This window comes from Actinomadura citrea (genome assembly GCF_013409045.1).
Taxonomy (GTDB): domain Bacteria; phylum Actinomycetota; class Actinomycetes; order Streptosporangiales; family Streptosporangiaceae; genus Spirillospora; species Spirillospora citrea.
In genome coordinates this window covers 5,580,634-5,637,422 of sequence record NZ_JACCBT010000001.1, presented here as the reverse complement: position 1 = coordinate 5,637,422, position 56,789 = coordinate 5,580,634, and the positions used below count along the sequence as shown (strand labels likewise).

The 56,789-nt window shown below is 69.1% G+C and carries 52 protein-coding genes and 1 pseudogene; 33 read left to right on the top strand and 20 right to left on the bottom strand.

Going from position 1 to position 56,789, the window contains the following annotated elements:
* Positions 1–421: 421 nt before the first annotated feature.
* The 3 genes from BJ999_RS26200 to BJ999_RS43725 all read left to right on the top strand — a co-directional run bounded on the left by BJ999_RS26200 (position 422) and on the right by BJ999_RS43725 (position 12,668).
* Entirely contained in the window at positions 422–4,309 is a 3,888-nt protein-coding gene (locus tag BJ999_RS26200; protein ID WP_179835739.1) for an RICIN domain-containing protein, read from the top strand.
* Between the two features lie 119 nt (positions 4,310–4,428).
* Positions 4,429–5,463, top strand: a complete 1,035-nt coding sequence (locus BJ999_RS26195; RefSeq protein ID WP_179835738.1) for a hypothetical protein — start codon at positions 4,429–4,431, stop codon at positions 5,461–5,463.
* 80 nt (positions 5,464–5,543) lie between these two features.
* Complete coding sequence (locus BJ999_RS43725; RefSeq protein WP_179835737.1) at positions 5,544–12,668, top strand: RHS repeat-associated core domain-containing protein; 7,125 nt, start codon at positions 5,544–5,546, stop codon at positions 12,666–12,668.
* Between the two features lie 1,316 nt (positions 12,669–13,984).
* On the opposite strand, the gene BJ999_RS41450 is transcribed toward BJ999_RS43725, so the two are convergent.
* Positions 13,985–14,371: a hypothetical protein gene (locus BJ999_RS41450; RefSeq protein ID WP_218935242.1), complete on the bottom strand. Its 387-nt coding sequence runs from the start codon at positions 14,369–14,371 to the stop codon at positions 13,985–13,987.
* A 1,264-nt stretch (positions 14,372–15,635) separates the two neighbouring features.
* Between BJ999_RS41450 and BJ999_RS26175 the strand changes: the two genes are divergently transcribed.
* Positions 15,636–16,757 (top strand): TRM11 family SAM-dependent methyltransferase, encoded by a 1,122-nt coding sequence (locus BJ999_RS26175; RefSeq protein ID WP_179835736.1) that lies wholly within the window; start codon positions 15,636–15,638, stop codon positions 16,755–16,757.
* Positions 16,758–16,828: 71 nt separating this feature from the next.
* Here the strand turns inward: BJ999_RS26175 and BJ999_RS26170 are convergent, their stop codons facing one another.
* The gene (locus BJ999_RS26170) at positions 16,829–17,365 is read right to left on the bottom strand and encodes a dihydrofolate reductase family protein (protein WP_179835735.1); all 537 of its coding nucleotides are present in this window, start codon (positions 17,363–17,365) and stop codon (positions 16,829–16,831) included.
* 368 nt (positions 17,366–17,733) lie between these two features.
* Between BJ999_RS26170 and BJ999_RS26165 the strand changes: the two genes are divergently transcribed.
* Positions 17,734–18,033, top strand: coding sequence for a DUF6247 family protein (locus BJ999_RS26165; RefSeq protein ID WP_179835734.1), 300 nt, complete (start codon positions 17,734–17,736; stop codon positions 18,031–18,033).
* Positions 18,030–18,287 carry a hypothetical protein gene (locus BJ999_RS26160; RefSeq protein WP_141582627.1) on the top strand — a complete coding sequence of 86 codons (258 nt, stop codon included), beginning with the start codon at positions 18,030–18,032 and terminating at the stop codon, positions 18,285–18,287. Before BJ999_RS26165 ends, BJ999_RS26160 begins: the two co-directional genes overlap by 4 nt.
* A 190-nt stretch (positions 18,288–18,477) precedes the next feature.
* Here the strand turns inward: BJ999_RS26160 and BJ999_RS26155 are convergent, their stop codons facing one another.
* The 3 genes from BJ999_RS26155 to BJ999_RS26145 all read right to left on the bottom strand — a co-directional run bounded on the left by BJ999_RS26155 (position 18,478) and on the right by BJ999_RS26145 (position 19,971).
* Positions 18,478–18,789 carry a HAMP domain-containing histidine kinase gene (locus tag BJ999_RS26155; protein ID WP_179835733.1) on the bottom strand — a complete coding sequence of 104 codons (312 nt, stop codon included), beginning with the start codon at positions 18,787–18,789 and terminating at the stop codon, positions 18,478–18,480.
* 42 nt (positions 18,790–18,831) lie between these two features.
* Entirely contained in the window at positions 18,832–19,464 is a 633-nt protein-coding gene (locus BJ999_RS26150; protein WP_179835732.1) for a TetR/AcrR family transcriptional regulator, read from the bottom strand.
* A gap of 351 nt (positions 19,465–19,815) precedes the next feature.
* Positions 19,816–19,971, bottom strand: coding sequence for a hypothetical protein (locus BJ999_RS26145; protein ID WP_179835731.1), 156 nt, complete (start codon positions 19,969–19,971; stop codon positions 19,816–19,818).
* Between the two features lie 225 nt (positions 19,972–20,196).
* Here BJ999_RS26145 and BJ999_RS43720 point away from each other — a divergent pair, with 225 nt between their 5' ends.
* From BJ999_RS43720 to BJ999_RS26120, 5 genes are all read left to right on the top strand, one after another.
* Entirely contained in the window at positions 20,197–20,472 is a 276-nt protein-coding gene (locus BJ999_RS43720) for an NUDIX hydrolase (protein ID WP_218935241.1), read from the top strand.
* A gap of 1,147 nt (positions 20,473–21,619) precedes the next feature.
* On the top strand, positions 21,620–21,784 hold the full coding sequence (locus BJ999_RS26135; RefSeq protein ID WP_179835730.1) for a hypothetical protein: 165 nt from the start codon (positions 21,620–21,622) through the stop codon (positions 21,782–21,784).
* A 60-nt stretch (positions 21,785–21,844) separates the two neighbouring features.
* On the top strand, positions 21,845–22,027 hold the full coding sequence (locus tag BJ999_RS26130; RefSeq protein ID WP_179835729.1) for a hypothetical protein: 183 nt from the start codon (positions 21,845–21,847) through the stop codon (positions 22,025–22,027).
* Entirely contained in the window at positions 21,964–22,308 is a 345-nt protein-coding gene (locus tag BJ999_RS26125) for a hypothetical protein (protein WP_218935240.1), read from the top strand. Before BJ999_RS26130 ends, BJ999_RS26125 begins: the two co-directional genes overlap by 64 nt.
* Positions 22,305–22,793: a S26 family signal peptidase gene (locus BJ999_RS26120; RefSeq protein ID WP_179831525.1), complete on the top strand. Its 489-nt coding sequence runs from the start codon at positions 22,305–22,307 to the stop codon at positions 22,791–22,793. The genes BJ999_RS26125 and BJ999_RS26120 overlap by 4 nt, the downstream gene beginning before the upstream one ends.
* 635 nt (positions 22,794–23,428) lie before the next feature.
* Here BJ999_RS26120 and BJ999_RS26115 read toward each other — a convergent pair.
* Positions 23,429–23,680, bottom strand: a complete 252-nt coding sequence (locus tag BJ999_RS26115; protein WP_179835728.1) for a PDDEXK family nuclease — start codon at positions 23,678–23,680, stop codon at positions 23,429–23,431.
* 442 nt (positions 23,681–24,122) lie between these two features.
* Between BJ999_RS26115 and BJ999_RS26110 the strand changes: the two are divergent.
* From BJ999_RS26110 to BJ999_RS26100, 3 genes and pseudogenes are all read left to right on the top strand, one after another.
* Positions 24,123–24,441: pseudogene (locus BJ999_RS26110) on the top strand (transposase); the annotation flags it as partial.
* Complete coding sequence (locus tag BJ999_RS26105; protein ID WP_179835727.1) at positions 24,419–24,946, top strand: hypothetical protein; 528 nt, start codon at positions 24,419–24,421, stop codon at positions 24,944–24,946. The pseudogene BJ999_RS26110 and the gene BJ999_RS26105, both read left to right, overlap by 23 nt.
* Before the next feature lie 211 nt (positions 24,947–25,157).
* Positions 25,158–25,535 (top strand): DUF4158 domain-containing protein, encoded by a 378-nt coding sequence (locus BJ999_RS26100; protein WP_229810775.1) that lies wholly within the window; start codon positions 25,158–25,160, stop codon positions 25,533–25,535.
* Here BJ999_RS26100 and BJ999_RS26095 read toward each other — a convergent pair.
* Positions 25,489–26,721 (bottom strand): amidohydrolase family protein, encoded by a 1,233-nt coding sequence (locus BJ999_RS26095; protein ID WP_179835726.1) that lies wholly within the window; start codon positions 26,719–26,721, stop codon positions 25,489–25,491. The two genes, BJ999_RS26100 and BJ999_RS26095, sit on opposite strands and share 47 nt — an antisense overlap.
* A gap of 111 nt (positions 26,722–26,832) precedes the next feature.
* Between BJ999_RS26095 and BJ999_RS26090 the strand changes: the two genes are divergently transcribed.
* A complete protein-coding gene (locus BJ999_RS26090; RefSeq protein WP_179835725.1) occupies positions 26,833–27,279 on the top strand; it encodes a MarR family winged helix-turn-helix transcriptional regulator in 447 nt (148 codons plus the stop codon).
* Positions 27,276–27,443: a hypothetical protein gene (locus BJ999_RS26085; protein ID WP_179835724.1), complete on the top strand. Its 168-nt coding sequence runs from the start codon at positions 27,276–27,278 to the stop codon at positions 27,441–27,443. Before BJ999_RS26090 ends, BJ999_RS26085 begins: the two co-directional genes overlap by 4 nt.
* Before the next feature lie 343 nt (positions 27,444–27,786).
* On the opposite strand, the gene BJ999_RS26080 is transcribed toward BJ999_RS26085, so the two are convergent.
* A complete protein-coding gene (locus BJ999_RS26080; protein WP_179835723.1) occupies positions 27,787–28,170 on the bottom strand; it encodes a hypothetical protein in 384 nt (127 codons plus the stop codon).
* A gap of 88 nt (positions 28,171–28,258) precedes the next feature.
* On the opposite strand from BJ999_RS26080, the gene BJ999_RS41445 reads away from it, so the two are divergent.
* Positions 28,259–28,690 (top strand): maleylpyruvate isomerase N-terminal domain-containing protein, encoded by a 432-nt coding sequence (locus BJ999_RS41445; protein ID WP_218935237.1) that lies wholly within the window; start codon positions 28,259–28,261, stop codon positions 28,688–28,690.
* 103 nt (positions 28,691–28,793) lie between these two features.
* Positions 28,794–29,048, top strand: coding sequence for a hypothetical protein (locus BJ999_RS26065; protein ID WP_179835722.1), 255 nt, complete (start codon positions 28,794–28,796; stop codon positions 29,046–29,048).
* 301 nt (positions 29,049–29,349) lie between these two features.
* On the opposite strand, the gene BJ999_RS26060 is transcribed toward BJ999_RS26065, so the two are convergent.
* Complete coding sequence (locus BJ999_RS26060; protein ID WP_179835721.1) at positions 29,350–30,075, bottom strand: sigma factor; 726 nt, start codon at positions 30,073–30,075, stop codon at positions 29,350–29,352.
* Between the two features lie 289 nt (positions 30,076–30,364).
* Positions 30,365–31,093, bottom strand: coding sequence for an SDR family NAD(P)-dependent oxidoreductase (locus BJ999_RS26055; protein WP_179835720.1), 729 nt, complete (start codon positions 31,091–31,093; stop codon positions 30,365–30,367).
* A 133-nt stretch (positions 31,094–31,226) separates the two neighbouring features.
* Between BJ999_RS26055 and BJ999_RS26050 the strand changes: the two genes are divergently transcribed.
* Entirely contained in the window at positions 31,227–31,568 is a 342-nt protein-coding gene (locus BJ999_RS26050) for a hypothetical protein (RefSeq protein ID WP_218935236.1), read from the top strand.
* 114 nt (positions 31,569–31,682) lie between these two features.
* Here the strand turns inward: BJ999_RS26050 and BJ999_RS26045 are convergent, their stop codons facing one another.
* The 7 genes from BJ999_RS26045 to BJ999_RS26015 form a co-directional block, all read right to left on the bottom strand.
* A complete protein-coding gene (locus BJ999_RS26045) occupies positions 31,683–32,591 on the bottom strand; it encodes an RNA polymerase sigma-70 factor (protein ID WP_179835719.1) in 909 nt (302 codons plus the stop codon).
* Positions 32,592–32,925: 334 nt separating this feature from the next.
* The gene (locus tag BJ999_RS26040) at positions 32,926–34,020 is read right to left on the bottom strand and encodes a ferritin-like domain-containing protein (protein ID WP_179835718.1); all 1,095 of its coding nucleotides are present in this window, start codon (positions 34,018–34,020) and stop codon (positions 32,926–32,928) included.
* Between the two features lie 37 nt (positions 34,021–34,057).
* Positions 34,058–34,285, bottom strand: a complete 228-nt coding sequence (locus tag BJ999_RS26035; protein ID WP_179835717.1) for a hypothetical protein — start codon at positions 34,283–34,285, stop codon at positions 34,058–34,060.
* Entirely contained in the window at positions 34,285–34,686 is a 402-nt protein-coding gene (locus tag BJ999_RS26030; protein ID WP_179835716.1) for a hypothetical protein, read from the bottom strand. The genes BJ999_RS26035 and BJ999_RS26030 overlap by 1 nt, the downstream gene beginning before the upstream one ends.
* 87 nt (positions 34,687–34,773) lie before the next feature.
* Positions 34,774–35,211 carry a cupin domain-containing protein gene (locus BJ999_RS26025; protein WP_179835715.1) on the bottom strand — a complete coding sequence of 146 codons (438 nt, stop codon included), beginning with the start codon at positions 35,209–35,211 and terminating at the stop codon, positions 34,774–34,776.
* Positions 35,212–35,247: 36 nt separating this feature from the next.
* Positions 35,248–36,006, bottom strand: coding sequence for an SDR family oxidoreductase (locus BJ999_RS26020; RefSeq protein ID WP_179835714.1), 759 nt, complete (start codon positions 36,004–36,006; stop codon positions 35,248–35,250).
* A gap of 219 nt (positions 36,007–36,225) precedes the next feature.
* Positions 36,226–36,933 (bottom strand): MFS transporter, encoded by a 708-nt coding sequence (locus BJ999_RS26015; protein WP_218935235.1) that lies wholly within the window; start codon positions 36,931–36,933, stop codon positions 36,226–36,228.
* On the opposite strand from BJ999_RS26015, the gene BJ999_RS44100 reads away from it, so the two are divergent.
* The 3 genes from BJ999_RS44100 (at position 36,833) to BJ999_RS26005 (ending at position 40,302) form a co-directional block, all read left to right on the top strand.
* Positions 36,833–37,204: an alcohol dehydrogenase catalytic domain-containing protein gene (locus BJ999_RS44100; protein WP_373292925.1), complete on the top strand. Its 372-nt coding sequence runs from the start codon at positions 36,833–36,835 to the stop codon at positions 37,202–37,204. The two genes, BJ999_RS26015 and BJ999_RS44100, sit on opposite strands and share 101 nt — an antisense overlap.
* A complete protein-coding gene (locus tag BJ999_RS26010; RefSeq protein WP_179835713.1) occupies positions 37,156–37,884 on the top strand; it encodes a zinc-binding dehydrogenase in 729 nt (242 codons plus the stop codon). The genes BJ999_RS44100 and BJ999_RS26010 overlap by 49 nt, the downstream gene beginning before the upstream one ends.
* A 774-nt stretch (positions 37,885–38,658) precedes the next feature.
* Positions 38,659–40,302, top strand: coding sequence for a Na+/H+ antiporter (locus BJ999_RS26005; protein WP_179835712.1), 1,644 nt, complete (start codon positions 38,659–38,661; stop codon positions 40,300–40,302).
* Between the two features lie 198 nt (positions 40,303–40,500).
* Here the strand turns inward: BJ999_RS26005 and BJ999_RS26000 are convergent, their stop codons facing one another.
* A complete protein-coding gene (locus BJ999_RS26000) occupies positions 40,501–41,331 on the bottom strand; it encodes an SDR family oxidoreductase (RefSeq protein WP_229810782.1) in 831 nt (276 codons plus the stop codon).
* Between the two features lie 197 nt (positions 41,332–41,528).
* Here BJ999_RS26000 and BJ999_RS25995 point away from each other — a divergent pair, with 197 nt between their 5' ends.
* Together BJ999_RS25995 and BJ999_RS25990 are read left to right on the top strand one after the other, a co-directional pair.
* Positions 41,529–44,279: an ATP-binding protein gene (locus BJ999_RS25995; RefSeq protein WP_229810781.1), complete on the top strand. Its 2,751-nt coding sequence runs from the start codon at positions 41,529–41,531 to the stop codon at positions 44,277–44,279.
* A 390-nt stretch (positions 44,280–44,669) separates the two neighbouring features.
* The gene (locus BJ999_RS25990; protein ID WP_179835710.1) at positions 44,670–45,218 is read left to right on the top strand and encodes an NAD(P)-binding domain-containing protein; all 549 of its coding nucleotides are present in this window, start codon (positions 44,670–44,672) and stop codon (positions 45,216–45,218) included.
* A gap of 22 nt (positions 45,219–45,240) precedes the next feature.
* Here BJ999_RS25990 and BJ999_RS25985 read toward each other — a convergent pair whose 3' ends face one another.
* Positions 45,241–45,846, bottom strand: a complete 606-nt coding sequence (locus BJ999_RS25985; protein ID WP_179835709.1) for an LLM class flavin-dependent oxidoreductase — start codon at positions 45,844–45,846, stop codon at positions 45,241–45,243.
* 377 nt (positions 45,847–46,223) lie between these two features.
* On the opposite strand from BJ999_RS25985, the gene BJ999_RS25980 reads away from it, so the two are divergent.
* From BJ999_RS25980 to BJ999_RS25945, 8 genes are all read left to right on the top strand, one after another.
* Entirely contained in the window at positions 46,224–48,482 is a 2,259-nt protein-coding gene (locus tag BJ999_RS25980; RefSeq protein WP_179835708.1) for an ATP-binding protein, read from the top strand.
* A gap of 419 nt (positions 48,483–48,901) precedes the next feature.
* Positions 48,902–49,606 (top strand): hypothetical protein, encoded by a 705-nt coding sequence (locus BJ999_RS25975; protein ID WP_179835707.1) that lies wholly within the window; start codon positions 48,902–48,904, stop codon positions 49,604–49,606.
* A 44-nt stretch (positions 49,607–49,650) separates the two neighbouring features.
* On the top strand, positions 49,651–50,535 hold the full coding sequence (locus BJ999_RS25970; RefSeq protein WP_179835706.1) for an NPCBM/NEW2 domain-containing protein: 885 nt from the start codon (positions 49,651–49,653) through the stop codon (positions 50,533–50,535).
* Positions 50,536–50,551: 16 nt separating this feature from the next.
* Positions 50,552–50,998 carry a hypothetical protein gene (locus BJ999_RS25965; RefSeq protein WP_179835705.1) on the top strand — a complete coding sequence of 149 codons (447 nt, stop codon included), beginning with the start codon at positions 50,552–50,554 and terminating at the stop codon, positions 50,996–50,998.
* A gap of 429 nt (positions 50,999–51,427) precedes the next feature.
* Positions 51,428–51,775, top strand: a complete 348-nt coding sequence (locus BJ999_RS25960) for a hypothetical protein (RefSeq protein WP_179835704.1) — start codon at positions 51,428–51,430, stop codon at positions 51,773–51,775.
* Between the two features lie 450 nt (positions 51,776–52,225).
* Positions 52,226–52,906, top strand: coding sequence for a Crp/Fnr family transcriptional regulator (locus tag BJ999_RS25955; protein WP_179835703.1), 681 nt, complete (start codon positions 52,226–52,228; stop codon positions 52,904–52,906).
* 253 nt (positions 52,907–53,159) lie between these two features.
* Complete coding sequence (locus BJ999_RS25950; RefSeq protein ID WP_179835702.1) at positions 53,160–53,873, top strand: hypothetical protein; 714 nt, start codon at positions 53,160–53,162, stop codon at positions 53,871–53,873.
* 92 nt (positions 53,874–53,965) lie between these two features.
* Positions 53,966–54,241: a hypothetical protein gene (locus BJ999_RS25945; RefSeq protein WP_179835701.1), complete on the top strand. Its 276-nt coding sequence runs from the start codon at positions 53,966–53,968 to the stop codon at positions 54,239–54,241.
* A gap of 195 nt (positions 54,242–54,436) precedes the next feature.
* Here the strand turns inward: BJ999_RS25945 and BJ999_RS25940 are convergent, their stop codons facing one another.
* Complete coding sequence (locus BJ999_RS25940; protein ID WP_179835700.1) at positions 54,437–55,603, bottom strand: glycosyltransferase family 4 protein; 1,167 nt, start codon at positions 55,601–55,603, stop codon at positions 54,437–54,439.
* A gap of 605 nt (positions 55,604–56,208) precedes the next feature.
* Here BJ999_RS25940 and BJ999_RS25935 point away from each other — a divergent pair.
* Positions 56,209–56,526, top strand: coding sequence for a hypothetical protein (locus tag BJ999_RS25935; RefSeq protein ID WP_179835699.1), 318 nt, complete (start codon positions 56,209–56,211; stop codon positions 56,524–56,526).
* The last annotated feature ends 263 nt before the right edge of the window (positions 56,527–56,789 follow it).

Genomic DNA, 56,789 nt, shown 5'->3' with positions numbered 1-56,789 from the left:
GCCATCGCTCGTGCCCTTGTGGCCGAGGTGGAAGAGCTCCTTGCTTGCAGTGTGATTAGCAGCTCGCTGGCTCGTTCGAAAGCCCCTTCCCGGCCACAGATCCCGAAGTCTGCGGATACAAGGGAACTAGGCGTAGCGATTTCCGTGCGACCCGTTACGCAAGGGATCTTTCCATGGCGGCGCCGACCGAAGGACGCGGATGCCCTCACCGTGGTTGGCAGAAGTCGACAGTGATCTAGATCACAAAAAGCCGAAGATGATCACTCTTCCGGTTCGGAGAACGTCGGTTTATGTTTAGCGCGACTTTAGGCGGACTTTATCTTGCGAGGTCGTTTTGCGCGTCCGTGTTGGTAATGGTTCGCCGTTTCCGTCATGGGTTGTTGACAGACTGTGTCGGCGCTCCAGGGTTCTCTCCGGATTGATGGCGTCCGTCCTGGTGGCCTCGCTGGTATCCGTGCCACCCGCCCCGGTGCGGGCGGACGAGGCCGGCCCGACGCCGACTCCTATCGACGCCGCGCTGGCAAAAGCCAAGGAGACCGGCGATCCTGTAGAAATCGCTGGTCAGACGTCGGAAACCAGAAAGCTTTCCGCGCTGCCTGACGGCCAGTTCTCGTTCGAGACGTCGCCGGTCCCGGTTCGTGTGAAACGAGATGGGGTCTTCCACGACGCGGATCTGACCCTGGAGCGGACCGCCGAGGGCGGCTATGCGTCGCGGATGTCGGTCAACGGGGTCACGTTCGGTGCCGGGGGCGACGACGAACTGGCGACGATGACCAAGGATGGGAAGAGTCTGACGCTCACCTGGCCGGGAGCCAGTCTTCCGGCTCCGGTCCTGGAGGGTGAGAGCGCCACCTATGTGGACGGCGGCGGCGCGGGGGTGGACCTGGTGGTCCGGTCGACGCCCACCGGCTGGTCCCACTACGTGGTCGTGAAGACGCCGGAGGCGGCGCGCGATCCCGAGTTGGAGAAGATCGAGTTCGGGGTGAGGGCCTCCGGAGTGCAGTTGAAGGAGCTTTCCGGCGGTCGGCTCGCGGCCGTGGACGAAGCCGGCAACGAGGTTTTCACCGCGCCAGAGCCGTTGATGTGGGAGGGAACAGAGAGCGGCGCCGTCACGCGGACGTCTCCTGAGGCCGTTGCCGCCGGGCCCTCGCCTGAGGCGTCCTCGCAGCCGCTGGGAATCGAGGTCACTTCGGGGTCGCTGGCGCTGGTACCGCACCGGGAACTGCTCACCGCACCCGACGCCAAGTTTCCGATCGTCCTCGACCCGTCCTGGCAGACGTGGAACGGCGGGCGAGAGACCGACGATGCCCAGGGAACCAAGGGCGCCGGCTGGGCTTACGTCGATCGGACGTGGCCCGACTCCAAGTACTGGAAGCCCGACCGGCTGCCCACCGGGCGGGAAGTCGAGGACTACACCGACAAGCGCTCCTACATTCGGATGGACACGACCCCCATCCACACATGGTCTGGGAGCGTCCAGGTGAAAATCAACTCCGTCGACATCACCTTCGACACCTTGCATGCGTGGTCGTGTGTCACGCGGGACGTGCGCCTGTTCAACGTCGAACACATCTACTCGACTACCACGTGGAATACGCGGCCGGATGCATACATCCCTGACGGCTCCGGTTGGAGCAACAACTTCTTGGCCAGTGCACCAGTGAATGTCGGTCGCCCTGAATGCGGTGACTCCGGAAGCTCCAACGACGTTCATTTCGCCGGGGGCAACCTGACGAGAGTGGTGCAGTGGGCCACCGACCACAAGTGGGACTTCTTCACCATGGGGTTGTTCCCGGACGCGGACTACGACGACACCCACACCTGGAAGGTCATGGATGTCGACCCGCGCATGGTCGTGAAGTTCTCCCGGTACCCCATGCCCACCAAAGACGTCCACATGAGGAACGGTGGGACGACCAAGTACGGGTGCGTGCGGGGGAGTGGCCGCCCTTGGATGGGGGTGTCCAAGGACCGGACGGCCAACGCGTTGATCACCGACTACGACGGCGACAACTCAGGTGGCTTCGATGGTCAGCTCCTGGCCGCGGAGTACGAGTTGGCGCCTCTGGGCAAGCCCGAAGAGAGCTGGAAGCGCTACGTGCCCCCGGGAGACCAGTTTCAGCATGCCGGCTCCGACGGCTACCTCCATGCCTCGTTGACGGTCGTCAAGGGTGACGATTCTCCGGCCACCGCTGATGGTGGAACGAGCTGGATGTGGCGTGTTCGAGGGATGGACGACACGAACCTGTACGGGCCGTGGTCGGAGTGGTGCGAGTACACGGTGGACGCCCGGAGGCCGAACACGCCGGCGGTGTCGTCCCCGGAGTATCCAGCCGGAGCGACGTCGGGATATGACTCGGCCGCACGCAAGTACGTGCCAGGCACCTTCACTTTCGCGCCCGCCGGTTCGGCTGACGTGGTGAAGTTCCACTACCGGTTCGCCGACGGGGTCGAAGGGACGAAGACTGTCGCGCCAGGAGCGTCTTCCACGGTCGCCTGGACGCCGATGCGCTTCGGGCCCCAGTGGGTGGAGGTGACCGCCTACGACCGGGCGGGCAACCCGAGCGCGGCCAAGAAGTACGAGTTCGGTGTGGAGCAGCCCCCGCGCGATGCCGCCTGGTCGATGGACGAGCCCACCGGCAACGTGGCCGGCGCGGTGGGACCCAGCGGTGCTGCGAATCCGAACGCCGACCTCGTGTTCAGCGGAGGCGCGGCTTTCGGTGAGGCGGGCAACCTCGGCGCGGGTTCGCCGACCGACCGCGCGGTGCGCCTCAACGGTTCGACGCAGTTCGGGGAAGTGAAGCCCTGGACGGACCCCGGCGGCAATCCGGTCACGTTGGTGGACACCAGTCAGCGGTTCATGTTCTCGACGTGGTTGAAGCTCGCCTCCGTTCAGGGGGAGCAGGTGGCGATGAGCCAGGCCGCCTCTGACGGGACCGTCTTCGAGCTCGGCTGGCTGGGCGGGAAATGGACGTTCAGGCATCGCAAAGCGGATGGCACCGTTCTGACGGCTGCCACGCGGGATATGGCGCAAGCCGGCGATGGGCAGCCATGGACCGCCCACTGGGTTTCTCTGATGGGCGGTTACGACCCGCTCAAGCAGGAACTCTGGCTGCGCACCCAAGCTGAGGGGAGCCGCGAGGTCTGCGTCCCTGACGAGCCATGGAACTGCTCCACCACTCGGGTCATGGCGCCGGAGGTGAAGACGGCCGCCACGACCTGGACGCCGGCGGACGGCTCAGGGCCCTTGCTGGCTGGCGCGACTCCGAACGGCGCTGCGAAGAGCGCATTCTGGAACGGCTGGATCGACGATTCCCAGCTGTGGCCGCTGGCCCACCCCGATGAGTCGGTTCTGAACGTGATCTACACCGAGTCCGTCCAGGACCACGAATTTTCGGGAAATACGTTGCGCCTGGTGAGCGTCAACTCCGGACACTGCCTGGACGTCGCGGGAGCCGGAACAGAGAACGGCACGAACGTGCAGCAGTGGAACTGCAACGCCCACCCCGCCCAGGACTGGCAGTTCATCGACGCGGGCGATGGTTACTACAAGCTCATCAGTGCCAACAGCGGCAAGTGCCTGGACGTGGACGGAACCGATGGCTCCGGAACCGCCGACGGGCGCAACGTCTGGCAGTACGAATGCAACGGCAGTACCGGCCAGCAGTGGAAGCCGGAGAAGAAGGCCGGCGGATACCTGATCAAGTCGCGGCGGAGCGACAAGTGCCTCGCTGTTGACTCGGCTTCGCCGACCCCGGGCGCGAACGTGCTGCAGTGGTCGTGCGCTGACCCGGTCACCGACGAGCAAATGTGGAACATCACCACTCTGAAGCGCCATCACCTCGATGGGATAACGCACCGGCTGCTGGCCGCGAGCACCCAAAAATGCATGGACGTCGCAGGCGGTTCCAAAGAGGACAAGATCTCCGTGATGCCCTGGGAGTGCAATGGCGGCCCTTGGCAGAAATGGAGGTTCTCTGATTACGGTGACGGCTACTACATGCTCGCCAACGTCAACACTCTCAACGGCGACCCGTCGGCGGTCCGATGTCTCGAGGTGGCCGATGCGCAAACGCAGCCCGGTGCCGCCGCCCGGCAGGCCACCTGTGAACCGGGTGCTGAGCACCAACTCTGGAAGGTGGTCGGGGTCGCCGACGACGGCAACCTTGGGTACCGGCTGATCGCCAAGCACAGCGCCATGGTCGCCGACGCCCATGACGAGGGGGCCCCCGAAGACGCACGGGTGCTCCAGGCCGCGCCGGGGGAACCGGTTCCACCACACCAGATCTGGAAGTTGCAATACCAGTAGTCAGGCCTATCGACGAGGCGCCTCCAGCAGGCGGCCGGGCAGCAAGCGCGTTCAACAATTCGCCACTCAGGCGACCGTGCAGGGAATCGATGGGATTGAGCTCGAGTATGAGGAACGCAGTGCCGGTAGCGATGTCCGGCGGGATGCTCGTGGTAGGGCTGGCCGCCCTTCCCGTGCAGGCCGCAGAGACGGAGATTCCGCAGCGCATCGTGGTCGATCCGGTGGCGACGCAGAACTGGGACGCCGATGTCACGGTGACCGGGCAGGTGCAGCAGAACCGGGGTGCGGGCTGGGTGGCGGCGCCGGCAGCCCTGGTGGTGCATTTCGACGGCCCGGATGGAGAACTTCAGGAAACGGCGACGGTGCAGTCCGGCGGCCGGTTCCGCGCGACCTTCTTCCCTGGGTCGGGCAACATCGTCGCGCGGGTGGCCGGCTATGGGCAGGTGACCGGGACATCGGCACGGGTGATCGGCTGGATCAGTCGGTTGTACATCGACAATGTGCTGGGAGATCGGGAGACCAACCCGGTTTATCCGATTCGCGGAAAGGCCTTTGAAGTCCGGCGGACGTTGAAGGCAGTCCGTGGCGAGGCGCTCTCCGCGCGAAAGGTGACGTTGTGGTGGGCGCCCAAGGGCACCTCCGGCTATCCGAAGACCGGCTGGAAGCAAGTCGGTTCCAGTACGACCGACGCCAAAGGCCGGGTGAAGATCAGGGCGACCGCGTGGACGGCCGGGTGGCTGCGCACGAGTTTCGCCGGTGACGCCACCTACACCAAGGTCGAGTCGGGCTACCCGTTCCGGGTCTATTACAAGACCGGTTTCGCAGGCTTCAACGCCTCCCCGGAGCCGGCGCGCAAAGGCCAGTACCTGACGCTCAAGGGCCGGTTGATGCGGTGGTCCTCCTCGGCCGGCTGGCAGCCGGTCAAAGGCAAGTGGGTGGGCGCGAAGTACCGCCTCAAGGGACAGACGACCCTGCGGACGCCGTCCTGCACCAACGGCGGCGACGCGACCGACTCGGCCGGCTGGTTCCAGATGCGGTGCAAGACCCCGGCCGATGCCACCTGGATGGCCTACTACCTCAGCCCCTACGCCTCACCTGACACGGGCAAGACCGACCTCCCAGCACAGGCCACCGACTACGTGGACGTCCGGTAACCGACCGAGCCCCAGTGTGACCGCCCGGCCGGTGACCGCGCCGTGGCAACCGTGGTGCCTTCCAGAGAAATGAGGCGTCAGTGAAGGGTGTGTTGCGTGCGCTGAGCCGGGCGCATGGGCTGATCGCCGCGGTAGCGGTCGCCCTGGCACTGGCGCTGCTGGCCGGGGTGGCCGGTGAGGCGGCGGCCGCAGTGCGGCCCAAATTGTCAGACGACGGCGCCGCACGCCGCCCCGGCACCCAGAAGACGCCCCGCATCAAGGGCAAGGCGCTCAAAGCCCGGAAGGGCAAACCCCCCGGCACGGCGGGAACACCGATTTCGGCCAAGGCGCCCGCACCAGTATGGCCCGTGCCCGGCGAGGGCACGGCGGACCTGGCAGACCTTCGCGCCGGCCACAAAGGCAAGGACGGTCAAACGTCCGGAGCCTGGGTGCGAGCAGGCAAGTTGCCGGTGTGGGCAGCAGCACCCACGTCCCGCAAGGGGGAGCGGGCAACCGCCTCCACTGTTCCGCCGCGAGTGCGGGTGCGGATGGCAGACCACAAGACCGCTAAGGCCACGCGCACCGAAACGGTCATGGCGGTGTCGGCCCCGCAGGCCGGGAACGTCAAACTGGGATTGAGCTACGCCCAGTTCAAGAACGCCCATGGAGGTGACTGGGCCTCCCGGCTGCGTTTGGTGAAGCTGCCAGCCTGCGCGCTCACGAGCCCAGAGCAGGCGCGGTGCCAGCAGCGCACGGTGCTGCCCACCGTCAACGACACCAAGACGGCGACACTGTCGGCCGACGTGGCCGTGTCCGCCGAGCCCACGCAGGAGGCCGCGCCCACCGCGGGGACCACGACGGTGCTCGCTGCGGAGGCGGGCGCTTCCGGACCGTCCGGCGACTGGAGCGCCACCAGCCTGTCCCCGGCGTCCAACTGGAGCGCGGGCAGCAATACCGGGGAGTTCTCCTGGAACTATCCGATGCGACTGCCGCCGGTTCCCGGCGAGCTGATGCCCGAGGTCACCATCGGCTACAGCTCGGGGGCCGTGGACGGCAAGACCGCCGCCGACAACTCCCAGGCGTCCTGGATCGGTGACGGTTTCGACTACTGGCCGGGATACATCGAACGCAAGTACAAACCGTGCATCGATGCCGGCCACGCCTCCGGCGACCTGTGCTGGGGACGCCAGAACGCCGTCCTTTCCCTGAACGGCCGGTCCACCGAACTGCTGTACGACAGCGCCGCCCAGACCTGGCGGCCTCGAAACGATGACGGCTCCACCATCGAGCGGCTGACGGGTGCCACCAATGGCGACCACGATGGCGAGTACTGGAAGCTGACCGATCTGGACGGTGTGGAGTACTTCTTCGGGATCAATCGTCCTGACAATTGGACGAACGGAGAGAAGGAGACCAACTCGGCGTGGACCGTGCCGGTCTTCGGTGACAGCTCCGGCGAACCGTGCTACGACAGCGATTTCAAGGACGCATGGTGCCAGAAGGCCTGGCGATGGAATCTCGACCACGTCGTCGACCCGCACAACAACACCATCACCTACTTCTACGGCAAAGAGACCAATAACTACACCCGCTACCAGCAGACGAGCGGTGGCACCAAATATGACTCCGGCGGTTATCTGAGCCGCATCGACTACGGCCAGCGCAAGGGCTCCACCTACGGCCCCCCGGCCACCGGCCGCGTCCGCTTCACCCTGGCCGACCGGACGGACCTGCCCGACGACCGCATCTGCGACGACGGGGACACCTGCGGCTACGCCAAGACATCGCCGACCTTCTTCAACCGCAAGCGCCTGACTAAGATCACCACCAAGCTCCGCGACAACCAGGTGGCCAGTACCGAAGACCCCGGCTACGCCACCGTCGACATCTGGGATCTCGGACAGACGTACCAGAACGGCGCGCTCTGGCTGCACACCATCGACCAGACCGGCCACGACGGCGGCGAGACCAAGGCCCCGCGCATCACCCTGTTCGGCCAGCTCATGACCAACCGTGTGGTCACCGGCCGCTCCGGCACCGGCGTCGACGCCCTCCCCGGATACGACCGGCCGCGCCTGGTCGGCATCGACAACGGCACCGGCGCGACCACCAGCGTCGGCTACTCCGATCCATACGCCGACCCCACGCCGGCAGGAGACTGCGTCTATTCGGCCGGCGATATGCCCGATCCCAAGCACAACTCCAAACGGTGCTTCCCCGTGAAGTGGGAACAGCCCGACGGCAAGCTGATCAACGACTGGTACCACAAATACGTCGTCGACTACATCATCGAGGCCGACAACACCGGGCAGTCCAGGTCCCAGATCACCAGCTACGCCTACCTCGGCGACGCCGCATGGCGGTACGCCGAGGACGACGGCATGACCAAGGACAAATGGCGCACCTGGTCACAGTGGCGCGGCTACACCAAGGTCCGCACCGTCACCGGTGACGGCCAGAACGGTGAACAGCAGTCCCGCACCGAGACCACCTACGCCCGCGGAATGGACGGCAACTACCAGGGCAAGGGCAACGCCCGCCAAAGCGTGACGGTCACCGACTCCAAGAACCTGCTCGGCGGAATCAGCGACCTCGACCCACTCGCCGGCGCCGTCCTGGAGACCCGCACCTTCAACGGTGCCTTCACCGACGCCGCCGAGACCGAGGCGAACGTGTCGCGGCCCAAATGGACCAAGACCCTCAGCCGCACTTTCCACGACACCAACTCCGACGACGACATCACCGTTGACGGTGGACGCGTCCAGCCGCAGTGGACCCGGGGCCGTTCCCGCAAGGCCGACGGCACCGACTTCAACACCCAGACCACCTACGACTACGACGGTCTCGGCCGCACTGTCGCCGTCGACAACGAAGGCGACATCACCACCTCCGCCGACGACACGTGTTCACGCACCGTCTTCCCCAGCGGCACCACACCCGCCGGCGCGATCCAATCCCTGCCGATCCGCACCCTCTCCGTGGCCGTCGACTGCGACAACGACGCCAGCCACGAACCCAACCTGGTCCCCGCCGACATGATCTCCGACGCGAAGATCATTTATGACGGCAAGGGTTACGGCGCTTACCCGACGGTCGGCAACGCCACCAGCATGGAGAAGGTCACCGGCGTCTCGGGCGGTCGCTCCACCATGACGCCCTCCGGCACCACCACTTACGACGGATACGGCCGCGTCCTACAGGCGACTCAGGTCGGAGACCCCGCCACCACAGGCGACGACCGCACCACCAAATCGACCTACACCGACTCCGCCGAGGGCTGGCTGAAATCCAGCACCCTCACCACACCGCCCGTCAGCGTAGGAGGCGCGGCGCCTGCGGGATTCACCACAACCATCGAGTACAACCCCGCCCGCGGCATGCCCACCAAGATCACCGACCCCAACGGGCGCGTCGGCGAGGGCGAGTACGACGGGCTGGGACGCCTCGTCCGTGCTTGGCTGCCCAACAACACCCGTAACAGCAACCCCGACAGGCCCTCTACCACCTACGCCTACGCATTCCCCACCGACGGCAACCCGGTCTCGGTCACCACCAAGACGCTCACCAAGACCAGCCCCGTCACCTACGAGACGTCCGTCGACCTGCTCGACGGCATGCTGCGCCCCCGCCAGTCGCAGAACGAAGCGGCCGGCGGCGGACGAACCATCACCGACACCAAGTACGACAGCCGCGGCCTGGTCTACAAGACCAACGCCGCCTACATACTGACCGGCAACCCGTCAGGCGTCCTGACCACCGCCGACGACAACCAGGTCCCCAGCCAGACGCTCAGCACCTACGACGGCGCCGAACGAATCCTCACCACCACGCTCTACAGCTTCTCTACCAAGAAGTGGACGACCGCCAACCAGTACGACGGTGAGCGCAGCACGGTCATCCCACCCTCAGGGGCGATGCCCTCGGCCACACTCACCGACGCTCTGGGCCGGACGGTGGAGACGCGCCAGTACAAGACCACCAACCTGACCGGCCCCTACCTGGCGTCCACCGTCGCCTACGACGGGGCGGGACGTCCGGCCGAGGCCCGCGACGCCGCAGGCAATCTGTGGAAGACCACCTACGACGTCCAGGGCCGCCCGGTCACCGGCAGCAGTCCTGACAAGGGCACCTCGATCGTCACCTACGACTTCTTCGACCAGGTCAGCACCGCCAAGGACGCTCGCGGCACCACGCTCGGCTACAGCTACGACAACCTTGGCCGTCCACTGGAGGTCAAGAACGGCACGACGCCGCTGACCTCCATGACCTACGACACCGTCCCATACGCCAAGGGCCTGCCCGCCACCTCCACCCGCCACATCGGCAACGACAAGTACGTCACCGCCATCACCGGCTATGACGGGCTTTACAACGCCAAGGGGACGACCGTCACGATTCCGGCGTCCGAAGGCGCGCTCGCCGGGACCTACACCACCGCGCAGTCCTACAACTTCAACGGCTCCCCGCTCACAACCTCCTATCCTCCGGTCGGAGGCAGCACAGGACTGCCCGCCGAAGACGTCACCACCGAGTACAACGACGACGGCCTGCCCGAATGGACACACGGCCTGGCCACCTATGTCGCCGACACGGTCTACGACGGTCATGGCGACATCACCCAGCTGGCCATGGCAGCGGTGTCGGACAAGTTCCTCTGGCAGACGTTCGACCGGGACCCGGCCACCAACCGCCTGACTCGCTCCACCGTCAAGCGCCAGTCTTCGACCGCCACCTTCGACCTGGAAACGAAGTACGACTACACCGATGCCGGCTCGATCAGGTCGATCCTGACCAACGCCGCCGGCAAGGCGCCCGACCGCCAGTGCTACACCTACGACTACGCCCAGCGCCTCTCCGAGGCTTGGTCGACCACGAACTCCGACTGCAACGCCGCGCCGACCTCCACCACCATCGGCGGCCCGGCCCCCTACTGGACCAGTTACCAGTACGACGCCACCGGCAACTACGGCGACAAGGTCGGCAACCGCACCAAGGAAGTCCAGCACGCCTTCACCGGCGGACCCACCGCCGACAAGACCCGCACCTACACATACCCCGCACCTCTCGGCGACGACGGCGCCAACAGCCCCCACGCGCTGAAGTCGCTCAGCGAAACCGACGGGACCACCGAGACCACCGACCTGTACACCTACGACAAGGTCGGCAACACTGTCACCCGCCCCGGCCAGAAACTGGTCTGGGACGTCGAAGGCAACCTGTCCAAGGTCACCGATGACGCGGGCAAGGAACTGGCCAGCTACATCTATGACGCTGCCGGCAACCGCCTGATCCGCAAGGACACCAACGGCAAGACCCTCTACCTGCCCAGCCAGGAAATGAAGGTGTCCCCGAGCGGAACCGTCACCGCGGTCCGCTATTACAGCCACGCCGGTCAGAACGTCGCCTACCGGACGGGCACCTCCAGCTCCACCGTCCAGTTCCTCGTTCCCGACTACCAGGGCAGCGCCGACACCACCGTCAACGCTGTCGACCAGGACAACTGGAGCGTCCGCCGGTTCGCCCCGTTCGGTAACGAGCGCAGCAGCCCGATCGGTCTGTGGCCCACACTGATGGACAAGGGCTACGTCGGCGGTACCAAGGACACCACCACGGGACTCACCCACCTGGGTGCACGGGAGTACGACCCGGTCACCGGCCGCTTCCTTAGCGCCGACCCCGTCACGGGCGGCGGCGACCCTCTCACCGCCAACGGCTACTCCTACGCCGGTAACAACCCGGTCGACCACGCCGACCCCACTGGCCAGTACCGTGACGGCGGCTTCACAGTACCCGGCAGCGCCTACGGCAACGACGGACCACGCGAACGCTGGGACAACGCCAACCAGCACCGCAACTCCTTCAGAAGAGGAGGAGGCGGCGGGGTCTACCTCGCGCCCCCACGCGCCCCCAGCGGCGGCGGCTGCTGGGTCGGCTGCAACGGCACCGCGAGCCCTAACCCAGTACCGGTCAAGAAACCCTGCGGCTGGAGCTGCAAGGTCGGCAAGGTCGGCGGCTTCCTGAAGAAACATCAGGCCACCATCGCCGGTATCGCAGCAGGCGGCCTGTGCACCGCCATCAGCGGCGGCAGCGCAGTAGTCGGCTGCGCCGCCATCGGCGGATGGGTCTACGGAGTGGTCTCATACCACCAGAACACGCCATCCGACCAACAAACCCTGCTAGGCGGGTTCAAAGCCGGCCTCACCGGCGCAGCGATAGACGCCGGCCTCGCCGTGAGCGGCCTCCTCGCGGCCAAAGCTGCGGCGCCCGTCCTGAGAAGAGTCGCCCCGAAGATCGTCCAAAAGATCGCCGGCAGGGCGAAGGGCGGCGCCCCAGGCCGTGCCGGCAGCGCGGCGAAGACAAGACCGGCCGCCGCAAAGAAGGCTGGAAAAGCAGCAGACGACGCTCCTGTCGGAGGAGGAGCGGGCTGCCCGCGCAACAGCTTCGTAGCGGGGACCGCTGTCCTCATGGCCAACGGATCCGCCAAGCCGATTGAAAAGATCAGGCTCGGAGACAAGGTACTGGCCACTGACCCGACTACCGGCAAGACGTCAGCGCGACCGGTCCTCGCCACGATCACCGGCAACGGGACCAAACACCTGGTCGAGCTCACCGTCGACACCGACGGCAAGCGCGGCCACGAGACCGGCGTCCTGGTCGCCACCTTGGGCCACCCCTTCTGGGTGCCCGCAGCCGACAAATGGATCAACGCAGGCGAGCTCAAGCCCGGTATGTGGCTCCGCACCAGCGTAGGCACTTATGTCCAACTCACCGCGCTCAGAACCTGGACCCAGCACCAGCGGGTCCACAACCTCACCGTCGGCGCCGACCATACGTTCTACGCGCTCGCAGGCGCGACAGCGGTCCTGGTTCACAACACCGACCCCTGCAAGATCTCTGGCCCCTACCACAGGGTGAAATCCAGGTCCCAGACAGTCGAGGGAATTCAGCAGATCGCCGACACCGGTCAAGTTTGGGGCAGGACCGCACGTGGTGGATCGCGGCCAGCGGTTCAGGCATACCCTGGCCCACTACCCGAAGGGGCAGTGGGAGTCGAGTTCTACACTGAAGCGGTTCCCTCGGAGTGGGCCTGGACGCGCGCAGGCAGACTGAAGCCTGGCCTAGCGTACGTTCAGTGGCATGTCGGCAACGAGGGGGTTGTCGAATCGATCGACGGTGAATTCGCCCAGATCGATGTCATCATCTCAAGGTTCGCCCTTGGGGAATGAAGTTTCGGGAATGATCAAATGGGTCTCACTTCAATTCCTAACCGAGAGCTTCCGCGGTGCGACTGGAAAATGGTTGCTCTAGTTCCCATTCCTTGGCGCGACTTCTCGGCTCGTTGGGAGGTTGACTTCGAAGAAAATGTAGAGTGGGAGGCTCCAGGGCCAGTCGCGCATGCAAGTGCTCGTGGCGATGATTCAGGGGTGTGGTACGCATTGGAGCACCACTATGATTACCCTCGCCCTGGCGTATATTTTTTCGTGCCTTCGGGGACGCATGATCCACTAAAGGTGCTAGCTGAAGACCTCGGCTTGCCTGTCGATTACCTTGTATCGATGCGCATATAGGTAATTGAGCTGACTCGCTGGGCTGAAGCGTCGTGCGGGGCGCCCCCTCGGGCTGGTGCTGCGGCCGCAGCAGTGCCACGTGGTCCTTGGGAATCGTAACGATCGCATGGCTCAGCGATCAGCGTGCTCGGAAGTACCTCATCGGCTGGCGAAAGGCACGCGTGTTCATCTCCCGCAGTCGGAGAGCTGTGGGAGCCAGTTTCGGGAGCCACCGCAGTCAGGCACCGATCGACTCAACGCAACGTAGTCAGGGCGTTTGTGCAGGTGAGAGGCTCCCCGTTCGACTCGGATCGACCTAGATCGACTTTCCTGCTTTGCTTCACACCGAAGAGGCCACTGGTTCGAACCCAGTATCGCCCACGTTTTGCCAGGTCAGAGGCTTGCTCGGATGAAGAGCAGGCCTCTTTGGCGTTGTCGCAGCTCCGAAGAGGTCACGGGATTCGAGTCGGCAGGCGCGACCTCGCTCCCGCGGGGCGGCCTCTTGGACTCCGGGGGCGGCCACTGGTGGCCCGGCGGGAGGAATTTGGGAGATCACCCTTCTCCCACCGCGAACGAGGCCACAAGAAGACCGTGCTACCAGTCACTCTGCGCGGTCGAAGTCGGGCTGAGTGCTCGCCGCATGACCGTTCAGGAACCACGAGCCGGGGTGGGCCGGAATCTGCCTCGCGGCATGCCCGACAGGCCGGTGTGCAGGGGCCCGCGCCCTGCTTCTGGCCGGGTGCAGGTAGCAGGTCACCTGGATTCCCGGGAAGGCCCGCTGGTACGGCACGGCATTCACCGGCTCAGGCTTGGCGGTCATCGGCGCATGCCGGGACGTCCTGCTGGGTGCCGACGCGCCGGTTATCATGCTCGAACGAGCCGTCCGCTACCTCGCCAAGACCCGCAAGGCCGTCACCGCCACCGTGTATCCCGAGGGCGGCCGCCGCGCCCCCCGCGGGCTTCGAGGCCCGGCCAGGCGCGCCGGTCGCGGTCAGCTAACCGCGGGCGCGCTCGGACCACGGCCGCATGCCGAGCCGTTCGAAGACCTCCAGCGCGTCCTGCAGCCACCTGCGCGCCTCGGCCTTGCGCCGGGCCCTGCGCAGCCATTCACCGTAGAGCACCGCGGTCCTGGCGTACTCCAGCGCGCGGCCGTCCTGGTCGTGCAGTCGCAAGGCGGCGGTGTAGTGGGCCTCGGCCTGGTCGTCCGCGGCCAGCAACCTGTGGCAGCGCAGCACGAGCGCGTCGGCCCAGGGCTGCCGGACGGACCCGGCCCACCGCTCGAAACGCGCCAGGGGTTCGGCGGCGCGTTCCGGCGATCCCGCCCGTACCGCCGATTCGACCAGGTCGGGGGTGGAACGGGTGGCGCAGATGTGATGGCGCATCGGTTCGCGGGTCAGGCGCTCGAAGCGGGCGAGTGCCGCCTCGGCGCGCCCGAGGCCGAGGTCCAGCAGCCCGAGCGACCAGTGCGCCCATGGCGCGCCGGGGGATACGGCCCCCGGCGGTGGCGGCCCCCAGTCCCACCTCCGCGTTGCGGAGGCACTCCGCTTCGTCGCCTCTGGCCGCGTCGAGGTAGGTGAGGATACTGCCGAACTGGCTGACCCACTGCCGCTGCCCAGTGTCGCGTGCGAGGCCCAGGGCCTCGGTGCCAGTGGCGAGCGCGTCCAGGTGCCGTCCGGTGAACACCTCGGCCTCGGCCACGAAGAACAGCGCCGTCGGCAGCCGTCCGGCACCGCCCCGGGAACGGTGACCGGCTGACGAGTGCGGTCGCCAGCTCGTAGGCGTCGGCGTCCTGGCCCAGCGCGAGCGCGCTCCCGCAGAGGATCATCAGCACCTGGTCGACGTCTCGGCTCCGCCTCCGCACCGCCGCCAGGACGTCGTCCAGCGGCGGCGGCTCGGCCGGGCCCTGGACGAGCCGACCGAGGTAGGGCGTCACCGGCGCGAGCGGGTCCGCGTCGTCCAGCTGCAGCGCGGACAGCCGGTTCAGTGTCAGGCTGCGTGACGAGAGGCGATCATGGGGCGGACGCCTGCCCGGCGAGCGGCTCCGGCGCGTGTCGGGTAACGCGCGGGCCATGGCCCAGCTCGACCGCGACGTGAGCAAGGCGGTAGCCGAGGCCGACCAGGAGGTCCAGCGCGAGATCGCCCAATGGGTGGCGCGACGGGCCTACGCCGTGACCGGTCTGGCGAGCATCGTTTGGACCGCCCCCACCCTGGACGCACTGGACCGGGGACAGCGCCTGCCGCCGCCCTTCGATGACATGGAACGGGTCTGGGCGAGACTGTGGGTCGACGAGCGGGTGCCGAGCTCGACGGTCACACTTCCCGGTGGGGAGATCCACAACTTCTCCGAGAAGGCCGCCGCCGTACCCGCACTGTTCGGAGCCCTCGACGCAGACCCGCTGCAGGCATCGCTCGACGCCCTCTGGGCTGCGGCGGCCGCCTTCGGTACCGATCACCCCGACCTTCTCCAGGAGCTCCGGAACGCCTTCGACCTCCAGGCGGACGTGGGAGAGGCCTACACTGTCGCCCATGACGTTCTTCTTCCACCTGCGTTAGCACGCCGCCGGCGAAGCGCGGATCACCCGTTGCCGGCGAGGCGGGACGGCGGAGCGCCGTCCCGGGTGCTGACGTGGGAGAAGAACGATCACTATGCGCATTTCGCGCACCCGCCTGGTCGCCCGCTGCATACGCGGCCTGGAGCCCGAGGTCGCCGCCGAGGTTCTGGAGTCGGGGCTCGGCTCCGTCACCCGCCTCGGTCATCGCGAGGTCCACTTCCGTCTCCGCTCGTCGAGGCCGGAGCCGATCCCGGAGCTGCGCACGGCCGACGACCTGTTCCTGCAGGCCGCGCGACGGCCCGACTTCGGTACGACGAAGCAGGACCTGACAGCCCTCACCGGGCTCGCCGCCCTGGCCGACACCGACCTGCTGCTGCGCCTGCGCCGCGCACTGACGCGGGGGGCGACCGATATGCCGGGCATCGAAGTCTCCGCCTCCTTCCTCGGGCGGCGCACCTTCACCCGGTACGACGCCGAGGATGTCGTGGGCACGGCTCTGGCCGAGCGGCTCGGCGTCCCCTACCACTCGCGGCGTACAGGCGCCGCGCCTCCGCCGGGGTACTGGGGGTGGCGGCTGACCCTGGACGGCGCGCACGCCACGCTCATGTTGCGGGTCGGCGACCGGCCGTTGCACCGCCGCGCCTACAAGCAACGGTCGATCCGGGGCACCCTGCACCCGCCGCTGGCCGCGGCCATGGCCGTACTGGCCGGAATCCGCCCGGACCACACCGTCCTTGACCCGTGCTGCGGCGCCGGAACCCTGCTGATCGAGGCCGCGCTCGCCCGTCCCGGCGCCCGCCTGTACGGCTTCGACCTGTCTCCCGACGCCGTCGCGACGGCACGGGCGAACGCCGCCGCCGTGCCCGTCCGCGTAGACCGTGGCGACGCCGGCCGTCTCCCCATCCCCGACGCCAGTGTCGACCGCGTCCTGTGCAACCCGCCCTGGGGCGCCCAGGTCCACCCCCGCGGGCTGCTCGCCGACTCTCCGTTCCGCTGGTGGACAGAGCTTCGCCGCGTCCTGGCCCCGGACGGCAGGGCCCTGCTCCTTCTGCCCACCACCGAGACCCTGACCGACGCCATCCGGCACGGCCTCACCCCGGTCCACGTCCAAGGTGTCCGCGTCTCCGGCGCCCAGTCCTACATCGTCGCCCTGCACCCGTCAGCACCCCCCAAAACCCGGAGACGCACGAGCCGGACGGAAGGAAACCTCCGTTGAAATCAACGAGCGGGCGTTAGTCAGAGCGGAGGTGAGCCTTCCGACCGTATGTTCGGGCCGAGGAACGGGTCTCAGGCGGTACGGCTGTAGTCGAGGAACAGGGTCCCGTTTGTGTCTCGTTCCAGGTCGCGCAGTCTCCATTGCTGGAGAGTTTCGCCTTCGAACACTCGGGTTCCGTGGCCGACCACTGCGGGTGCGACGACCAGCCGGAGCTCGTCGATGAGCCCGGCCTGCAGCAGCGTGCGCGCCAGAAAGATGCTTCCGTGGATGCCGATGTCGCGGCCGGGCTGGCGCTTCAGGGCCGTCACGTGGTCGGTAGCCGAGGCGGCGACCGCAGTGCTGTTCGCCCACTCCTGAGTGAGCGCCGTGGACGTGACGACGTGCTTGCGGGTGCCGTTGATGAAACCTGCGAAGGGTTCGAAGTCCGACTTCGGCCAGTAACCGGCCCAGTAGTCATAGGTGCGGCGGCCCATCACCACGTCGTCCTGGGACTCGATGACTCTGCCGAGGTAGGTGACCAGCTGGGGGCCGTCGTCGGCGAGCCAGTCGCCGTCCTCGTAGGCGACGCCGTCCAGGGACATCAGATGGTAGAGCACGACCTTGCGCATGTGTTCTCTCCTCAGGATCAGTTCTGCCCGCGGACGGGTGTGCACAGGTGCTCGATCACCCGTCCGGGAAAATGGCATACCGGTGAGCGCATTTAGGATCCCCGGAATGGCGGGTCGGCACATTGGACAGATGGCTTAGGCGGGTTGCTTCGACGTGTTTAGATTCCGCGGCGTGCCGGGCCGGCCCCGAACCCGAGACCGTCGGATCAGAAGTCCGAGGTTCTCCGACGACCACGCGCCCTGCCACCTGGGCACACTCCTCGACAGCGCGCCACCTCACACAAGATCCTCCGTGCCTACTCCGGATCTTGCTCGTGCTCCTGCGGGGAGTCCCGTCCCCGTGTGCGGCACACGGGTAGATTGGCATCATGACCGCTCAGCCCGAGGAACCGACCGCATCGCGGGATCCCGGAGAGGACCCGGCTGCGATCTTCGATGCGCTCCCGCCGTCGCATCGCGACAAGTTCCGGGCCGAGTATGACGAGGCGCTCGACGCCGCGCACGACCTGGCGCGCTTCAAGCAGGTACAGACGTTGCTGCGCCGCTGGCGCCTGCGAGCCATCGCCTACGCCCGTCCCGGCTACGAAGAGGCTGTGCAGGACGCCCTGCAAGGCCGGGAAGACACCTTCGTCCGCTACACCCCGCCGGGCTGGGAAGGCCAGGTGTGACGTACCGCTTCGACGGCTTCCACGGCCGTGCGCTGTACGAGTTGAACGGACTCCCCGAGGAGGTCCGCAACGGGCCGCTCCTCGAACGCCTCCTTCAACTCCTCGAAGCTCCGTGGGACGCGGTACCGGAACGGGCAGATCAGACAGCGGTCCGGCACGCCTTCTTCGGTGCCGGCGGCGAAGGCATGCTCACGCTCCTGGTGGACGAGAAGACAGAGACGCTGCGCATCCTCGACATCCTCTGGTTGGGGTAGCGGCGTAGCCGCTGTTCTTCCCCCACCTTCCTTCCCCCGACCCGTCGAGACCTGTACCTAGCGGCGGACGGGTTCGGTCAAGGGTGGCGCAGCCATCGACCGACCCCGGCCACTGGGGCCCGATCTTCGACTACCTCGCCCTCACCCGGCAGGCCACCGTCGCCTCCGCGGCCTCGCCCGCCGCTGCAGCCTAAGGGTGCTCCGAAGCGTCTCTTTGGAGCGACCAGAGCAGGGCGATGACCGTGTTCTCCAAGCGCTCGACGCTCTGCAACGCTTCCTTCAACGCCGCGAAAGGGTCGGCGACGTCCCTGTTGGTCAGGGCTTCTTCCAACTCCAGTCGTAGCGCGGCAAGCGGTGTGCGCATCTCGTGCGAGGCCTGGACGGCGAATCGGCGCTGCCTCTCGGCCGGCGCCTCGCCGTGGAACCGGGCGCGCCGGTCGGCGTCGAAGCTCTTGCATACCTCGGTCGTCCTGGCTGAGGTGAACTCGATGTCCTGGCGCATGTGCGGGTCCTTTCGCTGGTGCGGCGGGTGTACGCCGCTGCCTTATGGAGGGCTGGGGGAGTCACCGGGGGTGAAGGCGCCGCCGAGGGCGGCGGTGTGCGCGGCTGCGGCGGCGGTCTCGGCGATCTCGTCGTCCACCGGCCCGCGGGCGACGAGCAGGCGGTAGTAGATGGGGGCGCCGACGGCGCTGATGATCGCGATGCCGTCGGTGCCCGGTGGCAGTTCGCCGCGTCCGATGGCCCGTTCGACGATCCGGGACGCGAGGCGGTTGCGCTCGGCGATCACCGTCGCCCAGGCGGTGGACGCCTCGGGGGACCGGACGGCGGCGGCCACGACGCCCTCGACGAGCGCCCGGGCCCTGGGCTGCTGGTAGAGGGCGGCGATGGCCAGCGCGAGCGCCCGCAGGTCGTGCTTGAACGAGCCGGTGTCGGGTATCGGGATCTCGGTCTTGCCCATTTCGCCCAGCAGGTCGACGACGAGTCCCTCGACCGTCCGCCATCGCCGGTACAGCGTGGCCAGATGCACGCCCGAATGCTCGGCGACCTTCTCCAGGGTGAGTCCTGCGTATCCGCAGGCCTCCAGTTCGCCCTGGGTCGCGGCCAGCACCGCCGCACGGGTGCGCGCCGTCCGGCCGCCGGGGCGCACGGCCCCCGTCGCGCGCGGCTTCGCCTCCATGCGGCACTCCTTCCTGTGCGTTGTGACACAGGGTAACGCGAAATCGTTCGCATTAACAGTCGGGCGTCAGATGAGCTGGAGGCGCGCCCGCCTGGTGGCCCTGCTCGGCCGAGTGCCGGGCAGAATCGCCTCGGCGCAAGACGCCGACCCGCCGCGCAGATCATCCGGCCCGCCTTACTCGTTCAGGCCGCCCTGGCACGCGCTGCCGGCCACGCCGACGGCGCCACCAAGACCCTCCTGCACATCACCCACGCTCGCGCCCACGCCGCCCTCGGCGACAAGCCCCGAGCCCGCCCGCGCCCCGCTCGCCGCCGAAGATGCCCTCACCCGCGACGACGTACCTCAACCCACCTACTCCCTGCTCATGGGCCCCGCCGCCGGAACGGTCGACTCCCACACCGCCAGGACGCTGACCGAGATCGGCGACCATGCCGGTACCGAGGTCCGGTACCGGGCGGCCTTCACCTCCTGGGATCCCGCGGCCTTCCCGCGCGTCCACCTGCTCACCCACATGGACCTGGGCGATTGCCTCGCGGCCCAAGCGCGCCGACGAAGCGGTCGCGGCATGGAGCCGCGCGCTCGACCTCGCCGAGGGAATGGACTCGGCGCGCACCCGGTCGGCGTTCGCCTCGATCCGGCATACCTTCACGCTCTACCGGCGTCGTGGCGTGCCGGGCACCGGCGTGCTGGAGCAGCGGATCCAGCACGCGCCCGTTTGAGAGGATCGTCTTCGTGACCGAATCCGCCCTGCCTCCGGCACCGGACTCCCACAACCTGCTCGTCGCCGCCGTCATCGTTCACGACCAGGCCAAAGGACAGGTACTGCTGCTCCAGCGCGGCCCCGACGCCAGATTCGCTCCACGGCACTGGAACCTCCCCATCGGCAAGGCCGACAAGGGCGAAGTCGTGACCGCCACCGCAGCCCGGGAACTGAAAGAGGAGACCGGCCTGGTCGTCCACCCCTCCGAACCGAAGGTGGCGGGGATCATCCATGGAGGGTGGGGGTAGAGGCGCCCAACGGGTTCCTCACGATCGTGTTCTTCGCCCACCGCTGGGTCTTCGGACGGAACAGCGCAGACCAGCGACGGCAGGAGGCAGGTCAGCGGGTGACGCCTACACCGCGACTGGCACTGAGGGTCTGGACAGCGATATAGGGGTGGCGCGCCAAGTAGTCGAGTGCCTCGTGTTCGCCCTAGGCGGCGCCCCTCATGAGAATTCCAGCGGTGGGTTCGATCTAGCGGCGCCGCTGACGGGGCCGCGGCTGCCCGCCGCGGCAGCCCGAGCCGGGCGACCACAGTTCGGCACCGAGCAGAGGAGGGCGCCGCCGGGCTGGCCACGACGCGCCAGGTCCGGCACCGGGAGCGGCGGGGCGCCCGCAGAGGTCGTCCAGCCGCCTTGCGCGGTCGGTCGGCTGTGTTACGAGTCGGACGGCCTCCCGGCTACCGTGAGTCACGCGCCATGATGAGGGCAGGGTATTATTCGCGGGAGATCCGAACAGACTTGATCTGCCCTGAGACGCGCCGTGGAGTAGCGAAGGAAGCTGCCTGAACTGCGGCGATGTCGAGAGGCGGCTTCTCCTGGGGTCGACTGATCGTGTTCACACCGAAGAGGCCACTGGTTCGAACCCAGTATCGCCCACCCCAACTTTCCGCAGGTCAGAGCCTTATCCACGGCGCGATCTCGTGTCATCCTGGGTGTGCCATCCGGGGCCGGTCGAGGTCGGCGGCGAAAGCCATGTTGGCTGCCTTGAGAATCTTGCGGCCCGGTGCGAGTCGGCGCTTTCCGTTGGGGTACGCCGACATGGTCGGCGGACCATACGCGATGTGGGGCGAGCCGGTCATCGTGCCCGGGTAGATGCGGGGCGGCCAGCTACGTCAAGTACGAGCCAACGGACGGCGACATCGTGGAGGATCTCCATCACCCCCGCGCCACAGGCATGGTGTGCGGAAACCCACGGACGCGCGACGGCGTGACCGGCGTGTGGGTCGCATGGGAGGAAAGCGGTGGGCCGCAGACTTGGCCTGGCCGGGCCGAACACGCCAGCGAAAGAAATGATCATTTTGGGGCAATCGCGGCCTCAGTGTGCTGTAATCCGGTTGGTCCGAATCATGATCGCTGCCCACGGCCTCCGACGGCCGGGGGAGAGGAGACACGCATGACCCGTCTCGTCGACCGCCTGCTGGCGCGCGTGGCCCCCAAGGCCACCGCGTCCGCCGCCTGCAAGAACTACTACTACTGCTCCGGCGGCCTGTACTACCGCAAGACCTGCTGCGACGGCCAGTGCCGCCACTACGTCATCGGTGCTTGCGGATCGCCGTGAGCCTCCCCTGCACGGGCGGCGGCTTGATGCCGCCCGTGCGGGTCCCCCTGAGGAGTGCGGATGGAACTCGTGCGGATCGGCTGCGCCTGCCTGATCGGGCTGGTCTTCGCCGTGTCGGCCGTGTCCAAACTCCGCGGCTTTGACGGCTTCGCCAGGTCCGTCCCCGCGCTGGTGCCCGCGTGCGCGGGGGCGTGCAGCGCCTCGCTCTGGCCCGTGCCTTCGTCCGCGACGGCCGGGACCTGATGATCCTGGACGAGCCCAGCTCCGGTCTCGACCCCGAGGCCGAGCACGAGGTCCACGCCCAGATGCGCCTCCACCGGTCCGGCGGGACCAGCCTGCTGATCTCGCATCGGCTCAGCGCCGTACGGGACGCCGGGCTCATCGCGATCCTCGACGGCGGGCGCGTGGCCGAGCTCGGCACGCACGAGACGCTGCTGGCGGCGGGCGGCCACTACGCCCGCCTGTTCCGGCTGCAGGCGGCCGGATACCAGGAGGCTCCGCGGCCTTCCGAGGACATCGGATGATGTGGCTCGCCGCCGCGGCAGGCGTGCTCCTGGTGTCCGGCGCCCTCACCGGCTGGGTGCGCCTGCGGTACCTGATCACCACGGTCGACGGACCCAGCATGGAGCCGACGCTCCACTCCGGCGACCGGCTCCTCGTCCGCCGGACCCGGCGGGTGCGCGCGGGCCAGATCGTGGTGGTGCGGATCCAGCCGCCGACGCTGGACGCGCCGCCCCCCGATGCCCCCGCCCCGGACGAGGAGACCCCGGTCATGCGGGTCCACCCGGACGGGCTCCTGCTCGTCAAGCGGGCGATCGCGGTGGCCGGTGATCCCGTCCCGGTGGACCGGGTGCCGTGCCTGCGGGAGACGCGGGAGACGACCGTGCCGCCGGGTGCCCTCGTCGTGCTGGGCGACAACGCGCCCACCAGCTGGGATTCCCGCGACTACGGATTCGTCCCCGCCGACCGGTTCATCGGCGTGGCCGTCCGCAGACTCCCGGCGCCCTGACCGCGCAGGAGGTCCCGCCAGTCGGCGCCCGCCGCAAGCGGACACAAGCCGGTTGAACACCGATGGGCGATGGACGCGATCATCAGGCATGGTTCTGTCAAGGGTGGCCGTAGGCCACCGCGTAGCGACGCCGTAGGCGCCCTTGACGGGTTCTGCGGCCCGCGTACCGTCCGGCCTCGGGTCGGAAGGAAAAGGAGGAGTCCGGCCGCAGGCCGGAGCTCATCGTCTGCGGCCGGACATCCGCGCGGCTGGCCGTCTGCGTCTGAGCCCAGGCCATGCTGGGAATCGCAGGCCCCCGCCCCGGTGCGCGCCCTACCGTGGAAACACGGGATCTGACCGGAGCAGAGTGCGCCGTGGTGATGGTGGATGTGGGACCCGAGCTCGTCAGCGAGATCGACCCTGCCGACGTCGAGCAGCTCGCTCGCTGGCCCTCCGCTCGGGTCGGTGCGGCCAAGTGAAAAGTAGCTGTGCGTAGTTGTGGTGACTAATGGTGACGGTCAGGGATCGGCCATCGTCGCTGCCCGTTGGTCGTGTTCGCGGAGCATGCGCATCACGGTGGCGGCCGAGGGGTGCTGGCCTTTCTTCTTGCCGGTGGTGATGACGAGCCGGGATCCAGACAATGAGGGCGCTGCGAGCTATTGGCGGTGACGTTCATGTAGACGGTCGAAGAACGCGCTGAGTAGCTGTTCGGTGGCCTGATCGTCGGTGAGGTCGGCGCCACCGAATCGGTACACCTCGTACCCCTTCAGACGAAGGTCGCGGTCTTCAGCCATCATCGCGGCGTACCGGCGGGGGTCGGTGCGGCCGTCGAAGTCGGCGTAGTGCTGCTTGCCGTCGCACTCGATCACGACGCGGGCGCGGTGCGGCAGGAGCAATAGGAAGTCCATGCGCTGGCGCGGGAGTGGACCGGGTGCGCGGCGCTGGGCCGCGCCCGTCCTGGGCCCGATGGTGGTGCGGGGCCGGCATCACCGTCGCGTGGGGGCGTGGCCCGGCGGGCCTCGGCGTTGATCGAGAAGAACACCGCCTTCCACCGGTTTAAGAATCGGGGGTCGTGCGGTCCGCCTCCTGGACCTGCGCTTTCCGGCAGCAGTCGCTGCGGCATCCCTGCGCTGCGGGCGCGCCGACCGCGCTTGTGCGGGCGGCCAGCCGCTGGTGGCGGCGACGGTCGAGCCACCACTCCAGCCGGTCGGCCGACTCCTGCGGAAAGACCGTCTGGACGACCCGGACGATGAAGCCTAAGAGCTCATAACAAAATGTGCATGTGGCGCGACAGGTAGTGATTTTGGGGTGTGATGTGGGCGGGTGCTTAAGGGTGAGCTACCCCCGTGGATCGTGCCCGACAGTCTGTGGGAGCGGGTCGAGCCGCTGCTGCCGAAGATCGAGTGCCGCAAACGCCACACTGGCCGCAGGCGGTTGGACGACCGCAAGGTGTTGTGCGGGATCTTGTTCGTGCTGCACACAGGGATCCGGTGGGAGTTCCTGCCGCAGGAGCTGGGGTTCGGGTCGGGGATGACGTGCTGGCGGCGGTTGGCCGAGTGGCACCAGGCCGGCCGTGTGGGAGCGGCTGCACCGCCTGTTGCTGGAGGAATTGCACGCCGCCGGGCAGCTGGCTGGTCCAGGGAGGCTTGACCGAAGCAGAGTTCACTCGCATCGAGCACGAGTACGGATTTGAGTTCGCCAACGACCACCGCGCCTTCCTCGCCGCCGGACTGCCCGTCCACGAACCCAGGGAAGAGAAGCCGGGCACCAGCTACGCGTGGGAAAGACCATGGCCGGACTGGCGCAACAGCGACCCCGACGAACTCCGCCGACACCTCAACTGGCCGATCGACTTCCTGCTCCAGGACGTCCAGCACGGGCACTGGCAACCCGCCTGGGGCGAACGGCCGGATTCCAGCGAAGCGGCCGTCGACCTGGCACGATCGCAACTGGCCGAGGTGCCGAAGATGATCCCCGTCTATGGGCACAGATTCTTGCCCGCAGGCCACGGCACCTTCGGCCACCCGGTCTTGTCGATCTGGGGCAGCGACATCATCTACTACGGCGCCGACCTGCTCGACTACATCAGCCAGGAATTCGAAGAACCTCGGCCCGAGCGCCCCGAAGACTGGGCGCCTCAAGCCACCGTGCCGTTCTGGCGCGACTACGTCTGAGGCCACGCCGCCCCCGCGGACAACGCTTGAGTGACAGTTCCTGACCACGAAGATGGCGCCTTCGTGCCACCGACATCTGCCTTCCGGACCTCGTCTGCAAGGCACAACCGCAGGTGAAAGCGTCGGGCGTTCGGGCGACTCCAGATAAGCTCCGCTCTTCAGATCGGGACGGTCCGGTACAAGGGCTTGTTCCTGGAGGATCCACTTGGCGGTGCCGTGGCCGGTGGTCGACTATCTGGCGGGGCAGCTGGAGATCGGCGATCCCTCCCAGGTGAAGCGGTACGTCGTGCGCCCGCAGACGGCCTACGACCACGCGTGGATGATCCGCGATGCCTACGGCTACCGGGTGTTCGAGGATCGTGAGTCGTGGCAGGAGCGCGTTCTGGCGAAGCGGTTCCTGACGTTCCTGCATGGGCGGACGTGGACGCACTCGGAGGGGCCGACGGCGCTGTTCGAGCAGGCGGCGGGGTGGTTGCGGCGGCATCGGGTGCTGCTCCCGGGGGTGTCGGTGCTGGAGCGGCTGGTCGGCAGTGTCCCGGGCGTCAGGCGGCGACGCGGTTGCCTCGGCGCCAGATCGCGCGGGTGCTGAGGGTGTCGGCGATGGTCGTGGTGGGGTCGCCGTCGACCAGGAGCAGGTCGGCGCGCAGGCCGTCGGCGATCCGGCCGCGGTCGGCCAGGGCGAACCGGCGGGCGGTGGTGGCGGTCGCCGCGCGCAGCGCGTGGGCGGGGGTGAGCCCGGCCCGCACCAGGAACTGCAGTTCGTGGTGCAGGCTGGCGCCGTGTGCGAGGCCGCCCAGGAACGGTACGGGTACGGACACGTCGGTGCCCGCCAACAGGTCGATGCCGGCGTCGTGGAAGATCTTGATGGTGTCCAGGACGTCCTGGATGTCGCCCTGGGGGTAGCAGTTGAAGCTGGAACGCAGCGTCTTGTCCCAGCCCTCATCCAGGCGGGAGGCCACCCTAGGATCGTCGGCCAGATCGCTGCCCGTGTGGCCCATCAGAGAGGCGTTGAGGACCGCGCAGGGCACGACGAACGCATCCGCGTCCTTGATCATGGCGAGGATCTCCTCGGTGCAGGGCTCCACGAACACGTGCGCCAGGCCGTCGATGCCCGCTTCCATCGCCATCCTGGTGGCGTCGATGGTCAGGGCGTGCGCGATGGTGAGCAGCCCGTACTTCTTGGCCTCGGCCACGCCCGCGTTCAACGTGGCCTGATCGAGCATCGGCAGGCCAGGGTGCCCCTCGACGCTGCCGTCGTCGATCATGAACTTGACGTAGTCCGAACCGCGGGCCACCAGCTGCCGGACCGACGCGACGGCCGCCTCCGGGCTGGTGGCGTCCGGCTGATACGGCGGCTCACCGGCGGGCTTGCCGCCCTCGGGGCCGCCTGCACCCGGGCGCTTGAAATCCGGCGGGAACAGCTCACTGGGATGCCCGCCAGGCGGGGTGAGCCCGAAGCCGGCGGAACGGACATCGGCGAGCGTGTCATCCTCACCGGCGCGGGCACGCCTGTCACGGGTATTGGTGCCCTGCATCTCCAGCTCGGTCGTCACCCCGAACCGCAGCGCCATCGCCAGGGACGGCGGGCTGGTGTGGACATGCGCGTCGATCAATCCCGGCAGCAGCGTCGCACCACTGCCGTCGACGATCTCCGCTCCTGTGGGGGCCTCCCCGCCGACACCGACGATCCGCCCGTCGTCGATCAGCACCGTCGTCACGCCCAGAGACTTCTCCCCGTCGAAAACCCTGGCACCGGTGATGGCAGTCACACTCATGGTCATCCTCGTTTCTGCAGGTCAGCACTCCCTCTAACGTATAGCAAAAGATATGTAGTTGCACCAAGGCATGGACATGTAGTTGGTAAGACCATCCTTTAGAATGAGGACATGTCCAGCTCGCCGCCGCCTTCGGAACCCGACGACAGTGCCCTCCTCCTCCAGGTGGGGCCCGCCCTGTCGCGCCTGCGACGCCGCACCTCCGCCGGCCGGGGGGACCTCACCCGCAACATGATCCTGAACATCGTCGCCGACGCCCCCGGCGAGATGACGGTCGGCGGCATCGCCAGCGAGATGGGCGTCAGCCAGCCCGTCGCCAGCCGCAGCATCGCCGCGCTGATCGCCGATGGCCTGCTCCGCCGGGCCGCCTCCCAGGCTGACGGCCGACGCACCGTCCTCGAACTCACCGACACCGGCGAAGCCGAGCGCCGCCGCTACGCCACCGACCAGTCAGAGGCCTTCACCCACATCACCGCCGCCTGGGACCCCGCCGAACGCCGCCAATTCGCCCAGCACCTGATCCGGTACAGCCAGGACAGCAGAACCTGGTCGGCGTGACCCGCCCGGCCCATAGATCACGATTGAGGCGCCATCTGCGGGAGATCACCGCAACCGACATCACCGGCGGACTCGATCCGCTGACCGTCACCCATCGCTCCCTTGCGATCAATGCCAGCGCGGGGTCGATCTGGAACGCGACCGGCTGCTGCACGAAGCGTTGACCACGGCGCCGGACCCACTGCACCTGGCCATGGTCCTCAAAGTCTCCTCCACCACCGCGAGCCGACACGCCGTGCTCGCCCGGCGCATCCTGGCGCCGTGAGCTGATACTCGCCCCTGTTCACACCTGCACCGGAACCGAAAACGTGTTCGACTAGCCTGAGCTTGTGGAAAGGGGCGAGATCGACCGACCACCGAGCGGCTGCCCGTATGGGCACTGGCTCGGCCCTGGTCACGTCCTCGTCGGCTGGTCGCCCTGCCAGTGTCCGGCAGCGATCGATGCCCGCCGGCGAGGCATGTGGGGCCATCGCACGTACACCTGCTGGGAATGCCACCGACAGTCCATCACCAGTGTCTGCTACATCCCGCCACACATAGGGGCGGCCACCCGAACCGCGGCGGCACGTCCACACCAGCGATCGCGAGGTACGGCTGCGTCTCGGCCTCGAGCCCGTTGTGCTTCCCGACCCCCTCGACATTCTGGCCAGGCAGGTCGCCGCGGCCCGGCACGGGCACGCCGCCATCGGCGACCCGGGAACTTCCCTCTGGCTGTTCCCCGGCGGGCAACCCGGCCAGCCCATCAGCGCCTTTCGCATGGCCGAACGACTCCGCGAGTTCGGCATCCACGCTGGCCGAGCTCGCTCCGCCGCCCTGTTCCAGCTCGCCACCGAACTGCCCGCCGCGGTGCTCGCCCGGATGGCTCGGCATCCACATCGCTGTCGCCGTCACCTGGCAAAGCGCCTGCGCCGGGGACTGGACCAGCTACGCCGCCACCGTCGCCCGGCGCATCAGCAGCGCAGAACACTGAGAGGACACGATGACCGACACCTCCTGGTTGGGAACGCCCATCAACGTCCGGCCCGTGCCCGCCGAGCAACAGGTCGCGTTCATCGACCTGCTGCGCCGACTCGACGCCGACGAGTGGGCCAAGCCGACGATCTGCCCCGGATGGAGCGTCAAAGATGTCGCCGTGCACGTGCTCGGCGACCACATCGGGCGCCTGTCCATCTACCGCGACGGCTTCCACGTGCTGCATCCGCAAGACGGCGAAGCGTTCCCCACCTTCCTCGACCGCATCAACGACGGGCTGTCGGCCGGGCAAGCGGCGCGTTGGACCACGCTGGTCGAGGAGTGCCGTCCCGTGCTGGGGAACGAAGGGATGGAGGCCGTTCAAGCCCTCTTGGCCGAGCGGGGCATGAGTACGATCGCCGCGATCGCGATCGCGAATCGCTGCTCGGTTGGGCAGTAACACCGCTACGAGTGGCCATCGACACCGTGACCAGCAGCGCTGCCCGGACTGGCACCATGAACGAATCACCCCCTGCAACACCCCCCAGCTATGAGGCAGGCCCATGACCGAGCTCGAACGAATACTCGCCAAGACCCTCATGGACTTGATCGTCTCGATCGACCTCGCCGAGGACGATGACATCGACCCCGACGTCGCGACAGCCCTCCTGGAACCAATAGCCGCGCACCTCAACACCACTTCGGCCTCAAACAGGCAGGCGCTATCCACGCTGCTCCTCGACATTGCCCAGCAGGAGACCGACCCCGGCTGGCAACCAACGGCTCTGGACCTGCCCGCCGCACTGGGCCTCGTCTAGCTGCCGCCGCTCCAACTGGCACAGAGCCGCCTCCTAGGCCGTCCATGCGCATCACGGGTGCGGCCGCCAGGGGTGGACCATGTCGAGTTCGACGGAGATGCCGCCGTGGGTGGTGATCTGCGCGCGTTGCGGTCACGAGTTCGCTGGTCTTGTAGGACCAGATGGCGTCGATGCTGGCCCAGCTAACGGCGCTTTCCGGGGCCCCTTCGTCATCACGGTGGTCGGCGCGGGTCGGCGGCAGTGTGATCCGTGCCCTCGATCTGCCCCGCGAGCCCCCTCAAGCCTGGCCGAGCCCCGCAGGTCAGGGTCGATGCCAGCCGCCCAGTTTGGCGGGGTTCAGCACGATCCAGACGGCGGTGACCTCGTCGCCCGCCGTGCTCACGCTGACCACCGCCACCGTCCGTCCTTCGCGGCGCAGGACGAGGCCGGTGCGGCCGTTGACCGAGCCGACGGTCACGGCGGTACGGGGGCGGCCCGACAGCAGGGCCGTGATGAACCGGGCCACGGCGTCCGCGCCGTGGGTCGGATGGACGGCGGCGCGCAGCTTGCCGCCGCCGTCGCTGACCACGATCGCTTCGGCGGCGAGGACGGCCATCAGCGCGGCCGTGTCCGCCGCGCCGCAGGCCGCCGCGAACCGCCGCGCGATCCGATCATGCCTTCGCAGCATCGCGCGGCTGGGGAGGTCCCGTCCGGGCCGCGCCCGGCCGTCGGCGAGGCCGGGCGTGCTCGACGGGGCCGGACGGCGAACCGGACTCGGGAGGGCCGGATCGCTGGGGACGGCCGCGGCGGTGGAGGCGATCAGTTCCAGGCAGATGCCCCCCGCCACCCGGGTCAGCCAGGCCCGGGGCAACGCGATGGCGGCGCGTTCGCGGTCGTCGAGGACGTACCAGCGACGGTAGGTCTCCTGGACGATCTCCTCGGCCGCGGCGGCGGAGCCGAACATCCAGGTGGCGATGTCCACCAGGTGCCGCCGTTCATCGAGCATCTCCGCGAGCGAGGCGAGGGCGCTGGCGTCCGGGCCGGTCATGGGCGACCGTCATCAACGCCGCGGCCGCCGGCCGTCCGGATCGTGGGCATGTCGTCCTCACCTCTTCACCGTTGCCAGCTAAGACCGGACAGCTCGCCGAGTTGTGACCCCTTCGGCGCCGCGGCGGCGGCACGATTCAGACGGGCCTACCTGTAAGACCGGCGGCGTCGAGGATGGAGGCGACCACTGCCTCCGGCGGGTGGTGTAGGCGTCCCAGAACCGGGCCGTGGCCTTGACCGTCAGGTACAGGAGCACCGCCCCCGGGACCCGGCCGTTTGAGATCGCTCTCCTACCTGGTCTGGTCGGTCGGGCGGACGAGGATCTCGTTGACAGCGACGTGCTCGGGCTGGGTGACCGCGTACACGACGGCGTTGGCGATGTCCTCGGGCTGCAGGGTGCGCATGGCGGCGGCCATGTCCCGTGCGAGGGCCCGCATCGTGGGATCTGTGTTGTGGCTGATCAGCTCGGTCGCGACGAAGCCGGGCTCGACGACCACCACGCGAACGCCCTGGGCCGTGACCTCCTGCCGCAGCGCCTCGGAGAAGGCGGTGATGCCGAACTTCGTGGCGCCGTAGACGCCGCTGTAGGCCGACGCGACCCGGCCCGAGGTCGAGGAGATCTGCACGATGGTGCCCTTGGCCTTCAGCAGGTGCGGCAATGCCGCGTGGACCATGTACATCGACCCGAGCAGGTTGGTCTCGACCATGCGCGTCCATTCGGCGGTGTCCGCACCCGCGATCGGGCCGTTGAGCATCACGCCGGCGTTGTTCACCAGGACGTCCAGGGCGCCGAAGCGCTCGACGGTCGCGGAGACCGCCGCTCGCACCGACTCCTGGTCGGTCACGTCCAGATCGAGGGTCAGGACCTCGCCCGGCGCCGTGCGCGCGAGAGACTCCAGCCGACCGGCGCGCCGGGCTCCGGCGGCGACGCGGGCGCCCTCCGCCGAGAAGGCCAGTGCCGTGGCCTCGCCGATGCCCGAGGACGCTCCGGTGACGAGGACGACCTTGCCGTTGAACATGTCGTGCACTTTCAGCCTTCCAGTAGGTACGCGGCGGCCGCCGGAGCACGGATCCGCCGCGCCCCGGGTGTCACCCGGTCGCCAGCTAAGACAGGCGACCCGCCCGGACTGTGACGGCCCCATCGAAATGCGCGTGCTCACCCTCGTCCGCGCGGAGCCTGTCACGGATAAGCGGGCTGTCCGGTCTATCCAGGGGACCGATCCCGCCATTTCCATGAAAGGAGAGCAAGACGTGCCATCCTCCACTGAGGGCGACGAACTCAGCTTCGAGCAGGACATCAAGCCTCTGTTCCGCACGAAGGACCGCGCCGCGATGCTGACCCGTTTCGACCTGTTCGATCATGCCGACGTCTCCGAGCACGCCGACGCCATCATCGGTTCCCTGCTGAGCGGGCGAATGCCATGCGACGGCGCATGGCCCGAGGCGGACCTGGAGAAACTCCAGCGGTGGATCGACATGGGCAAACCCGCCTGAGGGACGGCAGCACGAAGTACCAGTCGCCCATGACCGGCAGGGCAGGTTGTGGGCGGCCGGCCCCGGCTCGGCCCTGGTGCGGCCACCCAACGGGGTGGCGGGTCGCGCGGGAGGTCAGGTGACGACCCTCGCGGCGGTGATCTTGGCGGGGTTCATCATCCATAGCACCTGGCCGATGCCCTGGTCGGTGCCGTCGACGGTGAGGACGGTGAAGGTCCGGTCGTCGCGCTGGAGCAGGGCGGCCCACTGGCCGTTCACGTTGGCCCACTGCACGTCGACCCCGTCCCAGAACTGGTTCGCGAACGCCCGGACGTACTTGGCGACACGGACCGCGCCCACCACGGGGAAACGGGACGCCCGGACGGCGCCGCCGCCGTCGGAGTAGCTGACCGCGTCCGCGGCGAGGAGTTCCTCCAGAGCGGCCATGTCGCCGGCGCGGGCAGCGGCGACGAAGGCGGTCAGCAGCCTGCGCTGCTCGGCGCCGGTCACCGGTGCCCGCCGCTCGGACCGCAGGTGCTTGCGGGCCCTGCTGACCAGCTGCCGGACCGCCGCCTCCCCGGCCTGGAGGATCCCGGCGATCTGCGGATAGGGATACTCGAACGCCTCTCGCAGGACATAGGCGGCGCGTTCGGTGGGCGACAGCCGTTCCAGGAGCATCAGGACCGCGAAGCTGAGCGCTTCGCCGCGTTCAGCGCCCAGGTACGGATCGGCGCCGGTATCGACGGGTTCGGGCAGCCAGGGACCGATGTAGCTTTCCCGGCGGACCCGCGCGGACTGCAGGACGTTGATCGCCAGCCGCGTGGTGGTCGTCGCCAGGAACGCGGCGGGGTCGGCCACGGCGGCGTGGTCGTAGGTCTGCCACCGCAGCCAGACGTCCTGCACCAGATCCTCGGCCTCGGTGACGCTGCCCAGCATCCGGTAGGCGATCCCGAACAGCCGTCGCCGCACCTCGGCGAAGACCGCCGCGGCGTGGTCGAGATCGCCCGCCGCCGGGTCCTCGCCCGGTCCGCCGTCCGCCACCATGATCGCCCCCGTTCGGATCGCGGGCCGGTCCGCTCTCACCTGCCCTCGGACAGCTCAGACAAGGCAAGCCGCTCTTCTGTGACAGTAACCGCTACCGGTTCGAGATGGTGGAGCGCCTGCGAGGGTGCGCCCGTCCGCGCGACGACACCGCGTCCGGCGTTCGCTCAGGTGGTCTCACCCTGCTTCGGGCGCTTCCTCACCTAAGTCGGTCTTCCGGTGGGCGCCGTCGCAACAGCGTCACCACCCTCCTGCGGGTCTCCAGCGCCGCCCGTCCGCGCAGGAACGGGATCCCGCCGTGCGCGGGGTACGGGCCGTGAGGGAGCACGTTGGTGCGCTACGGCTCGTCGCCGGCGGTCCCACCGCGCTCATCCGGCGAGACGTACTCGAACGTGGGGCCGGCCGTGGTGCCGTCGCCGTCGGGCGTGCGCATCAGCGCCCGGGCCTGCGCCTTGAGCTTGTACATGGTGGTGACGGCGACTCCGAGCAGCCGCGGGCTGCCGTTGAAGGCGCGTTCCAGCAGGTGCAGGAGAGTGCAGTACGTCCGGTTGAACTCCTCCTGGGCCGCGCGGATCGCGCTGCCCTTAGCATGGTCGGCGATCTTGGGGTTGGGCCGCATCGGCAGGACGCCGGTGAAGTCCACGCCGACCGGCTCGCCAGTGGGCCCGGAACGCGGGGTGTCGCCCTGGCGGTAGCGGCGGCCGGCTTTGAGCTCCTGGAAGCGGTAGTAGTGGGCGACCTCGTCCCGGTCGGGGTGGTGGACGTCGGGGTCGCCGTCCCAGACCGCGCCGCGGGAGGTGCCTTCGCCCTCCTCGACGATCTCCTCCAGCGCGGCCAGCGCCGAGGCCGGATCGGTGACCGCGATCATCCGTCCGGCGGTGTGCTGGAAGTTCCCGGCGTGGATCTGGCGGGACGGATCGCCCGAGAAGACCTCCGCCTCGCCGAGCCGGTCGCACAGGCCGCGCAGCCCGGCCTCGATCGCGCCGTAGAACTGCCCGATCGTCTCGTAGCGGTCGCCTTCGGCGGGGGCACCAGGCGGTGCCGGCTGCTCCAGGCGGAGGAACATCTCGATCGCCGCGTCGCCGAACGGGAGCAGCGACAGCTCCAGCGCGGGGTCACCGTGCGGCAGTCGCCGGGGGTGCGGCGGCAGCAGCTCCGGCGCGTCCAGCCGCGGGCTCCCGCCGACGGCGTTGAGCAGGTTCGCCGCCAGCACCAGGTGCAGCATCTCCTCGATGAAGACGCCCGCCACCGCGTCCGCAGCCTCGGGGTTGCGTTCCGGGTCGATCGAGTAGAGCGCGCACAGGTACGGCGGCAGGGTCGCGTGCGCCAGCTCGATCGCCCACTGCAGGTGCTCGCGGAGATCGTCGATCGTGGCGATTCCGGTCGAGGGGACGGGAACGGGGGCATGCTGCCGCCCGGCCGGGTGATTCATGGGTGTCTCGCTTCGGATGTCGTGAGGTGGGCGGGGGTCAGGCGCCTTCGCCGGGGTTCCGCCCCGCGGACCGGGGACCGGACTCCAGTGCCTCTGCCGCGCCGAGCAGGTTGCGGAGCTCGACCTCCTCGGCCTCGGCTTCGGCCGGGTCGAACAGCCACCCGGAGACCGGCTGAGCGGCGGCCCGCGCCGGGTCACTCGCCTCGGCCAGCTTCAACTCGGCCTCGACCTCCGCCTTGAACTCGTCGCCGGTCGGGGTGCTCATCAGTCCTCCACACACGGATCGTTCGGATGGCCGCCCGGCCGGACGCCTGGTCGCGTGGACCAGCTGCACCGAGATCTGCCCGGAGGCGAACAGGCGGGTGAAGCTCTCGCTCTGGCGGGCCGCCAGGGCGTGGGCGCGGCCGGCATCGGCTCCAGCAGGATCGGCCGGACCCCGAACCGCTCCGCCGCCCACGCCACCGGGCCGCCGACGCCAGCGCCCACGTCCAGCAGGACCGATCCGGGCCTCAGCTCGCATGCCTCCGCCGGCCAGGCCCACGCCGCCGGGTTCGCACTGCCGCGGCAGGCGGCTGGGATCGCGTACCGGTCCCCGAGCCGCTCGACGGCGTCGGCGGTCCACCCGGCGACGTCATCGAACTCGGCGACCATCGCCGATGCGGTCATGAGGAGCCTCCCCGTACAGATCGGATGCGGCGGTTCTCCGACGGCCGAACCGTCGTTGGCGCGGTGGTCGGGGCATCTCGCCGATGGTCAGGAATCCCGGGGGACCCGCAGGTGCGCGCGTTCGGCGAGCTCGATGTCGTCCACGAGCGTCAGCATCGGCTTGCCGGGCTCGCAGAGCATGGTGACGACGAACCGGACCGGCATGTCGTCGCGGTTGTTGCCGTCCTGGTAGTGGATGACGTCGCCGCCGGGCTCCCAGAACGCCTCGCCCGCCGGGACGGGCCGGGGCGCCTGCCCTTCGAGCTCCATCAGCATCTCGCCCTCCAGCACGTAACCGAACGCCGGGCCGGGGTGCCGGTGCGGCGGCGCGCCGGGGTCGCCGGGCGGGTACTCGATGACCACGGTCATGGCGTGCGCGCCGGCCGGGATGAAGGGCGGCTCGACCTCCTGGACGGTGGTGAGCGCGGTCCGCCACGCGGTCGATCTGGGCTTCGGCTCGGCGGCGGTGGAGTCAGGGCCGGACATGGCGGCGCCTCCTCGGCTCGTCGGTGCGGACGGCGGTCACTTGACGGGGTTCGCGGCCAGCCAGTCGGCGTACGTGATCTCGCCGAGGGTCGCGGCGCCCTCGTCCGGGACGAGGTCGCGCTCGTGCATCTCGGCGCCGAAGTAGTGCGCGTGCGGGTCGGTGACCACTTCGCGCGGGTCGCCCCACGCGGCCAGCGCCTTGCGGAAGAACTCGTCCATCCGGGACACCTCGGGGCCTGCGATCTGGAGGCGGCCGTTCAGCGGCGCGCCCGCCGCGGTCTGGGCGACCGTCCGGGACACCTCCTTGCCCGCGATGGGCTGGAACAGCACCGGCGGCATCGGGACCGTGTTGCCGGCGGCGGCGGCCTCGTCGGCGATCCTGCGGCCGAACTCGAAGAACTGCGTCGCGTGGATCAGCGAGAACGGGATCGGCGACTCCGAGATCAGCTTCTCCTGCGCGACCTTCGCCCGGAAGTAACCGATGTCGGGCCGCCGGTCGGTGTTCACGATCGTCAGCGCGACGTGGTGGCCCACGCCCGCCTTCTTCTCCGCCTCCAGCAGGTTGCCGGTCGAGGTCGTGAAGAAGTTCAGCACCGCCGCGTCCTCGAAGGACGGCGAGTTGGACACGTCGATCACCACGGACGCGCCCTCCAGCGCCTCGGCCAGCCCCTCGCCCGTGAGCGTGTTCACGCCCGTGTTCGGCGCGGCCGGCACCGCCTCGTGCCCGTGCTGCCGGAGCATCTCCACGGCCTTCGAACCGATCAGGCCGGTGCCGCCGATGACCACGATCTTCATGAGTCCCCTTCCTGTCCGCCGGGCCGTCGGTCACCGCCCGGTCGCCAGCTAAGACAGGGCACCCGTCCGGGCTGTGACAGCTCCGGCGAAGATTCCCGGAGGCTGCCCGCTTAGGGCCGCAGCCGTCACAAACCCCGGCCTTCGGTCGTCTTCGCAGCTGGCCGAGCCCATGCGGCGACGGAAGCAAAACCATGCCGCCAGCAGGTCCGGCATGTATTGCTACCGAGCCCCTTGGCCGCGTCGATGACTCGCCGTGTTCTCGTGACCGCGCGGGGCCGGGCTCGCCGGCCGTGACGGTTCGTTGCTCCTGATCAGCCATAGGCCCGTGAACACGGCTGTGGCCAAGGTGACGGCGCCGGCCACGACGAAGGCGCTGTTGAGGCCCTCCTCGAAGGTGGCGCCTCCGGACTCCCGGGTGCGGACGACGGCTCCGAGCAGCGCCACGCCGAGGACCGCGCCGATCTGCCGGGTGGTGCTGCTGACGCCCGACGCCAGGCCGCCCTCCTGTGGGCTGACCGACTGGATGGCGGCGCCGGTCAGCGGGGACATGGTCAGGGCGAATCCGATACCGATGACGGCCAGCCGCCACCAGACGTTCGCGTAGCCGGTGTCGGCGTGCACGAAGCCCAGGGCCAGCAGTCCCAGCCCGGCCAGCGTCAGGCCGATGGTGACCATGATCCGGAAGCCGTACCGGGCGGCGAACCGGCCCGCGAACGGGCTGATGACGACCATCGCGAGCGTGGCGGGCAGGGTCTGCACCCCGGCTCGCAGGATCGAGCTGCCCTGGACGTAGACGAAGAACTGGGAGAAGAAGAACGACGAGCCCATGAGCGCGAAACCGACCACGATCATCGCCGTGTTGAAGACCGTGAACAGCCGTGCCCGCAACCCGGGCACGCCGGATGGCCGCGGGCGACCGGTCACCATGCGCCGCTCCCGGGCGGCCACGCGCTCGGGCCGCGGTAGCTTCGCCGATATCTGGCCCGCGACCTTCCCCGAGGGACAGGGCAACGACTTCGCCGGATGGGTGGTCAGCACAGGTGAGGGCGTGACCGGTTTCGCCGCGGGCGATGAGGTCATCGGGTTCGCTCCCCGCGCGGCGCAGGCCGACTACGTGGCCCTGGACGCCGATGCCGTAGCACTCGACCGGTGGGTGTCTCCTGGGAGGAGGCGGCGACGCTGCCGGCGGTCGGGGTGACGGCCTGGGCGGCGGTCGATGCCGTTCAGCCCCGGCCGGGAGAGACCGTGGTGGTGTCGGCCGAGGCAGGCGGCGTCGGCGTCCTGGCCGCGCAGCTCGTGCGGCTGCGCGGCGCCACCGTCGTCGGTACCGCCGGGGGGCACAACTTCGACTTCCTCCGCTCCCTGGGGATCGTCCCTGTCTCGCACGGCCCTGGGCTGGCCGAGGAGATCAGGAAGGTGGCACCCGAGGGCGTGGACGCCTACATCGACACCTTCGGCGGGGGCAACGTCGACATCGCCATCGCGCTCGGTGTCCCGGCACACCGGATCAACACCGTCGCCGACCCCCTGGCGGTCCGCCGCTACGGCGTGCACGGCCGGGCCCAGGAGGACGCGTTCTCCCCTGTGCTGGTCGCCGAGCTGGCCGACCTGGTCGCCCGCGGCCGGCTGGCCGTGCCGATCAACACGGTGTATCCGCTGGAACGGGTCGGCGAGGCCTATGTCGAGCCGGCTCGGCGTCACACCCGAGGCAAGATCGTGCTTAGCTCGTTCCCGAGGCCGACCGCGAGCGGGAGCGCCGGGCCCTGTTCGGTGACAGGTCCAGCAACCCGACGTAGGGCGCGACAACCGCAGCCGGCGCGGGGAGGACCCTGGCCTCCCGGCCGGCGACCCGCGTCCGCATGGATCGGCGCACTTTGATCCGACAGTGCGCCGACCAGCTCGACCAGGCCGGCCGGGGTCAGCTGGCGACCTCGCCGCCGACGCGCGCAGCGCCGCCACCGAGGTGCCACCGAGGCGGCACCGCGCCTCTCCCGGTCGAGGAGGCGCCGACGGGGTCAGCCGATATAGCAGTGTGCGCATTCGACCACGTTGCGGCGCTTGTAGACGGCTGGGTCGAAGACCAGCGGGCGCCCGCCGCGCGAGCCGCGGCGGGCGCGTCCAGTCCGCTAGTCGGCGCGTTCGGGGATGGTGACCCCGATTGGATCTTGGTGTCAGGCCGCCCCGGTGGCCGCCCCGGTGACCGCCCGAGTGCCTGCCCGGCCGCCGGTGCCCGGTTCGTCCCATCCGGTTCCCCTTTTTGGGGCTTCGGCAGCATGCTGACGCGCGCACGATGGCGAAATCGACGCTGACGGTCCAGTCGATGCGGCCGGCCAAGTCGTCGTGGTCCTGCACGTGGGTTCGGCCCACCGGCCACCCCGAGCGGGCTGCGCGGGCAAAGGCGGCTCGATCCGCGCCCCGCCGTATGGGTCAACTCATGCCGTCACGCCACGACACTCCATCGGCCCACACCCGCCAGATCGTCCTCAGCGGAACACCAAGATCGACCGAACGCGCCCTAGTAGTGAGGTGGCCTTTCTCGAACATTTCTTTGCTTCCGCTGATGCCTGCCGACTTCGGTGACCGTGACAAGGTCGGCCCGGGAGGGGTCGGGGAAGTCCGATCTCCGTGGGCAAGCGGGAGAGAGGTGTCGTGATGGTCCTGGCGACTGTTGTGGTCATCGTGGCCGCAGTCCTGCTCCTGACATGGGCGGCGCGCCACCTGCAGATCAGTGAGCCTCTGCTGTTGCTGGCCGGCGGGTGCTTGATCGGTCTGACTCCGGCCTTTGACTCGGTGTCCTTCCCGTCGGAGCTGGTGCTGCTGCTGTTCCTGCCCGCCTTGCTGTACTGGGAGGCGCTGACCACGTCGCTGCGGGAGATCCGGAGCAACCTGCGGTCGATTACGTTGCAGGCTACGGGCCTTGTGCTCGTCACTGCTGCGGCGGTGGCCGCGGTCGCGCACGCGATGGGATTCAGCTGGCCGGTCGGGTTCGTACTGGGCGCGGTGTTGGCTCCTACCGACGCCGTCGCGGTGGCAGCCGTTGCCAAGGGACTGCCGCGCAGGTGGCTGACTATGCTGCGGGCGGAGAGCCTGATCAACGACGGAACCGCGCTGGTGCTGTTCGCGGTGGCCGTGGACGTGGCCGTGGAGCAGCACCCGTTCTCCTTGCCCGGCACCACCCTGCGGTTCGTCGGCTCCTACGCCGGCGGCGTCGCAATCGGGATCGCTGTGGCCGCTGTCGTGGTCGCGCTGCGCCGCCGGATGCGCGAGCCGGTGCTGCAGAGCGCGCTCAGCGTCCTCACCCCGTTCGCGGCCTTCCTTCCCGCCGAGTTGGCGCACGTGTCCGGGGTGCTCGCCGTGGTCACGTGCGGTCTCATCCTCAGTCAGTTCGGGCCCCGCGTGATCGGGTCGGCCGCCCGCCTCCAGGCCGTCTCGTTCTGGGAGGTCACCAGCTTCGTGCTGAACGGCGCATTGTTCGTCATGATCGGGATGCAGCTGCCCGGGGCGGTGCGGGGACTGTCATCGATCTCGCTTCCGCGCGCCGTCGGGATCGCCGGGGCCGTCAGCGCGATCGTCATCGGCACCCGCATGGCGTGGTTCTACACCATTCCCCATCTCGTCCGACTGCTGGATCGCCGCCCGCAGCAGCGTCTGCGGCGCATCAGCGCCCGGCACCGGCTCCCGCTGGCCTGGGCGGGCATGCGCGGGGCGGTGTCGCTTGCGGCCGCACTCGCGGTGCCGACGACGATGGCGAACGGCCTCCCGCTGGCCTACCGAGACGCGATCGTCTTCATCACCGTCGTCGTCATCGTGGTGACGTTTGTGGCGCTGGGCCAGCCGCTTCCGGCAGTTCTGCGCTGGGCGAGGCTACCCGCCGACACTGCGGAACCGGCCGAGGAGGAGATGGCGCTGCGTCGCATCGCCGAGGCGGCGCTTGAGGCGCTGCCGCGGCAAGCCGCTCGGCTGGACGTTCCTGAGCCGGAGGTCGCCGCGATCTCGGCCGAACTGCGCGCGCAGGCCGATGACACGAGCAACAATGCGCTGGCCGAGCGGGCCAGGCTCAGGAAGGTGGAACTGCAGCATGCGCTGCTGAGCGTCAAGCGCACTGCCTTGGTACGGCTGCGCGACGAACGACGCATCGACGACATCGTGCTCCGGCGGATTCAAGAGCTGCTCGACGTCGAAGAGGTCCGGCTGCAAGAGGAGTCCGCGCATGCGGTCGCCGCTGCTGAGGGCGAGCGGCGCACCTCGGACAGGATGCCGGACGACGACGCCGATTCCAGCGAGAACTCGTCCTGACGAGCGGTCTGTCTGTGGCTGTTGGGCGGGCGTACTCGCCGGGCGCACTCGCCTGGCCGACTGAGGCTGCCATCACCGAGGTGGGTGCCATGAGGCGATGCCGGCCTAGTTCCGTCGCGACGCCGCCGGCGTTTCTGCCGGCGGCACCGCGACAGCGCCCCCGAGGCGCTCACGTCGGTGGCATGGGGCGCCCGGCGGTCAGACGGCTTGTGCGGTGGGAAGGATGGTGATCTCTGTGAGGTTGACGTGGCGCGGCACGGAGGCGATGAAGGCGACCGTCTCGGCGACGTCTTCGGACTGCAGGCAGTCGATCTGCCGCAGCAGGTCGGCCATGAGCCGGGTGGCGTCAGGGTCGGTGACGTGATCGGGCAGCTCGGTGTCGACCATGCCCGGTTCCACGGTGGAGACGCGCACCATCTTGCGCCCCAACTCGGTACGCAGGAGACGGGTCAAGTGGCTGAGATAGGCCTTCGTGCCGGAGTAGACGGAGAATTTCTCCAGCACCCGGGTGGCCGCGATCGACGACGTTGTGATCAGGTCGGCGGGCCGGCCCTCAGCGGCGACCAGCTCCAGTGAGCGCACGAACGCCTCGATGGTGTTCATCACGCCCTTGATGTTGAGGTCGATCTGGGCGCTCCAGTCCTCCACCTTCAAATCGCCGATCTGGGAGATGAGCTGTACGCCTGCGTTGGCGAAGACCAGGTCCACGGGGCCGAGGTCAGCGGTGACGCGGTCGGCGGCGGCCAGGACGGCGGCGCGGTCCGTGACGTCAGTCGGCAGCGCGAGCGCGGCGCCGCCCCCGCCGGCGATGCGCTCGGCGGCGGCCTCAAGACGGTCCTTGCGGCGGGCCAACAGGGCGACCTTGGCGCCCAGTTGCGCCAGACGCTCGGCGGTGGCCTCACCGATGCCGCTGGAGGCGCCTGTCACCACGGCGACCCGGCCCTCCAACGGCGTTCCTGTGATGATCTGACTCATGAGTGCCCCCTGGTCGTTTCGGCTATGTGTCGATGCTGCCAACGGCTTCGACACGTTGGCATCGGTAACGATCGCCGATGTTCGTCCCTAGGCGATCGGCCCTGCGCACGCTCGGCTGTGCCCGCCATCACCCGGGAACCGCCGACCCCGGCGGGGGGCGACCCCACCGCCAGGTGCCGGGGAGTCCTGGACACCGGTTTTCGCAGGTCACGGAGTACGCTGATATTCAGCCCTCGGAGCTGCCCCGACTGGTGATCAATTTGCTTTCCCGTCCTGATTCCGCAGCGCTCGTCGGCCGGCAGAAGGAGTACGAACGGCTGGCCACGCTGGTGGAGGCTGCCCGTGGGGGATGCGGCGGCGCGTTGGTGGTCCGGGGCGAGCCGGGGATCGGCAAGTCCGCGTTGCTGGAGGCCGCGTCCGCGACGCCGGGTTTCGAGGTGTTGCGGTGTGCGGGGGTCGAGTTCGAGATGGAACTGGCCTTCGGGGCGTTGCACCAGCTGTGCGCACCGTTGATGGACCGGCTGGGACGCCTGCCGCGTCCACAGCAGGACGCCCTGAGCACGATCTTCGGCTTGCGTGAGGGCGAGGCGCCGAATCGGTTCCTGGTCGGTCTGGCGGTGCTCACCCTCCTGTCGGAGGTCGCCGGTCGGCGTCCGCTGATCTGCGTGGTCGACGATGCGCATTGGCTGGATCACGCCTCGGCGCAGGTACTGGGATTCGTGGCCCACAGGATCGGCTCGGAGCCGGTCGCATTGATCTTCGCCTGCCGTGAGCCTGATGACCGTCAAGAGCTGGCACGACTGCCTGAGGTGCTCATTGGCGGCTTGGGCCAGGCCGACGCTCGCGCACTTCTGGCTTCTCAACTCCACGCCGCCGTTGACGAGGGAGTGCACGAGCGCGTCATCGCCGAGGCGCGGGGCAATCCCCTGGCGCTGCTGGAGTTGTCGCACAGCACCGGATCCGCCGAACTGTCAGGTGGGTTCGCAGGCTCCGATGGGCACTATGTGCTGCCCCCGATCGAAAGGAGCTTTCAGCGACGGCTGAAGGACCTACCCAGGCAGACCTTTCTGTTGTTGCTGGTGGCGGCGGTCGAGCCTGTCGGCGATCTGGCGTTGCTGTGCCGGGCCGCCGGGTTGCTCGGTGTCGGGATCGAGGCGGCGGCGCCTGCGCAGGCGGCCGGGCTGGTGGACATCGGGGTCGCGTTGCGGTTCCGGCATCCGCTCGTGCGTTCGGCGATCTACCGCGCCGCCTCACCACAGGACAGGCGCAGTGCGCATGAAGCGCTCGCCGAAGCCACCGACCCGTCCGCCGATCCCGACCGCCGTGCCTGGCACCGGGGACAGGCCACCGCCGGCCCCGACGCGGAGGTCGCCGACGAACTCGAACGCTGCGCCGACCGGGCCGCGAAGCGCGGCGGCCTGGCCTCGGTCGCCGCCTTCCTGCAGAACGCGGCCTTCCTTACCGCCGAGACGTCTCCCCGGAACCGCAGAGCGTTGGCGGCCGCGCAGGCCAAGCTCGACGCCGGTGAACCCGAGGAGGCGTTGCGCCTGCTGGTCTCAGTGAAGACCGCGACCTTGGACCAGGCTCAGAGAGCCGCTGCCGAGACGCTGCGCGCGCGGATCGCCTTCAGCGCGAAGCGGGACGATGACGCGGTCGCTATGCTCCTGCGCGCGGCGGCGCTCACCGCGCCGGTCGACGCCCGGTCGGCGCGCGAGATCTTCCTGGAGGCGCTCGCGGCAGTGCTGTTCGCCGGCCGGTTCGGTCCCGCGCCGCGTCTGGCCGATACCGCCGAGGCTGCCCGCACGGTCCTGCCCGCCCCCTTGCCGGCACGACCGCTCGACCTGCTCCTCGACGGGCTGACCACCGAGGTCACGCGGGGACTTCCGGTCGCTGCGCCGCTCCTGCGGGACGCCATCGGCGCCTACAGGGGACGAGAACCCGGGTGTGGCTGGATGTGGCTCGCGTGCAGCGCGGCGATGGACCTGTGGGACGACGAGGCGTGGCGGGTACTCGCCGACCGCCAGGTCGACATCGCCCGCCGGGACGGGGCGCTGGCGTTCCTCCCCGTGGGGTTGAGCTACAGGGCCCTCGCACATATCCACGCGGGGCAGTTCTCCGCCGCCGCGGCGCTTATCGACGAGGCGTACTGCGTCGCCGCGGACATCGGCACGCCGGCCCTTGTTTACGTGGACATCACCCTCGCCGCCTGGCGGGGAGACGGCGAACGCACCTCCGCTCTCGCCGAAGCGGGGGTGCGGGACGCGACAGGGCGTTTTGAGGGCAGGCTGCTGACCGCCGTGGAGTACGCCCAAGCCGTCCTGTTCAACGGGCTCGGCCGCTACGACGCCGCGCTGCGGGCATGCCGGCATGCCTGGGAACTCGACGAGCTCGGGTTCCAAGCATGGATCCCGGCAGAGTTCATCGAGGCCGCGGCCCGCGCCGGGCGGCGGGATCTCGCCGCCCGGGCGCTGGCGCGGCTGCGCGAGCGGACCGGCGTGACCGACACCGACTGGGGTGCGGGGGTCGAGCTTCGTTCACGAGCCCTTCTGGCTACCGGCCGCCAGGCAGAATCCCTCTACCGGAGTGCGATCAACCGGCTTTCCCAGTGCGAGGCCTTGGGGCACCTGGCACGCGCCCGACTGCTGTACGGCGAGTGGCTCCGCCGTGAGGGGCGGCGACGCGAAGCCCGCGAGCACCTGCACGCGGCACACGAGATGCTGTCCACCATGGGGGCCGCCGCGTTCGCCGAGCGAACAGCCCGCGAGCTGCGCGCCCTCGGCGAACGCCCCAGGGCAGGAGCGACGGACACGCTCGGCTCGCTCACTCCCCAAGAACTACAGATCGTGCAGTTGGTCGCCACCGGCGCCACGTCCAAAGAGGTCGCCGCCAAGCTGTTCCTGAGCCCTCGAACGGTCGACGCACATCTACGCAGCATCTTCCGCAAACTCAGCATCACCTCACGCCGCCAGTTGCGCGATCTTCCATTGCAGAAGCCGGCGTAGGAACACCCCCAGCCCCTGTCCGGTGGCTCCTGTGTTGAAGCAGAGGAGCACGCTGACCAGGGTGATCGCCGCTTGGCGGCGGGTGAACCCGCGCCTCCCCCGAGCTGGGGAGAAGACCCAGCCCGACATGTCCGAGATACCCTTGGACCACAGCGGCAACTTCGGTGCCGCTCATACCCGGGTGCTGAAGTTGCCGGCCAGAACAAGAGTTGCCCCCTCCAGCCCTGCTCCTGTGATCGGCGGTCACGGCCCGTGCCGCCGGGGACCGCCCGGCCGAGCCGCTGTGAGGACCGCTGGCGAGAAGGCGTACGAGTCATCGATGTGGCAGCCTTCCCGACTTTTGGATCACTCAACTATTCGTGGCGGGATCACCGCCCTCAAGGAGTCGGCATGAACATCACAGTGATCGGACGCGGGCGGGTCGGCGGCGGCCTGGCGCGCCTCTGGGAGAAGGCCGGCCACCAGGTCCGCACCCTCGGCCGCGACGGCGGCGACGCCTCGGACGCCGACGTCGTGGTGGTGGCGGTGCCCGGAGACACCATCGCCGAGGCACTGCGCAGGGTGACCGGTCTCAACGGGCAGGTGACCATCGACGCGACCAACCTCTACACCGAACGCGACAGCGCCTTCCCCTCCCTTGCCCACCAGGTGAAATCCATCATCGGCGGTCCCACCGCGAAATCCTTCTCCACCGTCTTCGCCGCCGCCTATGACCAGATCACCGCGCAGCGGGTGACACCGAGCAACCTCTTCGCCGCCGAGCCCGCCGCCAAGGACGTCACCGCCCGGCTCATCCGCGACGCCGGCTTTGACCCGGTCTACGTCGGCGACCTCGACCCGGGTGCGCGACTGCTGGAGGACAGTTCCGGCCTCACCCGCGCGCTGGCCGGGCAGATCGGCCCCTTCTTCTACCGCTACGCCGTCCCCGGAGAGTTGTAGCCGCGGAAGCCGGGCCGGGCCGTCAGTCCGTGACGCGGCTGGTCGCCTGATAGCAATGTCGATGGCTGTGGAACGGCATCACCAGCAGTCCGTCGGCGACCTCGGCCGCGGTCCGGGTCATCACCGGGCCCAGCGCGCCGAGCAGGACCGGCGGCACGCCGTACGGGTTCGGTCCGGGGACGAACGTCGCGGGCATCAGGGTGTGCTTGGTGAACTCGCCGCGGAAATCCAGCGGGGTGCCGTCCTGCCAGGAGTTCAGGATCGCCTTCACCGCGAGGACCGTCTCGCGCATCCGGGCTGCCGGCCTGCTCCAGGTCGAGCCGTACCGGTTCTCGATGTGCGGCCTGATCTGCGAGCCCAGTCCGAGCCGGAACCGCCCCTTGCTGAGCAGTTGCAGGTCGTAGGCCATGTTGGCCAGGTTCATCGGGCTGCGGGGGATCGCGATCGCGACGTTGGTCATCAGGTCGGTCGGCGGTACGTCCGACGAGCCGGCCGCGACGATCAGGGGCAGGAACACGTCGTGCGGGCCCTCGAACGTGAACAGGCCGTCCACCCCGGCGGCGATCAGTGCGCGGGCACGCTGCGCCGCCTCGTCCGGCCGGCCGTCCAGTTGCACATCCAGCTTCACTGGCCGATCTCCATTCGCGCAGAGCCGAGTGTCCGCCGGCGAGGGGCGAGGACGCCGCATCGAGCTTCGCATCTCAGACAAGCCGGCGGGAAGAGGCCGGGCTCGCCCCTCGGGTGGAGTTGAACGCCTCGCCGGCAGCGTTGTCCGGCGCGCACCCGGTTCCGCCCATCGACTGGACCCCGCCCAAGGCGCAGCAGGCCGCCGCTGTCCCTGACCTGCTCTTCGGCGTGCCAAAGAGTGGGCCTGATCCGGCCAGCGGACCCCGTGATGGCACGGTGGTCCCCGATGCCGGCCGTAAATACGCTGAGTCCCGCTGTGAGGTGACGAGCGTACGGAGGGACATGTTCTCCCACGGACACGCCGATGATCCTGTGGCGATGCGACGCGATCTGGTCAAGCAGTTGGCCCTCCTCCTCATCGACTGGGAGCACCGGCAGGGGCGGGCGGTGGACCGCGCGGACCTGGCCCGGCGGATCAATGTCTCCCGGAGCAGCCTCTACGCCTACCTGAACGGCACGACGCTGCCGTCCACCGCCGTCTTCGACCAGCTGCTCACCGCGCTGGGCGCGGATGCCGAGCGGCAGCGCCGGCTGAGCACGCTGCGCGACGACATCGAGGCGGCGCCGCAGCGCGGAGCGCGCGGTGCCGTGCCTCCCGCACCGCGCCAGCTCCCGTGCGTGACGGAACGGTTCGCCGGGCGCGGCGCCGAACTCGACCGGCTTGCGCACCTCCTGGACAAGCCCGGCGGCGTGGCGACGGTCATCGTCGCCATCGATGGAGCGCCCGGGGTCGGGAAGACCACGTTGGCATTGTGGTGGGCGCACCAACTGAAGGAGCGCTACCCGGACGGCCAACTCCACGTCGACCTGCACGGTTTCGAGCAGGATGGACCGCTCGACCCGGGCGAGGCGCTGCATCGGTTCCTGCACGCTCTGGGCGCTGCCCCGGAGGCGATTCCGGACGACTTGGACGGCAAGAGCGCGCTCTACCGCACCCTGCTGGCCGACCGGAAGATGTTGGTCGTGCTGGACGACGCGAGGTCGTCCGACCAGGTCCGGCCGCTGCTGCCCGGCGCAGGCCACTGCCTGGTGATCGTCACCAGCCGGGACCGGCTCGACGGCCTGGTCGTCCGGGAGGGCGCGCATCGCGTCACCCTGCCGGTGCTGCCGCGCCGGGAGGCGCGCGACCTGCTGCGGAGCTGGCTCGGCGCGGAGCGGGTCGCCGCAGAGGAGAGCGCCGCGGACGAGCTCATCGGCCTGTGCGCCGGGCTGCCGCTCGCGCTCAGCATGGTCGCGGCACGGGCGGCGGACCGCCCGGACTGGCGGCTCTCCGCACTCGCCTCCCGGTTGCGCGAGGCGCCCGACCGGCTCGGCGCGTTGGGAGAGGGCTCCGCCGACCTCGACCCGCGCTCGGTGTTCCGCGCCTCCTACACGCTCCTCCCCGAGCGGGCGGCACGGCTGTTCCGGCTGATCGGTGGCGCCTACCCCGACATCGACGCGTACGCCTGCCGCGCGCTGCTGGACGCCGACGCGCCGCCCACCGCCGAGCTCGACGCCCTGACCCGCGCCAACCTGCTCACCGAGCAGGTCATCGGCCGGTTCTCCGCACACGACCTGCTGCGGGAGTTCGCCCGCGACCTGGCGCGGCGCGGCGCCCCGGAGGAGGGCAGGAGCGCGATCGGGCGCGTCCTCGACTACTACCTGGGCACGGCGATTCGGGCGGCCCGGGCGATCGAGCCATGCCGCGAGGCCGACCTGCCGCCCGCGGGACCCGGGCGGCCGGGTCCCCTGCTCCGGGACCGGCCAGAGGCGATGGCGTGGTTCGCCGCCGAGATGCCCGTGCTGCAGGCGGCGATGAAGCACGCCGCCGCCGCGGGCTTCGACCAGCACGTCTGGCGGCTCGCCTGGGCCGCGACCGTCTTCCTGCGCCGCAGCGGGCGGCGCACCGAGCGGGTGGCGCTGCACCGGATCGGGCTGGACGCCGCGCGGCGCGCCGGGGACCGCGCCGTCCAGGCGACGTCGATGCGGCTGCTCGGCGACGGCCTGAACAGGCTGGGGCGGCAGGGGGATGCGCTGCCGCTGCTGCGGATGGCACTGGCAGAGTGCGAGAGCATCGGCGACGCGAGGGGCGTGTTCCAGACTCACCTGTCGCTCACCCGCCTGTACGACTCCCTCGGGAGCAACGCCGAGGCGCTCGCGCACGCGGAACGGGCACTCAGCGCCTCCACCGCGGTCGGCGATCCACTCGCCCGTGCGGACGGGATGATCCACGTCACCAAGCAGCGGGAACGGCTCCGTTCCTACGACGAGGCGCTGCCGCTGGGCCGCCGGGCGCTCGGCCTCTACCGGCGGATCGGCTACACGGAGGGCGAGGCCGAGGCGCTGCGTTCGCTGGGGCGGATCGAGCAGCGGCTCGGCCGTCTGGAGCAGGCGATCGTGCGGTTCGAACAGTCGCTGGAGCTCGACCGGCTGCTCGGCGACCGCTTCTGGACCGCGCACGTCCTCCGGGATCTCGCCGCGGCCCAACGGAAGGCCGGGAACCCGGGACGCGCCCGCACATGCCGCGCGGAGTCCCTCGCGATGTTCGAGGCGATGAACTATCCGGTCACGGACCTGAAGGGGGCGGAGGCTCATTGACGTCAGGGCAGTCCAGCGGCCTCCGAGCTCGACCCGACCCGGGAGGGCGTGCAGTTTGCGCGCCCGGCGGAACGCCTCGGCGACCAGGTCCACGCCAGGGAGTAGGCCGGAGGAAGGCGGGTGCTCAATGGCGCAGGTGCGCCATACCCGCGGGTAATCCGACCCTCCGGACTGGTCGCCCCCTCTCCGGGCCGACCGTTCCAAGATCAGTGATCAATTGACTGGCCTGCGTCTTCTCGAAGACCGGTGGAAATTGACGAGGCATGGTCCGAGTCAGGGGACATCCTTCCCGCCGCGCCTCGGCCGCCCCCGGCCGGAGACGACCAAGATGAAGGCGTTTCGGACGTCTTTCAGAGAGAGCCCCGCGACGGCGGGGCCGACACGGGGACAGCGCAACACGAACAGGAGGTCGCCCGGTCATGACCGAGTACTCGCAGACAGCGGTCATCGTGGTCGCCGATATGGCGGGCAGCGCGTCTCGCAACGACATGGGAAAGCGCCACGCGCGGAAGGAGATGTACGCCTGGCTGGAGCGGACGCTCGGCCCTGAGTGGTCTCGATGTGCTCGCGAGGACCGCGGCGACGGCGTCCTCATGCTCTGGCCGCTGTCGGTGCCGGACCCGGTGCCTCCGAAGGTCATCGTGTCCCGGCTCCTGCGGCTGCCCGAGACGGCCCCCGCCGGTCCGGAGCGTCCGCGCCTGCGCGTCGCGGTCCACATCGGGCAGACGTTCAGGGACGACCACGGCTTTGCCGGCGCCAGCATCGACGAGACGTTCCGGCTGAACGAGGCCGGCACCCTGAAGGCGTCGCTCGCCGAGGCACGCGGCCCGGTCGCCTATCTGCTCTCCGAAGACGTCCACAAGGCCGTCGTCCGGTACGGCTATGAGGACTTCGACCCCTCCAGCTTCCACCCCACCATCGTGAAGGTGAAGGAATCGACGCTGGAGGCCTGGCTTCACCTGCCGGCCGAGGACGAACTCGCGGCAAGGCTGGCCGCACAGGGCACCGCGACCGCCGACAACCCCACCGGTGAGCCGGGGCAGACCAATGGGGTCCATCTCAACATCGGCGGGAACGCGCAGATCTCCGGTACGTCCATTTCGGGAAGAGACCTGTACCTGTGACGACAAGGGCCCGTGCGGGCGAGGGCGCGGAAGTGGAGGCGTCCATGGGCCGGCCCGGAGGCGGCCGGACGCGGCGTGCCCTGCTGAGGATGCTGCTGATCCTGGTGGCCTGCGCGGCCGCCGGTGCGGCGGGGCGGATCTTCGGCGGCGACTGGGTATGGGGCGGGTTCGCCGCCGTCCTGATGCTGACCACGGTGATCGTCCTGCGCGGCGCATGGCAACCGGCCGGCCGCGGGACCGTCAACGCACAGGCGGCCACGCGGGACGCGTACATGACTCACAACCGCAGCTTCACCCTGAACGCGGGCGGGTTGAGCGCCGTCGTGGGCGCGGCGCTCATCATGGCGGTCAACGGCCTGCTGGTCGCGCACGTGTCGACGGATGTGCCCGGCGGGCGGTATTACCGGCCGACAAGTCCGGAACCCGGAGCCGATCGGAGGAGCACACCCCCCACCGCTGTCACTCCGGTCTTTCTGCGCGACCTGCCCAGGGAGCAGATCCGCGGCACGTCGGGGGTGTCCGTCGAGGCCGGCGCCCGAATCACGGGGAGGCAGTGCTCCCGCAGCATCTATCAGCCGGTGTCCGCGATCGGCCTGGCCCGGATCATCACCCTCACCCCCACCACGAGGTACCAGCGGTTCATGGCGCTGGCCGGGATGCCTGACGATGAGGACCTAAAGGCAAGCGTCGAGTTCGTCCTGCTCGGGGATGATCAGCGGGTGATCGGCCGCCGGACCGTGAGCCCCGGCAAGCCGGCCGAGTTCGACCAGGACATCTCGGCCTACGCGACCCTCTACCTTCGGGCCACCCTGCTCACATCGAAGAACGGCACCGAGTACGGCGGCGACTACCGAGCGGTCTGGGGGGACGCGCAGCTCCTTCCCGCGAACGGACAGCCCAGCGTCTGCCCGACCTCCGCCGGGAACTAGCCAGAAGGAGATGAGCATGGTGGCGGAGAAACTTGCGTCCGACGCGGTCGAGGTCCTCGCCACGGCCATCGTGAACCCGGCGGCCGTGGCGAGCTCCACCGAGCTCCACGACCTGGTGCGGCGGTGGTTCCGGCTGAACGGCCAGCTCGAGGCGTTCGAGGCGTTCCTGGCGAATCCGGGAGACGGCGCGTGGATGCGCGACCTGCTCCGGCAGGCCGTCGAACGCGATGCGGCCTTCGCGCGCTCCCTGTCCGCCGCGGTCGACCAGGCCCGCGCCACCACGCCGCCCCAGAGCAACAGCGTGCACCTGTACGCAGACGGGGCGCGCGGCGGGACGTTCCAGGTGGCCGGACGCGACTCCCACCGAAAGGTCGCCATCGACATCGGCGGCAGTGGTTTCGCCCTCCTCGCGGTGATCCTCGCTATCGGGATCGTCTTTGCCGTGCTTGCGCTACAGCACTGAGGGCGCCGGATCATGAACGATCGGCCGCCGTCAGGACCGCCCCGAGGAACGTCCTGGCCAATGATCCTGGAGCCGCGTCGCAGAGTCCTTCTGCGCGTTGTCGGCCCGCCGCTGGCCGGGGCCGGTCGGCAGTTGAAGCTATTTGCGTGAGAAGTACGCCGTCACAGACGGCGGTTCACGGAACGCGAAACCGATCATGCGCCCAGGTTCACGCACAATAAGTTCATGGGCTTCTTGTCTGTGCAATTACCGGCCACTTCCTCCCCGTCGGCCACTCGTGTCGCAGATCAGACAAACCTGCCGAGTCCACAAGAGGTGGCGGCGTGCAGTTTGAGTGCATTCCAGAGTTGTCCAGATTGGTACGTGCTCGGAGAAAGCCTCGGTGACCCTGGTGTGGCTTCCCCGCACCGACCAGACAGGGAGCCGACCATGTCCGACCAGAATGCCCCGTACCGGCGCGCCGACGGCCAGCCGGGCAACCCCTCCGACAGAAGGCCGGCCTCGGAAGTCCCCCCGCGGCCGGGTCCTCCTCGCCCGCAGCCGAGCGCCTACCGGCAGCGGGGGGCGGTGGCTCACCCGAAGACGACCTACATGGGGTTCTACTTCTGGTGGTGGCTGGGCGTGACCGCGCTCTTCCTGCTGGGAAGCTTCGGAGTCTTCGCCGGCGGAGCCGTCGGCGCAGGGTTCATCGGACTCCTCTGCACGGGGCTCTCCGCCCTGTACGTCCGCTACCTCTTCCGGGGCGGCCGTTTCCGAATGATCTTCATCATCTTCTGACCGCGGGCGCCGGCCGAAGGCACACCCGGACCAGCTCTCGCCCGGTGCCGGAGGATTTTCAGCGCATTCCAGCTCTTTCCAGCATCGGATCTATGCCCACCCGTTCCGTGATGTCGTAATGCAGCGGAAGCCTTCGCCCTGCCGGGCGGGACATTTCAGGGGACACGCGCAGTGAGCGACCCATAGACAAGGCGGCTCTCATTAGTGTCCAGGGCATCCAGAACGGCGGGGCAGGGAAGGCTGGAATCGGCCACAAGATTCCCGGAGAGATCGCTATCACTTTCTCTCCGTGGGATCACCGACCTGGTCGAAACAGGTCACCAATGTCATGTCCGGCTTCGAGTCACGGAACACGAAGTGCGTATCGAAGAGAGCTTGAAAGCACGCAATGGCGAATCGTCGCTCGTCCTTCCTGCGCGGCGGCCTGGGAGGACTGCTCCGGGCGGCCCGATGCGGCGCGCGCCTCTGCCGGAGAGGGGGCAGGGGGACGATTTCTGGAGCCAGTTACGTGCCGAGTGGCGCAATGCCCTGGCTGGGACGGGACGGATACGGGCCTGCCGGGCGGGCGCCGAACTCTGCGTCCAGGATCGCCGTAGCGATGCCGTCCTCATCCTCAGGTCGGTGCACGCGCGTGTCGTGCACCGGACCGGTGAGGGCGAGGTCTGGCTCGCGCATCGCGGGCCCGGCGACATCGTCGGCGAGATGTCACTGGTGGACGGCGGGCCCCACTCGGCGACGGTCGTCACCGTGGACGCGGGCAACGTCCTCGCGATCTCCCACGAGGCATTCGACCGGGTCGTACGGCGGTACGACGGGCTGAACCGGGTGCTGCTGCGCGTGGCCGTCCAACGGCTCCGGGACGCCGACCTGCAACGCGGCATCGGTGAGGAGGCGCCGCTCACGCGACTCGCCCGGCTGCTCGACCAGGACCGGCGGAGCGACGCGGCCGAACCCTCCCTGCCGCGACTCCAGCGCGAGATCGCCGACCTCCTCGGGATGTCGCGCGCCTCGCTGGTACGCGCGCTGCACTCGCTGCGTCGGGACGGGATCATCAAGACGGGCCGGGGCCGCATCACGGTCCTCGATCCGGCCGCGCTGGGCCTGCTGGCATCGAAGAGCGACCGGCGATGACCGCGGCGAACGGCGGATGGATCGCCTGCGCCATACCGGGCGGTAGATTCCGCGCTTGCCATCGCCGCCCCGGGGCGGTGGGCGAGGCCCGCCGGATACCGGCTCTCACCACTCTGACCTGCAAGGCCATGGCAGGCACGACCAGGTGCCGCTGGGAGCGCGGCGCCACCGGCCCCACCACCGCGCGGCAGCCGCGTTGACCCGTCACGCTCCGCTCCCCAGGGTTGGGCCGTCCGTTCAAGGGGGAATCGTCATGGAACACACCAGACCGCCGGACTTCGAGGAGTCCCGCCCGGGAGTATCGCTCAACGCGGGCCGGAACGCTCACGTGCGGAACAGCCGTATCGCGGGCCGCGACCTGTTCTCGGTGGCGGGGAACAGCGTCGGTATCAACGGGACGAGCCTGATCAACAGTTCCCTCGTCATCCGTAACGGATCGCGTTCGTTCGCCTTGCCGATGTTCGCCGTCGCGGGCATCGGGGCTGTGCTCCTGCTCGTTCTCGGCTTCGGCCTGTACGGCACCGTCGCCGCCGGCTCAGGGATCGACACGCGCGTGGTGTTCACCGAGGGCGCGTCGGGCGCGCGCAAGACCCTTGAGTCGCTGAAGAAGGCCGAAAGGTCCGGGAACGCGAAGGCTTGGTGCGAACTGGCTCAGCCGGGCCAGGAGAACTGCACGCAGAAGATCTCTGCGGCGTTCGAGCGGGCTCCGGAGTCGTATCGCAAGGAGATCGACAAGGTGGACGCCGGCAGTGTCTCGGTCAGCGGCAGCACCGCCACCGCGATGATGCGCTTCCGTGGCGAGCAGCAGGGCACCGCGCACCTGGAGCGGTCACGGAACCGGTGGCAGCTGAACCCCGGCGAGTACGCAGTCCTTCTCTGGGCGGGCGGTCTCTACCTGTCCATCGTGGACGCCGCGCACGACAACGGCCCGTTCGATCACCTTCTCCCGGGCTTCGGCGGGAACTGACCGGCTCTCCCGCGGAGCGCCTCACCTCTGTGTCGATGACCCCCATGTGACGTACGCCCCCCGCCGCATCCACCGAAGAAGGGCAGGCTTCCATGACCTGGTCCAAGTACGAGATCTTCTCGATCCTCTCCGGATTCGTCCTGATCGGCGCCGCGTTGATGCCGGGGATGTCCGTGAAGGACCGCATGCGAATAGGCGCCGGCGGCGTGCTGTTCGCCGGATACGGCTTCTTCGTCGCCGCCCAGACGAGCGGCACCTGGGAGTTCCCGTGGATGATCTTCGTCATCCCGTTCATCGGGCTCGGCTACGCGGGCGTCAAGGCGTACGAGTGGTGGACGAAGGAGACGCGGGAAGAGAGCCGCCGCTGATCGGGAGGTGTCCCGGAGCCTGCACGGCCACCCCAGGTCGTGCGGGCTCCGGTCGAGCCGGTCTACGACCGCCGCACCTTCGCCTGTCCGGATCGGGCGTTTCCCCGCCGGGGCGAGGCGGGGAATCCCTTCGAGGAGATGCGGGATCCCGCGGCGGCCGAGCACCGGCGCGGCTCACGGCCGACGGCTGACCGGTCACAGCGCCGAGAGGATCCGCTCGACGGCGTCCGCCCAGGTCCAGCGGGCGGCGAGGTGCCGCCGGAGGGCGGTGGCCCTCGCGAACGCCGCCGGACGGTCGCGCAGCTCCGCGGCGATGCGGTGACCCCACACGGCGGCGTCCTTGGGCGTGTCGCGGACCGGCACCACGATGCTCCTGCTCTCGCGGGGTGCCAGCTCCGTCAGAAGCATGCCCAAGCCGCTGTGCTCGCTGACGAGAGCAGGGGTCCCCATGGTGATCGCCTCATGACCGACCAGCCCGTACCCTTCGACGAGCGACGGCATGAGCAGCAGGCTCGCCCGGCGCAGGTCCCGCCGGACCGCGTCAATGTCTGGATCGAAAGCCTGGACCATCACGCGCGCCGTACGGTGGCCGATCCAGCCGACGACCTTCTTGCGCGTCTCGGCCTCGGTCTCGGCAGGGGTTCCGCGCACGAGAAGCTCCCAGTCGTCGGCGTCCGGAGCGTATCGGCGGGCGTGCCCGACCGCCCTGGCGGCGAGCTCGACGCCCTTGAGCCGGGCGTCGTCCATCCGCCCCATGATCATGATCAGCGGTCGCCGTTCGCCTTTCGGCACCGCACGTTCGTCCGGGCCGACCTGGTCGAAGCCCGGGTCGAGCGGGACGACCGGGGTGATGCCGTCGTCCAGGTCGCGCACGATCCATTCGTACAGGCGCGGTCCGACCGGAACCACCGCGGCCGCGCCGGCGGCGAGTCCGAGTTCGATGGCCGTCCGCTCCGTGGCCCTGGTGCCCGCCTCGCTGTCACCGTCGAGTTTGTGCCACTCGATCTCCTCAGGAGACATATGGACGAGATGGAGGCGCGGGGTGCCTCCGAAGAGGTCCTCGGCGAGCGCCTTCGCAACTGGCCCGGTCACCCGGCCGTGGCCCACGACCAGATCGGGCTCGACGCCGTCCGGCAGCACCGGCCTGCGGACCAGCGCCTCGCGCTCGGTCATGCCAGGCGCCCGCAGCGCGATGATCGGACGCACCCCGGCGTCCTCCATATCGCGTCGTTCGTCGTCGGTCAGGCCAGGGACCAGGCAGAACACGTCGACACCCGCGCTGGCCAGGGCCCGGCAGAGGTAGCGGTTCAGGGCGCTGAGGCCACCGCGTGCCGGGAACCATTCGTCGGCGACGACCAGCACGGTGCGGACACGGCGGTCCGGCGTCCGAACAGGCTTCGGGAGGGCCGGGTGCGGTGAAGCGGGCGCCGGAGAACCGGATACCTGGGAATCGGGCGCCGGGGAGCCGCCGTATACGAGGTTCCAGCCATCCTCGATCCGTCCGGTGTTCGCGTCCTTCATTAGCTCCCCCGTTCTGTGCGCGTGTGCGAAGCGCCATCATCACCGGGCGGCACCCGCGTTCCCACCCGGGCGAGGAGCGCGCACACCGTGTCCGAGCAGGTGCCCGGCTGCGGACCTGCGCGTTGTCGGCCTCGACCGTGCCCGCGCGATTCCTCCTCAGGTTCCGGCTGTGGCTCAGATGAGGCACAGGGCGGTTGATTCCGTTCGACCGATGCACCCCGATCCCGCCTGCGACCTGCGAAGGTCCGGAGAGGCGGGTCGGGGCGCCGGAGGGGCCGTTGCGGCTTCCGTCCGCGTTGTCCAAAGTCGTGCTTCTCCGGTGGGGAAATGGGGGCACACATGGACGACGACGCGCGGCACGTCCCGCCGCATATCAAGTCGGGACAGGACATGGACCTGGCCGACGTCACTATCGCGGGGAGGGACGACCGGTGAGGAGCGTGCGCGTGCTCACAGCGGCCGCCGTTCTCCTGCCGACGGCGCTGGTGGCAGGGTGCGCCGACACGGGACCGACCGACGTGGACGACCTGTGCTCGGCCTACAAGCACTTCCGGTCGGAATACACGCGGCCGCATCCGTTCTCGAACAAGGGCGTGTTCGATTCCCTGAAGGATCTGGGCGACGTCGCCTCCCGCTATACCGGCAGCGACGCGGTGAAGGCGGCGGGGCCGCGCCTGAAGAAGATGGGCGAGTCGGACCAGGTCAACATGCTTGAGGTCGAGATGACCACGGCTCCGATCAGCGCGGAGTGCCACAAACCCTGAGCGTGAAGGAACGAGGGACGGGCCGCCCCAGACCGGGCCCCGTCCCGCTTCGCGATCACGCGACCGCGTCGCCGGACCGGCCGCATTCAGCTTCCACCGCGCCGCACTGACGTCGCGAGAAAAGCAAGTTCCCGGTCCGCTCGGAGCGTGATCACGTTCGAGAGGGAACGGAGACGTTGCGAGCCGCCGTTGTGCGGTGCGCAATGTGGGGCTCCACATGAATGCGACGCAACAGGAACAACGGACTCGCATGGCCTGTCGTC

Bases quoted from the DNA above. Each gene is read 5' to 3' on its own strand.
- BJ999_RS26170 (WP_179835735.1), bottom strand. From the start codon at position 17,365: ATGCGCAAGGTCGTGCTCTACCATCTGATGTCCCTGGACGGCGTCGCC.
- BJ999_RS25975 (WP_179835707.1), top strand. From the start codon at position 48,902: ATGACCGAGTACTCGCAGACAGCGGTCATCGTGGTCGCCGATATGGCG.
- BJ999_RS25950 (WP_179835702.1), top strand. From the start codon at position 53,160: ATGGAACACACCAGACCGCCGGACTTCGAGGAGTCCCGCCCGGGAGTA.
- BJ999_RS41450 (WP_218935242.1), bottom strand. From the start codon at position 14,371: ATGCGCCATCACATCTGCGCCACCCGTTCCACCCCCGACCTGGTCGAA.
- BJ999_RS26065 (WP_179835722.1), top strand. From the start codon at position 28,794: ATGACCGAGCTCGAACGAATACTCGCCAAGACCCTCATGGACTTGATC.
- BJ999_RS26120 (WP_179831525.1), top strand. From the start codon at position 22,305: ATGATGTGGCTCGCCGCCGCGGCAGGCGTGCTCCTGGTGTCCGGCGCC.
- BJ999_RS26165 (WP_179835734.1), top strand. From the start codon at position 17,734: ATGACCGCTCAGCCCGAGGAACCGACCGCATCGCGGGATCCCGGAGAG.
- BJ999_RS26025 (WP_179835715.1), bottom strand. From the start codon at position 35,211: ATGTCCGGCCCTGACTCCACCGCCGCCGAGCCGAAGCCCAGATCGACC.
- BJ999_RS25965 (WP_179835705.1), top strand. From the start codon at position 50,552: ATGGTGGCGGAGAAACTTGCGTCCGACGCGGTCGAGGTCCTCGCCACG.
- BJ999_RS44100 (WP_373292925.1), top strand. From the start codon at position 36,833: ATGAGCGCGAAACCGACCACGATCATCGCCGTGTTGAAGACCGTGAAC.
- BJ999_RS26020 (WP_179835714.1), bottom strand. From the start codon at position 36,006: ATGAAGATCGTGGTCATCGGCGGCACCGGCCTGATCGGTTCGAAGGCC.
- BJ999_RS26045 (WP_179835719.1), bottom strand. From the start codon at position 32,591: ATGGTGGCGGACGGCGGACCGGGCGAGGACCCGGCGGCGGGCGATCTC.
- BJ999_RS26035 (WP_179835717.1), bottom strand. From the start codon at position 34,285: ATGAGCACCCCGACCGGCGACGAGTTCAAGGCGGAGGTCGAGGCCGAG.
- BJ999_RS26200 (WP_179835739.1), top strand. From the start codon at position 422: ATGGCGTCCGTCCTGGTGGCCTCGCTGGTATCCGTGCCACCCGCCCCG.
- BJ999_RS26040 (WP_179835718.1), bottom strand. From the start codon at position 34,020: ATGAATCACCCGGCCGGGCGGCAGCATGCCCCCGTTCCCGTCCCCTCG.
- BJ999_RS25955 (WP_179835703.1), top strand. From the start codon at position 52,226: ATGCGGCGCGCGCCTCTGCCGGAGAGGGGGCAGGGGGACGATTTCTGG.
- BJ999_RS26005 (WP_179835712.1), top strand. From the start codon at position 38,659: ATGGTCCTGGCGACTGTTGTGGTCATCGTGGCCGCAGTCCTGCTCCTG.
- BJ999_RS25960 (WP_179835704.1), top strand. From the start codon at position 51,428: ATGTCCGACCAGAATGCCCCGTACCGGCGCGCCGACGGCCAGCCGGGC.
- BJ999_RS25970 (WP_179835706.1), top strand. From the start codon at position 49,651: ATGGGCCGGCCCGGAGGCGGCCGGACGCGGCGTGCCCTGCTGAGGATG.
- BJ999_RS26135 (WP_179835730.1), top strand. From the start codon at position 21,620: ATGACCCGTCTCGTCGACCGCCTGCTGGCGCGCGTGGCCCCCAAGGCC.
- BJ999_RS26130 (WP_179835729.1), top strand. From the start codon at position 21,845: ATGGAACTCGTGCGGATCGGCTGCGCCTGCCTGATCGGGCTGGTCTTC.
- BJ999_RS26175 (WP_179835736.1), top strand. From the start codon at position 15,636: ATGCGCATTTCGCGCACCCGCCTGGTCGCCCGCTGCATACGCGGCCTG.
- BJ999_RS26155 (WP_179835733.1), bottom strand. From the start codon at position 18,789: ATGCGCCAGGACATCGAGTTCACCTCAGCCAGGACGACCGAGGTATGC.
- BJ999_RS26090 (WP_179835725.1), top strand. From the start codon at position 26,833: ATGTCCAGCTCGCCGCCGCCTTCGGAACCCGACGACAGTGCCCTCCTC.
- BJ999_RS25980 (WP_179835708.1), top strand. From the start codon at position 46,224: ATGCGACGCGATCTGGTCAAGCAGTTGGCCCTCCTCCTCATCGACTGG.
- BJ999_RS26030 (WP_179835716.1), bottom strand. From the start codon at position 34,686: ATGACCGCATCGGCGATGGTCGCCGAGTTCGATGACGTCGCCGGGTGG.
- BJ999_RS26115 (WP_179835728.1), bottom strand. From the start codon at position 23,680: ATGGACTTCCTATTGCTCCTGCCGCACCGCGCCCGCGTCGTGATCGAG.
- BJ999_RS25990 (WP_179835710.1), top strand. From the start codon at position 44,670: ATGAACATCACAGTGATCGGACGCGGGCGGGTCGGCGGCGGCCTGGCG.
- BJ999_RS26095 (WP_179835726.1), bottom strand. From the start codon at position 26,721: ATGAGTGTGACTGCCATCACCGGTGCCAGGGTTTTCGACGGGGAGAAG.
- BJ999_RS26060 (WP_179835721.1), bottom strand. From the start codon at position 30,075: ATGACCGGCCCGGACGCCAGCGCCCTCGCCTCGCTCGCGGAGATGCTC.
- BJ999_RS25945 (WP_179835701.1), top strand. From the start codon at position 53,966: ATGACCTGGTCCAAGTACGAGATCTTCTCGATCCTCTCCGGATTCGTC.
- BJ999_RS26055 (WP_179835720.1), bottom strand. From the start codon at position 31,093: ATGTTCAACGGCAAGGTCGTCCTCGTCACCGGAGCGTCCTCGGGCATC.
- BJ999_RS26150 (WP_179835732.1), bottom strand. From the start codon at position 19,464: ATGGAGGCGAAGCCGCGCGCGACGGGGGCCGTGCGCCCCGGCGGCCGG.
- BJ999_RS41445 (WP_218935237.1), top strand. From the start codon at position 28,259: ATGACCGACACCTCCTGGTTGGGAACGCCCATCAACGTCCGGCCCGTG.
- BJ999_RS26015 (WP_218935235.1), bottom strand. From the start codon at position 36,933: ATGGTGACCGGTCGCCCGCGGCCATCCGGCGTGCCCGGGTTGCGGGCA.